Here is a 45,831-nt window from a genome sequence, read left to right on the forward strand (position 1 = left end):
GCTGCACCCACTTCTGGCCGCCGACCCCGTTGCAGTCCCACAGCTCGACCTGCGTGCCGTTCGCCGTCCCGTTGCCGTTGACGTCCAGGCACCGGCCGATGGTGCCGAGCGAGCCGTCGGCGTCGTGCGTCCAGTGCTGGTCCTCGGCCCAGGACTGGCAGTCCCACAGCTGGACGCCGGTGCCGTTGACGCCGGTGTCGTCGGCGCCGACGTCGACGCACTTGCCGCCCGGTCCGCCGATGGTGCCCTGCGGGCCGTTGGGCACGTTGGTCTGGCCGGTGTAGCCGACCGAGACGACGTTGGCCTGGACGGCGTTCTCGGCGGCGTCGGTCGGGTAGCCGGCGACCATCGCGCCCTCGAAGAAGGTGCCCTTGTTCCAGTTGCTGTTGTCACCGCCGGTGCCCAGGATGATGCCGCCCTCCTGGTGCATGGGCAGGTAGCCGCCGCGGGTGGGCAGCGAGCCGTTCCACCAGGTGGTCAGCGCGCCGGTCTGCCCGTTGCCGCCCTTGAGGGCGTAGGTGCGCTGGCCGTCGTTCTTGAGGACGGCGGTCACGTACGGGGTGTTGTTGCCGCGGTTCGCGGTGTCGGAGCCGTTGTCGCCCTGGAACATGCCGTTCTCGAGGTCGGCCTCGATCCACGGGCCGGAGCCGCTGCACGGCGGGAAGTAGCAGGTGGTGGCGATGGAGACGGCGTCCATGTGGCCGTTGCCGGTGTCGGCCGGGGTGGACTCGGCGTTGCCGTAGTCGAAGCAGCAGTCGGCGCCGACGTGGGTGCCGCTGGCGACCATGTAGACGCCCTCGGGCTGGCCGTCGACGGCGACGCCGGAGGCCCGGCCGGTGTAGCGGTAGCCGACGCCCGGCGAGATCCAGATGCCGTAGACCTTGTGGCCGCCGGCCGTGACCGCGATCTCGCTCGCGTCGGCGCCGCGGTCGGCGCCCATGCCGGCGGTGCCGGCCGGGCCGGGCAGGAGGTCGTTGTGACGTGCCGTCTGGTCGTAGACCTTGCTGATGCGGCAGGTGCTGCCGCCGCAGAAGGCGTCCTGCTGGGCGGCGTTGGCGTAGCCGCCGGGGCTCAGCAGTCCGATGTCGGCACGGGCGCCGTCCGAGGCGCGGGTGACCTGGTAGAGGGGGCCGTTGTAGGAACCCGTGAGGGCGCGCACGGTGCTGTGCGCGGCGACGCAGGCTGTGCCGGCGGCGGCGTAGATGTCGCAGGGCAGCGAGCCGGCGGCGTGGGACTGGCCCGGCAGGCCGAGCAGGCCGGCGAGGGCGAGTCCGAATGCGGCCACGGCGGCCACCAGGACCCTCGCGTGGCGGAGGGTGCCGCGAGCGGCGGGGACGGCCCGTGGGGCGGCCGGCCTCAAGTCGCGTATGAGGTGCTCCTGACACTGTGGTGGGGGTGGATCTGCGAGCGGTACGGCTCGGCCGGGAGGGGCCCTCCTCTCCGCACGGGGGCGGCGAGCCTGCCCAGACGGTAGGAGAAGCGAGCCGCCCGGGGAAGGTCTCCAACGATGGAAATTGTGATGGACCATCAAATCCGCTGGTCACATCAGAAGAACTCGAAACTTTCGCCGAGTCATCCGGCGGGGGCGGCTCGATCCGCTCCGAGAAAGGGAGTTGACATGGCGCCACGTCGGCGCGATGCTGCGACCGGCGATATTCCATCGATGGAAATAACCGCCCCGCGTGCACGGCCGGCGGCCTCCGCCCGTCACGCACCCCCGCCCGCCGCCGCGCGGTCCGTCCGACCGCTCCAACGGCCCGCGTCACGTTCCGCCCGCCTGCGTCGTCCGCCTACCGGCACGCAACCGAGCGACCCGCCGCGAGGCGGACGAGGGGACGGACACCATGGACGGACGGACGGCGTCGGAGCGGCGCGGCACCGGGTTCCTGCAGCTGGCGATCGGCCTGCAGACCGCGGCGATCTTCTTCCAGGCGGTCACCGCCGGGCTGCTGCTGTCCTCGCCGGGGAGCGAGGCGGTGCACGGTGTCGGGGCGCGCGTGATGTACGGCGCGTCGATGCTGTACGTGCTCGCCGCCGTCCTGGCGTGGCGGCCCGGCGGTGGCCCGCCCCGCCGCATCCTGCACGCCTCGGTCTTCCTGGTGCTCGCCTCCGTCCAGGTGGTGCTGGGCATCGCACACGTACCGGCGGTCCACGTCCCGCTGGGCATCCTGATGTTCGGCCTGAGCCTGCTGGACCTGGGCCAGGTGCTCTCCACCCGGCTGCCCGGCCGCGCCGGGGCCCGCGCGTAGCGCACTCCCCCGGGCGGGCCCGCCGGTCAGCGGGCCCGCAGCCGCAGGCCGGGGAAGGCCAGGTCGAAGTCCGGGTGCCGCTCGCCCTCGACGCCGAGGACCATGTTCAGGGCGGTGCCCACGCCCGCGGCCCGGGCCGTGCCGACGAGCAGGTCGGCGACCTGTGCGGCCCGCACCTTGCCCGGGCCCCCGGCGTCGATCCGCCACGGCGCCGGGGGCACCTCCGCCCGGCCCCGGCCGTACGCGGCGAGGTCGGTCCGCCAGGGCAGCCGCCGGCCGCGCACGGCGGGCGGGGCGCCGGCCGGCAGCAGGTCGGCCGGGGTCCAGCCGAGTGCGGCCGCCGCAGCGCCGCGGGCCTGCGCGGCGGCGGCCGGTTCGTGGTAGCCGACGAAGAGCCCGCTGCCGTCGCAGACCAGGTCGAAGAGGAGCGGGGCCGTCCGCTGCGGGCCTTCGAGGAAGCCGTAGAGCGGCAGGGCGAACGAGGTGCCGAGCGCGTGCAGTTCGGCCGGCAGCACGGCGAGGAACTCCGCCAGGGCGCTGCGCAGGTCGTCCCAGTCGCCGGCCTCGTCGATGTACGGCCGGGTGCCGGTGCCGTACTCGTCGGCGTCCTCCTCGTCCTCCTCGCTCGTCCCGGTGAAGCCGGTCAGGAGGTGTCCGTCGTAGCGCCAGTGACGGGTCATCGAGGACAGCCGGGACGCGGAGCGGAGCAGGAGTTCCGGTCCGTCCGTTCCGGCGGTCAGCTCCAGCACCGTGCCGTCGCTGGCCGTGCACTCCCACCGCAGGTACGGCGCACCCCAGTCGCACCGCCGGGCGCCCGGCCGCCAGTACGGGTCCGCCGTGCCGTAGGAGCCCGCTCCTACGGGCTCTCCGAGGACGCCCTCGACCGCATCGGCGGCACGCCGGAACGCCCCGGCGTGGCCGGGGGCGGTGCCGTCCGCACGGAGGACGGGGAGTGCGAGGTCGGCGAAGTCCGCGCCGCGGTCCCAGGGTGCGTCGGCGATCCGGTCGATCCGTGCGCCGCCAGCCGCGAGCGGGCCGTCCGGGGTCTCCGTCCGGCCGCACCCGATCCCCTCGACGACGGCCCGCATCGCCACGGCGTCGGCCGTGTCGTCCCACGCGGTGCCCGCCAGCCGCTCGGTCAGCGCCGCGATGTCCGTCCTGCCGGTCATGGCTCCCCCTCCGACGATCACGAGGACGGTACCAGCGGCCGCCGACGGGCTGTCAGAGCCGTCCGCCAGGCTGTCGGGTGTGGACGAAGACACCTTCTGGCAGCTCCTCGACGTGTGCAGGCCGGGCGGGCCCGATCCCGATGCGCACGGGCTCGCCGCCCTGCGGGCCCGGCTGGCGCACCGCTCCCTCACCGAGGTCGTCGGCTTCGCCGAGCGGCTCTCCGAGGTGCTGTACCGGCTCGACCGCCGCGAGTACGGCCTCCGGCTCCCGGGGGACGCCTTCCTGTACACCCGCGCGGCCGTCGTCGCCGCCGGCCGGGCCGAGTACGAGGCGGTGCTGCGCGATCCGCGCCGGTTCGCCCCCTACTCCGACGGCCACCTCTGGGCCGAACCGCTGCTGTACGTTCCGGACCGCGTGTACCGGGCCCTGACCGGCCGCGAGTGGGACCGGTCGACCCGCTACAGCTACGAGTCGTCCTCCCACCGCGCGGGGTGGGAGGACCGGCCGCCGGCGGCCCCGGGGCGGTGACCACCCGTCCGTGATCCACCGCTGCACGAGTGGCTTCCGGGTGTCCGCGGGCCCGCTCCGGCGCGGCCGAGCCCGGACGGCGGGGAATCCGCGGCAGGATTTTCCGGCGCCCTGTCGATTGCGCCGCGGCCCGTTCGTCATACCTGCACGACCGTCCGATGCACGAGGAGCTGCACCGTGAAGTACCTGTTGCTGATCAACACCCCCGCGCCCGACTCCACCGACGAGCGGCCGGCCGGGGGGCCGACCGTGGAGGAGTTCATGGCGTTCGAGAAGGCCGTGACCGAGGCCGGGGTCAGGCTCGACGGCAATGCCCTGGAACTCTCCGACGCGACCACCGTACGGGTCCGCCCGAACGGCGAGCGGGTGGTGACGGACGGGCCGTTCGCCGAGACCCGGGAGATCGTCGGCGGGTACTACCTGCTCGACGTGCCGGACCTGGACGCCGCGCTCGACTGGGCCGCCCGCTGTCCCGGGGCGAAGTACGGCACGGTCGAGGTCCGCACCGTCTGGGAGCCGGACCGGTCGTGAACGAGCTGCGGGCGGCCCGCTCCGTCGAGGCGGTGTTCCGCGAGGACCGGAGCCGGCTGCTCGCCCTGCTCGCCGCCCGGTTCGGTGACCTGGACCTGGCCGAGGAGACCGCCTCCGAGGCGGTCGCGGCCGCGCTGGAGCGCTGGCCGGTCGACGGCGTGCCGGACAAGCCACTGGCGTGGCTGCTGACCGCGGCACGGCACAAGGCCGTCGACCGGATCCGGCGGGACCGCGCGTTCGCGGAGCGGCTGGCCCTGCTCCAGTTGGAGAGCGACCGGGCGGCCGCCGTCGTCCTGCCCGAACCCGGCTTCGGCGACGTCCCCGACGAGCGGCTGCAGCTGTTCTTCACCTGCTGCCACCCGGCGCTGTCGCCGGAGGCGCAGACCGCGCTGGTGCTCCGCTTCCTCGCGGGCCTGACCACGCCGGAGGTCGCCCGGGCCTTCCTGGTCCCGACCGCGACGATGGCGCAGCGGATCGTGCGGGCGAAGCGGAAGATCCGCAGTGCGCGGATCCCGTTCCGCGTGCCGGGGCCGGAGGAGCTGCCCGGGCGGCTGCCGACGGTGCTCCGGGCGGTGTACCTGGTCTTCACCGAGGGGTACGCGGCCAGCTCCGGCGAGGACCTGCTGAGGCCCGACCTGGCGGACGAGGCTGTCCGGCTCGCCCGGATCCTGCACCGGCTGCTGCCGGCGGAACGCGAGGTGGCGGGGCTGCTGGCGCTGCTGCTGCTCACCGATGCGCGGCGCGCGGCGCGGACGGACGCCGCGGGGCGGCAGGTCCTGCTGGAGGACCAGGACCGCTCGCTGTGGGACGCCGACCTGGTGGCCGAGGGACAGCGGCTCCTCGTCCCGGCGCTGACCGGCCCGGGCGTGGGGCCGTACGCGGTGCAGGCGGCGATCGCGGCGCTGCACGACGAGGCGGCCGACGTCGCGGGCACCGACTGGCCGCAGATCGTCGCGCTCTACGACGTGCTGCTGGGGATCGAGCGCTCCCCGCTGGTGGCGCTGAACCGGGCCATGGCCGTCGCGATGCGGGACGGTCCGGCTGCGGGTCTCGCGCTGCTGGACGGACTCGCCGGGGCGGAGGAGCTGCGCGGCTACCACCTGCTGCCCGCGTCCCGGGCCGACCTGCTGCGCCGGCTCGGCCGCGCGGCGGAGGCGGCCGCGGCCTACCGGGCCGCGCTCGACCTCGTCGGCAACGAGCCCGAGAGCGCCACGCTGGCCCGCCGGCTCGCGGAGCTCGCGGGCCCCTGACCGGCCGGCCCGGCGGTCAGGCCCGCGGCTCGGGCTGCTGGTGCGGCCTCGGGTCTGGCTGCGGGGCCGTCGCCAGGTCGAACGGGTCGTGGGCGCAGACGGGTCGGACTTCGTCGGCGTGGCTGCGGCGCAGCTCGCGGAGGCGTTCCAGGGTGTCGCGGCGGGCACGGTCGTCGAAGGCCACCAGGCGCTGGAAGGCGGTCAGGCCGGGCGGGCGGCGCACGGGCCCGGGGGCGACGTCGGTGTGCGAGAAGTAGGCGTCGCCGCAGTGCAGCAGCCAGCGGTCGGCGGTGCGGACGGCGACGCCGCTGTGGCCGCGGGAGTGGCCGGGCAGCGGCACCAGCAGCAGGTCGGGGGTCTCGTCCGGCATGATCGGCAGGGCCCGCAGGCCGTACCAGTCCTCGGTGGCGGCGCTGCGCGGGTGTTCCACCCACTTCGGCCGGTGGGACCACTGGGCGGGGCGGTAGCGGTCGCGTTCGCCGCGGGTGGCGCGGGCGCGGGCGGCGCGGAGTTCCTCGTCGAGGACGTGGATCCGCGCGTTCGGGAAGTCACTGATCCCGCCGGCGTGGTCGAGGTCGAGGTGGGTCAGCACGATGTCGCGGACGTCGGCGGGTTCGTGGCCGAGGGCGCGGACCTGGTGCAGTGCGGTGCGTACGGGGTCGAGGCGCGGCCGGACCATCGTGAGGAACTGCCGTCCGAGCCTGCGCGGGTCGGCGACGTCGGCGGTGCCGAAGCCGGTGTCGACGAGGATCAGCCCGGTCGGGCCCTCGATCAGCAGGCAGTGCGCGGAGAGCCTGCCGACCAGGGGGCCGCCGCTGCCGAGCAGCAGCCGGCCGCCGAAGGGGCACATGGTGGCGCAGTCCAGGTGGTGCACGCGCATCGGGCCTCCAGGCCGCTCGGACGCAGGCGGGCGTCGTGACCGGACCTCCGCCGCCGTCGTGTCCGGTCCCGTGGTGCACGGACGGTGCGGGCGTCGGTTCCGCGCGGCAGCGTACCAGCGGGTAGCAAGTGGGCGGCAGCCCTGCGGTGCCTGCCGTGCAGCACCGGCGCCGGGCCCGTGCGAAGTGGCCGAGCGCGTGCGCCGCCGCAATGATGGGCAGATCCGGTCGATGGCCCCGAGCCGGTCGTGGCGGACGTCCGTCCGGCATCGGGCCCCCGGACGGGCGGTGCGGTCGACGCGCGCGCCTTCCGGTGGCGCGGTGCCGACCCGGGACGGTTGCGGCGCGGTTCGGGGCCGCCACCGGCTCCGGCCGACGCGGAGGGCCGAGGAGGCGTTGTGAACGACTACCCCCCGATTGCGGACCACGGCATCGTCGGCGATCTGCAGACGGCGGCGCTGATCGCCGCCGACGGCACCGTCGACTGGTGGTGCACCCCCCGGTTCGACTCCCCCAGCGTGTTCGCCTCGCTGCTCGACAGTGACCGCGGCGGCTTCTGCCGGCTGGCCGCCGACGTCGGCGACGAGGCGACCGTCCGGCAGCTGTACCTGCCGGACACGGCCGTCCTGATCACCCGGTTCATGGCGCCCGGCGGGGTCGGCGAGGTCGTCGACTTCATGCCGCCCGATCCCTCGTCGACGCCGTCGTCCCGGCACCGGCTGATCCGGGCGGCGCGGGTGGTGCGCGGCACGCTGCCCTTCGAGCTGCTGTGCCGGCCGCGTTTCGACTACGGCCGGGCGCCGCACGGACTGACCCGGCTCGACGACGGGTCGGTGCTGTTCAGCGGCCCCGGCACGGACCTGCACCTGCAGGCGACCGCGCCGATCGCGCTGCACCCCGACGGCACCGACGTGTCCGCCCGGTTCACGCTGCGCGCCGGGGAGCGCGCCGCCGTGGTGCTCACCAGCGAGTCGGGCGAGCCGGGCACGCTCAGCGGCCGGCCGGGCGGTCCGGCTCCCACCGGCGAGAGGATCACCGCCGAGTTCGAGGCGTGCACCAAGTTCTGGCTGCACTGGCTGCGGTCCTGCCGCTACCGCGGCCGCTGGCACGAGATGGTGACCCGTTCGGCGATCACCCTCAAGCTCCTGACGTACGCCCCCACCGGCGCGCCGATCGCCGCCGCCACCATGGGCCTGCCCGAGCAGATCGGCGGGGAGCGGAACTGGGACTACCGCTACACCTGGGTGCGCGACGCCTCGCTGTCCGTCCGGGCGCTGATCGACCTCGGCTTCGTCACGGAGGCGAACGCCTTCCGCCGCTGGCTGCGGGACCGGCTGGACGCCGGCGGGACGGCCTCGGGCGAGCCGTTGCAGATCATGTACCGGGTGGACGGCGAGCCGCACCTCACCGAGGAGGTGCTGGAGCACCTGGAGGGCTACCGGCAGTCCGCGCCGGTGCGGGCCGGCAATGCCGCGGCCGACCAGATCCAGCTCGACATCTACGGCGAGGCCGCGTACGCCCTCGCCCAGGCCGTGGACACCGGCGCGATCCGCGGCTGGCGCGCGTTCGCCGGCGTCGTGGACTGGCTCGCCGAGAACTGGGACCGGCCCGACGAGGGCATCTGGGAGACCCGCGGTGGCCGCCAGAACTTCACCTACAGCCGTCTGATGACGTGGGTCGCCTTCGACCGGGCGATCCGGCTGGCCACCGCGCACTCCCGCCCCGGCGACATCCCCCGCTGGCGGGCCGAACGCGACGCGGTGTTCCGGCAGATCGTGGACCGCGGGTGGAGCGAGAAGCGCAGCGCCTTCGTCCAGCACTTCGACACCGATGTCCTCGACGCGTCCCTGCTCCTCATGCCGAAGGTCGGGTTCCTCTCCCCGAAGGACCCGGAGTGGCTCACCACCCTGGACGCCATGGACAGCGAACTCGTCAGTGACAGCCTGGTCTACCGGTACGACCCCGCCGCCTCGCCGGACGGCCTGCGCGGCTCCGAGGGCACCTTCAACCTGTGCACCTTCCTGTACGTGGAGGCACTCGCCCGGGCCGGGCGGCTCGACCAGGCCCGGTACGCCTTCGACAAGATGCTCACCTACGCCAACCACGTCGGCCTGTTCGCCGAGGAGATCGGCCCCTCCGGCGAGCAGCTGGGCAACTTCCCGCAGGCGTTCACCCACCTGGCCCTGATCGACGCGGCCCTCGCTCTGGACGAGGAGCTCGACCGCGCCGAGCGCCGGACCGGCTGACACACCGCCGGCCGCTCCGGGCTCTCCCGGGGCGGCCGGCGGTGTGTCGTGCGGGGCGGCTCACCGCTGCTGGGGGGCGCCCGGGGGTGCTCCCGTCCCGGCGCGGTCGGCCGCGGGCCGCTGGACGCGCGGGAGCAGTGCGGCGGCCGCCAGCCCGCCGAGGCCGACGACACCGAGCGCGGCCATCGCGGCCGCGTACGCGCCCTTGCTGAGCCCCGACACCAGGATCGTGCCGGCGACGGCCGTGCCGAGCGAGGAGCCGAGGTTGGAGATGCTCCGCGACAGGCCGGAGATCTCGCCCTGCTGCGACTCCGGGAAGCAGGACTGGACGACGTTGACGGAGGGGGTGAGCATCACGCCCAGGCCGAGGCCGATCAGCAGCAGGCCGGGGGCGAACGCCCACGGGCTCGGCGATCCGGCGACCAGGGCGAGGAGCACGGCGATGCCGGCGATCGTGACGACGAACCCGGCCATGATCAGGGTGCGCTGCGGGCGGCGCCGGGCCAGCTTCTCGGCGGCCAGCGAGGAGGCGAGGATGCCGAGGGTCGCGGCGGTGAAGATGACGCCGGTCTGGATCGCGTCGTAGCCGCGGACGACCTGCAGGTAGGCGGCGACGGTGAAGGAGACGCCCATCAGCATCAGCCACTGGGTGTTCTGGGTGACCAGGCCCAGGTTCGAGGTGCGGTTGCGGAACAGCTCCGTCGACAGCAGCGCCTCGCGGCCGGCGCGTTCCCGGCCGCGCACCCAGGCGAAGAAGCCGGCCAGTACCAGCGCGCCGGCGAGCAGCAGGCCCAGCGCGAGCCAGCCGTTGTTGTCCACGGCCAGGATGCCGGTCACCAGCAGCACCAGGCCGCCGGCCGACAGCACGGCGCCGACCGTGTCGAATGGCCGGGTGGGGTCGGGTGGCAGCGGGTCGTCGAGCCCGCGGCTGAGCACCACGATCACCACGATCACCAGGGCCTGGAAGACGAACGCGGCCCGCCAGCTGATCGCGCTGGTGATCAGCCCGCCGATCAGCGGACCGGCGGCCGCCCCGATCCCGCCCATCGCCATGATCGCGCCGAAGGCGCGCGCCCGGGACGCCGTGTCGGTGAACAGCAGCGTCGTCAGGATGTAGACCGGCGGGATCAGCAGCGCCGTGCCGACGCCCTCCAGGATCGAGTTCCCGAGGATCAGCACGCCCAGCCCCGGCGCGGCCGCGCTGAGCACCGCCCCGATGCCGTAGACCACGAGCCCCGCGATCAGGCAGCGCTTGCGGCCCCACTTGTCGGTCAGCTTGCCGCCCGGGATCATCAGCGCGGCCATCACCAGCAGGAAGATCGTGATCGCCACCTGGACGCCCTGCACGGTGGTGTCCAGGTCCTCGCTGATGTCGTTGATCATCACGTTCATGTTGGAGCCGGCGAAGCTGCAGATGAACTGCGCCAACGCCAGCGGGGCCAGGACGCGGCGCGCCCCCGCCGCACTTCCCGCGGCCCCCGCTGCTGCCGTTCCCGCCATGCCGTCACCCGCCTGTCCGCGTCCGACACCCAGAGCCGCAGCCACGCCGACCCGCCCTCCGGAGGCGGCACGGCGCAGCGGCCACCACGACCGTCGCACGAACACCCACCCGGCACGACCTCGGACACGCGGCAGGACGCGTACGAGCCCGGCGGCCGGCGGCGTGGCGGACCCTCGCCCGGGACCGTCGAGGAGGCGTGCGGCCCGTGCGCCGCACCGGCTCCGGGGTGGTGGCCCGCGCTGCCGTACGCTGCCGGGCGGGACGGACCACCGGCCCGGGCGTTACGTGCCCGGGCCGCGCGAGAGGCGGGGGCGGGCGGCGATGGCGGACACCGGGCAGGACGAGTACTGCGCCCTCTACCTGAGCGGCGTCGACCGCCCCGGTGCGGCCGGGCTCGTCGCCGCCGCCCTCGGGGCGGTGCCGGACGGGCACCTCGTCCGCAGTGGTGGCGTGGAGTTCGAGGTCCTGCGCAACCCCGGTGCCGGGCGCGCCGCGGACTTCCTCGGCTGGCCGCTCAAGATCGAGGCCGAGGGGCCCCGCGCGGCCGCCGTGGACGCCGTCTCGCGCGTCCTCGCGGCCGCGTGGGCGCGGGGGTGCCGGGCCGTTGCCGCCTGCGACTTCGAGGACGAGCTGCCCCGGCTCGGCGGCATCGGCCGGAGCGGTGCCTGATCCGCGGCGGTGACGCACGCGGCGCCGGGTGCGGTGCGCCGGCCGCGGCAGTGCGCTGCGGACGTCCACCGGCACCCTCGCCCGCCGGGGGTGCACCGTGTGCGGCACCCCCGGCGGGCGGTTCGGTCAGGTGTGCGGGTTCAGGTCGATGCCGAGGGCGTTGATGATGTCCGGGGCTTCGGTCCAGTAGATGTCGGTGTTCCCGCCGCCGGCGGAGACGATGCCGCGGGCGCGGCGGTCCGTCCGGTTGGTGATGCTGAAGACCAGGGCGCCGGAGTCGCCCTGCATGCCGGCCCAGCTGGTGTGGTGGCCCTTGACGCCGCGGACGTTGTGCCAGGAGCCGTCCGACCACTGGAAGCGGTAGCGGTAGTCCGAGTCCTGGACCTTGATGCCGCAGGGGACGCCGTGGCCCTTGTAGTAGGAGCGCGCGCCGTCCTGGCAGACCGACTGGCCGTTGTAGGAGTAGGAGGCGCCCTTGACGCGGTACCACTTGCCCTTGGGCTTGTCGGCCTCGTCGGAGTTGGTGCCGGCGCCGTTGCGGCCGCTGGTCAGGATCGCCTGGGCGTCCCAGTAGGGGTTGGTGTTGACGACCCGTCCGACCTTGTGGCCGAGGGCGAAGCCGAAGTCGCCCTCGGAGTCGCCCTCACCGTAGACGTCGGTGGCGTTGCGGAAGCAGTGGGCGGCGGTGATCAGGTAGTCCTCGCCCACGCCGTTCTCCAGGGCCATGCCGGCGGTGCACTGGGTACGCGCGCCGCTCGTGTGGCTGGAGCCGATCAGCACGTCGCCGCCGATGAACGGGGCGCTGTCGTTCCACCGCCAGGACGTGGCCTCGACCGGGTCGCCCTCGACGACGGTGACGGGCGCGCCCGCGGTGCCGGTGATGCCGGCGGCGACCTTCGTCCGGACGGCGTCGAGCTTGCCCTTCCTGCTGGACACGGTGAGGCCCGAGTTGTCCGGGTTGACCGAGACGGAGAGCACCTCGGGCTCGGCGGTCAGGCCGGTGGTGGCGTCGTCGGCTCCGAGGAGCCGGTCGGCCTGGGCGTCCAGGTCCTTCATCGTGTACTTGGCCGACGCGACCTTGATCAGCCCGGTGTCGATGGCCGGGTGGGCGGCCTTGGCCGCGGCGATCAGCTGCTGTCCCTGCTGGGGGTCGGTCACGTACAGGGTGACCTTTCCGCCGTCCTCGTCCACAAACAGGTTGCCGTAGCTGTCGGCGTAGGCCTTGCGACCCTGCTCGCCGAGGGCGTCCGCGACCGCGCTCAGCGGTTCGGCCTTCGCGGCGAGCGAAAGGATCGCGGAGTCCGTGTCCGGCGCGTCCCCGTCGCCGTCCTTGGCCTGCGCGGCATTGATCCCCGTCACGAGGATCGAACCGGCCACCAGCGCGGTGGCCATGACCGCGGCCAGGGTGTTCTTGTGCAGAACCGTCAAAACATCCCCCTTGCACGACAGTTCGTTTTTCGAACTGTTGACGTGGGTTATTCAAACCAGGCCGGCGCCGCCGACGCAAATCGCACAACCGGCCGGGTCCTGCACCGCCGACCGGAATATCGGGCTCCCTTTTCTCCGGCGGATCGCCGGGCGGGCACCCCCGCCGCGGACCTGCCGGGCGGGCCACCCGCCCGCCCTCCACCGCCGCGGGAAAAGGTCCTGGAAATCGCCGCCGGGAGCCGGGACCGGAGGAATTCCACGGACGGATGAACTCGGATCACCGACGCTCTCGGCGACCGGCCGGCCGCAATGTCCCGACGGCCGGAATCGCTGGCCGCAGGCCTATCTGCACGGAGGATGATTTCTCGTGACCGACGTGACCGACGTGATCGTGGCGGGCAGCGGTACGACCCGGATTGATGCCGACCCGTGAATGGCGGCACAGCGTACGCAGTGCCGAGGCCCCGGCCGGCGCGGCCTGCTGGAGGCTTCGCCGCGGTGGGCGCACGGTCCGGGTCGGCGGGCTCGTCGGCGGCATCGTCACGCCCGAGCCCGGCACGCCGCTGTGCCGGTTCGGGGCCGACGGGCCGCCGAGGCGCAGGGCGCTGGCGCTCAGACGGTCGCCCGTGCCGCGATCCGGTCGGCGCACAGGTGGTCGGCGACCAGGTGCAGGGTGTCGGTGAGGACCATCAGCCGGTCGAGGTCCGGGGTGGACGCGGCCAGGCCCACCGCATGCCCGGCCCTCCGGGCGTACTCGCCGGCCCGGGCGAGGGCGGCCACGCCGGCCTCGTCGCAGACCACGACGGCCCGCAGGTCGAGCGCCAGGCCGCCCGGGCAGGCGCGTGCGGCGGAGTACAGGGCCTCCGGCAGCTCCGGGGCGCAGCGGTCGTCGAGGGTGCCGGCGACCAGCATCAGGGTGCAGGCACCGCCCGCCGCCAGTTGCAGTGACAGGACGCCGTCGGCCAGGGTGCGGACGCCGAGCGGGCGCGGGCCGGGCCGACCGGCGGGTCCGCGGTCGGTGCGTCTGCCGCGGTCGCGTCTTCGGCCGCCGTGCCCGCGTTCGTCGCCGTTGCGTTCGCAGGTTCTGCGTTCGTCGCCCCTGCGGCCGTCGCGCTGGAGCATTGCGTCACCTCCTGCTCTCGGGTACTCCCTGCCCGGACCGGTCTGTTCGAACCCGGTCGACCTGGCCCGACGCCTGCGCCCGCGGGATTCTCATCTGCGGCGCCGGTACGGCGGGTTGGACGATCGCACCAGCGGTGCGGCACGCGCCGCGTGCACCTGTCGTTGCCGCCGGTCACGGAGCGCTTCGGCGGGAGGTTCGCCGCGGGGCTCTGGACCCGCGGTCAGCGGTCGCCACCGCGGTCGTGCAGCCACTGTTCGAAGTCGACCGCGACGATGCGTTCGTCGTGGACGCCGGCGGCCGCCTCGGAGGCGAGCCAGACGATGGGCGGGCCCATCACGGCCGGGTCCAGGAAGGTCCGGTTCCCCGGGGCGGTGTCCGGGGGGAGCATTCCGGTGGCGATCGGGCCGCCGGGCAGCAGCAGGTTGACGGTGACACCGGAGCCGAGCAGGTCGGCGGCCATGATCCGGGAGAGCGACTCGCTGCCGGCCCGCGACGGGCCGTAGGGCACGAAGCCGGCCCGGTGCATGGTGGAGGCGCTCACCGCGATGTTGACGATGCGTCCGCCGCCGGCCGCCAGCATCCGCGGGACGGTCTCCCGCGCCATCAGGAAGTAGCCGGTCAGATTGGTGTCGACGACCGCGCGGAAGCCGTCCGGGGACACCTCCCAGAAGGCCTGCGGTTCCGTCATGAAGCGCGGGTTGACGGTGCGCATGCCGATCCCGGCGTTGTTCACCAGCATGTCGATGCCGTCGAGCCGGGACCACGCCTCGCCGACGGCCCGGGCCACCGACCTTTCGTCCCGGACGTCGAGTCCGATGCCGATCGCACCGGGCAGCGCAGCGGCCGCTTCTGCCGCCTGTTCGGCGGACCTGCCGGTCAGCACGACCCGGGCACCCGCCGCGGCCAGGGCGGAGGCCATCGCGTGTCCCAGTCCGCTCGTGCCGCCGGTCACCAGCACCTTCACCGGTCCACCCCGTTCGTCGAAGCTCCCATGCCGCGACGGTAGGCGTTGGAGCGCGCTCCAGGTCAACCGACCGGCCGTCGACCGTCAGGCGACTCGGCGAAGTTGAGTACGCGTGCTCAGTCGCCGGGCCGGCGCGCGCGGGAGGCTCGGGCCATGCGCCGAACACTGCGGGGACACGCTCCCCTCCTGCTCCTGGTCCTGCTCCCCATGGCGGCCTGGGCCGCGTGGCTGGGCTGGGACCAGCACCGCGACGTGCACCCGGACGGCTCGGTCTCCGGCCCGTACGAGGCCTGGCAGGTGATCGGGCTGGTGCTGACGCTGCTGGCGCCGGTGTGCTGGGCCGCGACCCGGCGCCATGTGGCGGCTGCGGTGAACGGCACCACGGCCGGGCTGACCGTCGCCGCCTACCTGGACTGGTCGGACGATGCCAGCGGTCTCTACCTGGTCGGCGTGGGAATGGTGATGGTGGGGAGCCTCGTGGCGACCTCCGTGGTGGCCAACGCGGTCGCCGCCCTGACCGGGCGGGGCGGGGCGCGGCCGACCGCGGCCTGAGACCCCCGGGACTTGCGGCCCGCCGTCCCGGAACCCGGCCGCCTCGCTGCGGAACCGCGCCGCCGGCCGCGGCTCCGGCCCGGCCCGCGGTACCGCCCCTCGGAGCGGGGTCAGCGCGGCCGGGCGTGCCGGGCGACGCCGCCCTGCCGGGGTCGCCCGGTCGGCCGCTCGCCCCGGTGGCGGGCCTGCCGTCCCGGGGCGGTCGCCGTGAGCACGGCGGCCAGCACGAGCGGGGCCAGCAGCAGGACCATCACGGTGTTCACGGCCACCTCCGGAGTCGATCGCGTCCTCGGACGGCGGACCGCCTGCCCCCGGACCGCTGTCCCATGCCCGCATCGCACCGAACGGGTACCGGCCCGTCGCCGACCGGACCCCCGCCCGCCGGGCCGGCATGGGTGGCGACGCCGACCGGTAGGGTCGTCGCGCTGCGGCTCCGAGGGATCGGGCCGCGACCGGCCAGCGAGCGGTCCGGGGCCGGGTCCGGGCCGGACGGCCGAGGAGGGTGACGGATGGCGGCGGACGGACGGCGGGCGGCCGAGGACCCGGGGCGGCCCGTCTGGGTCCTGCCCCCGCTGGAAGGGGTCGGGCCGCTGCGGTTCGGCATGCGGGCCGAGGAGGTTGCCGCGGCCGTGCCGGACGCCCACTGGCTGGGCCGCTTCGAGGCGGAGCCGTACTGGCCCGAGATCCTGGGCCTCCGGTTCGGCTTCCGGCCGGCGGTGCCGGCGGTGTACGCGTACTTCGACGGGCCCGGCCGGCTGTTCTGCGTGGCGGCCGATGCGGCCGCCGGACCGCAGGTGACGCTGGACGGCTGCGAGCTGACCGGCCGTCCGCCCGCTCGGCTGCAGGACGCGCTGCACGAGCGTCCGTGGCCGGAGGGCTCCGGTGTGAGCTACGGACCGCGCGGGAACCCGGCGGTGAACGCGATCGGCCTCGTCCTGCGGGTGCAGGAGACCCCGGGCGGCGTACTGACCCGGCCGGTGCTGGTGGGCCGGGAGTGGGCGGACCGCTGTGCCGACGATGCGGAGGGCCCGGTGCCGGAGTGCGAGTGGCTCGGCCGCCAGTGGCCCTGCCCCGGGTACCCGGACGTCCTGCCGCCCGCCGGAGAGTCACCCGGCTGGCCACGCGGCTGGCGCCCGCCGTTCTGAAGGCCTCGCAGCTCCGCGGCGGTGGCGTCCCGGTCACACCGGAGCGGCCCCACCGCCCGGCCACGCGCAGGCGGCCCGTCGCGAGGTGGTCCCGGAGTTCGGTGCGGCAGGCCCGCCCGCCCGATCGCCCACCGCAGCGACCGGCAGGGCGGGGCGGTCAGCCGAGCCGTGGTGGCTGCCAGTCGTGGTGACGGAGGATCATCCGCACGGCCGCGGCGGAGGGGGTCAACCGCATCGCGGTGTTGCGCAGCGCGACGGCGAGCGGCCGGGAGAGCTGGTGGCCCATCCGGCCGGCCTGCCGGGCGGCCCGTGCGACGGCCTGGCTGCGGGGCCTGCGTTCGGCGTCGTAGCGGGCGAGCGCGGTCTCGACGTCGGGCGCGGCGGCGAGCGCCGCGGCCAGCGTGACGGCGTCTTCCAGCGCCTGGCAGGCGCCCTGTCCGAGGTTGGGCGTCATCGCGTGCGCCGCGTCGCCGAGCAGGGCGGTCCGGCCGACCGCGTACCCGGGGAGCGGGGTGCGCAGCTCGTGGACGTCGTGGTGCAGGACGGCCTCGGGCCGGGTCGCGTCGAGCAGGTCGGGGATCGGCCGGTGCCAGTCGTGGAACCGTCGGCGCAGTTCGGCGAGCGGGTCGGTGAAGCGCGTCCCGGCGGGCAGGGGGAGGACGGCGTGCCATTCGGCCCTGCCGTCCCGCAGGGCGATGTGGCCGAACTCGGCGCCCCGGCCCCAGGTCAGTTCGAAGTCGGTGCGCAGGTCGACCGGCCGCTCGGTGATCGCGCGCAGCACAGCGGAGCCGCTGTGCACCGGGCCGGGGTGGTCCGGGAAGAGCCCGCTGCGGACGGTGCTCCGGATGCCGTCGGCCGCCACCACCAGGTCGGCGTCCAGGGCGGTGCCGTCGAGGTCGACCCGGACCGTCCCGGGATCCACCTGCCGCACCGGACCGGCCTCGGCTCCGATCAGCTGGGCCTCGGCGGGCAGTGCCTCCCGGAGCAGTCGGTGCAGGACGGCGCGCGGGATGCCGGTGATCGGCGCGCCCACCGCCCGTTCCAGCGCGCGGCCGTCCATCCGGGCCAGCCAGCGGCCCTCCGGTGTGCGGGTGCCGCCGAGGTACTGGCCGCGCGCGGCCTGCCGGACCGCTCCGCCCACGCCGAGTTCGTCCAGGGCGCGCAGGCCGTTCGCGGCCAGTGAGACGGCGGCCCCCGCATCGTCGAGCACGGGTGCGCGCTCGACGACCCTCACCGCCCACCCGGTGCGGTGCAGGCCGATCGCGGCGGCCAGCCCGCCGATGCCTCCGCCGACGACGACCGCTGTGCCGCCCACCATGTCCAGCCCCCGTTCTTCTACATCTGTAGAAGGGTGACCCTACCCGAACCGCTACAGGTGTAGAAAGGACCCCATGGCAACGGACCGGCGCACCCTCCTCGCGGACGCGGCTCTCGACGTACTCGCCGACGAGGGGATGCGCGGCCTGACCCACCGCGCGGTCGACCGCCGGGCCGGTCTGCCGACCGGCACCACCTCGGCCTACTTCCGCACCCGGGCGGCGCTGCTCACCGGCCTGGTCACCCGTCTCGTCCACCTCGACCAGGCGGAACTGCAGGCGGCGGCCGAGCAGGTGCCGCCGATCCGCTCCGCGGAGGAGCTGGTGGACGGCATGCTGCTGCTCGCCCGCCAGCGGCTCACCGGCGAGGGCCGTCGCCGCTCGCTCGCCCGCCACGCCTGTGCCGTCGAGAGCGTGCGCGACCCGGAGTTGCGCGAGATCCTCGTGCCCCGCGAGAACGCCGGCCGCGAGGCCGTCCGGCGGTTCCTCGCCGACCACGGCGTGGTGGACGTCGAGAGCCGCACCCACACCCTGCTGACCTGCCTCGACGGACTCGTCTTCGACGGCCTGGTGAGTGGCGGCGAGGTGCACCGGGAGGCCTTGGAGGGCCTGGTCGCGGCAGCCCTGCGCCCGCCCCGACAAGGCTGAGGCCGCAACCGCCGGATCGGCCAGGGCGGCCGGCGAAGGTGGCGCACGGTCGGACGACACAGGAGCGGGTGGCGGGATGACGGACAGTGGGACGACGGACAGTGGGACGGCCGACGGCGGGACGGCCGACGCGGACGCGTCCTTGCTCGCGGCTGCCCGGCAGAGGCTGCGGGCGGGGGCCGCGCCGACCGCGGTCTGCGGCGAGCTCGCCGCACGGACGCACTGCTGGTGGGAGGCCGCGTCGGCCGTCGGCCGGGCGGCGGGGATCCCGGAGCCCGAACTGCGGCGGCGCCTGCACGGCGAGCCGGCACAGGTGCAGCGCGCGCTCGGCCCTGGCGAGGAGGAGGCGTACGGCGAACTCCTTTCGATGCTCGGCGTGTTCGACGTCCACGAGCAGCTGGACGGGCGGGCGGCGGCGATCGCGGAACACCTGCGGACCGCGGTCGCCGCCATGGGCGGCGTGGCGAGCGGTCATGCGCTCGGCCTCTCGCGCCGGATGGCCGAGGGCGAGCTGACAGACGCCTTCCGGTCGCTCGCCCGCCTCGGTCCGCGGGCCCGGGGCGGTCGACCCACGGCGTTCTGGGCGGCCCTCGTCACGGCCGGCGAACTCCTCGACCCGGCGGACCGCGAGGAGAGCGCGGCGGTGACGGAGGCGCTCGCCAAGTGCCGTGTGAGTCTTGAGCGTTGCACCGGCGAGGCCCGGACGAAGCCCGCTCCCCCGGTCCTGCCTCACGGCCGGACGGCGACGACCGCCAACCGCACCGACGCCCTCCCGCCCCTCGACCCCGACAACCGCCGGACGGAGTGACGGACTCGGCGCCGCCGACCCGACGGCGTCGGCCCCGGCCCCTATCCTGGGGACATGACCATTCAGCGCATGGACAACGTCGGCATCGTCGTCGACGACCTCGATGCCGCCGTCGCCTTCTTCACCGAACTCGGCATGGAGTTGGAAGGCCGGATGCCGATCGACGGCCGCTGGGCGGGGAACGTCGTCGGGCTCGACGACATGCGCAGCGAGATCGCGATGATGCGGATCCCTGGCGCGCCGGGCCGGCTCGAACTGGCGACGTACCACGCCCCGAAGGCGATCACCCCCGAGCCGGCGATCGCCCCGGCGAACACCCTGGGCCTGCACCGCGTCATGTTCGCCGTCGACGACCTGGAGGACACCCTTGCCCGCCTCCGCCCGCACGGCGCCGAACTCGTCGGCGAGGTGACGCGCTTCGAGGACAGCTACCTGCTCTGCTACCTCCGCGGGCCGAGCGGAATCATCCTCGCGCTCGCCGAGCAGCTGAACTGAGGGCGAGGGCGGCCCGCTCCCGGAGGCACCGGCCCGAGCGCCGACGGTAGCGTTCTGGTGAGCGCGACAGAACGCTCCCGAGGCGGGCTGAGCACTCCAGTCGAGCCGACCCTCGGCGTCGGTCACAGCCCGGACAGCCCGCAGTTCACGGGGGCGCCGACCAGGCATCAAGGGCGGCTGACCCCGGCCTTCGACAACCGGACTCAGCCGGGGTCTGGGGCCGGACCGTGCAAGCGACTGCTGAGACGCCGAAATCCGCCTGATCCACTGGCTTATGGTTCCCGCATGAAGACCATGCTCCACCTGGAGAACATCACCGCCGACAACTTCGACGCCGCGATCGGCCTGAAGGTGCGTCCAGACCAGGAGCACCTGGTCGCTCCGGTCGTGAAGTCGCTTGCAGAAGCGTATGTGCACCCCGATACAGCCTGGCCTCGACTCATCCTTGACGGCGACCGGCCCGTTGGTTTCCTCATGGCATTCTTCGGCATCGACTTCGCCGGTGACGGTCGGGGCGCCGACTATCGCTCCGGCCTCTGGCGCCTCAACATCGCAGCCGGAGAACAAGGGCGTGGATACGGCCGCTTTGCGGTGCAGTCCGTGGCCGCTGAGATCCGGCGCCGCGGCGGTACTCGCCTGACGACCACCTGGCACCCGGGCGGAAACGGCCCGGAAGGCTTCTACCTGGGGCTTGGGTTCCGGCCGACTGGGGAGACCAGCGGTGATCAGCGAGTCGGTGAACTTGACCTGACCTGAGTTCTGCTCCGTCGGACGGAACGACGACTCGCTCAACGTGAGGCCGGTGCCGGGCCGAAGTAGGACCTGGTCTTCACCGACCGGGTGCTCGTCACCCTGGTCCACCTGCGCACCGGGCTCCCGCACGCCGCGCTCGCCGCGCTGTACGGCACCGCCCGCTCCACGATCTCCTGCGCGATCGGCGAGATCCGCCCACTGCCGGCGGCGCGCGGCTTCGCCGTCCCCGACCACCCCCGGTATCCGACTGCGCATCCTGGCGGACGTGTTCGCCTACGCCGAGGCCGAGGGGATCCGGCGCCGGATCGACGGTGCCGAGACCCAGGTCCGCCGCCCCAAGGCCAACCGGCCCGGACGGCGAGCCTTCGTCTCCGGCAAGAGGAAACGGAACACCATCAAGACCACCACCATCAGCGACGGCCGGGGCCGCCTGCTGTGGTCGGGCGCGGACCGGCCCGGCCGAATGCACGACCAGACCGCCATGCGCACCGAGGGCATCGCCGAGCACGCCTAGCGGGAGATGCGCCGCCGGCAGTCCTCAGATCGGATCTGCATCGAGCACACCAACGCCGAACTGCGGCAGTGGCGGCCGCTCCAGCGCTACACCGGCCGACGCGAGGACTACGCCGATACCTACCGCGCGATCGCCTCACTGGTCTCGGACCGCTCTGCGCGCAGAGCAACCCGCCGCAAGCCGAGCACCGACCTGGTGCTCGCCCGGCAGACCGCCTGCTGATCACCCACAGCTAACCCGCCGGGCCAGCACGCCCAGACCTCAATCGCGGACCCAGTCGTTACGGACACCGGCCCGCGGACACCGACCCGCGGACACCGGCCCGCGGACACCGGCCCGCGGACACCGGCCCGCGGACACCGGCTCGTGGGCTCAGGCGAGGGCGGCGACCAGCAGGGTGAGGGCGCCGACGAGGACGGCGACGCGCAGGTAGTGCCAGCGGTCCCAGCGGTTCGACTGCTCCCTCCAGTCCGCCGGACGGTTCTCGACGGTCCACGTCTTGCTCCGGTTGTTGATCGGGACGAGCACCAGCAGCGACATGACCACGCTGACGACCAGCAGCGCGGCGCCGCCGACGACCAGGCCGGTGCCCTCGTGCGACCGGCCGGCGACGGCCCAGGCCGCGCAGAGGACGACCGAGCCGATGTACCAGAACGGCATGACCGCGCCGAGCATCCGGCCGCCGTGGCTGCGGCCGAGCTGACCTGCGTCGTCGGGGAGGGCGCCGAGGATCCGGTTGATGACGAAGGCGACGGAGAACTCCACCCCCACCATCACTCCGACGACCACGGTGGTGAAGACCTCGAGTGCATCGAGCATGACGACCCTCCTGGGATCTAGCGCTGCTAGCCGATGAGGCAACGCTAGTACTTCTGCCGCTCGCTTGTCTAGCAGTGCTAGGATCGAAGCATGTCGGTACAGCAACGCAAGGAACGCGAACGGGCGGACCGCGAGCGCCTCATCGTGACCACGGCCCGTGAACTCGCCGAGCAGCAGGGCTGGGACGCGGTCACCACCCGCCGGCTCGCCGAGCGCATCGAGTACAGCCAGCCCGTCCTCTACAGCCACTTCCGCGGCAAGCGCGAGATCATCGGCGCCGTCGCCCTCCAGGGTGCCGCCGAGATGGCCGTCGCGGTGCGGGACGCGGCGGCGGCCGCGAACGGCCCGCACGAGCGGGTCGCCGCGATGGCCCGCGCCTACCTCGACTTCGCCGAGCGCAACCCGGCGGTCTACGACGCCCTGTTCCAGCTCGACGGCGGCCTGGCGTACGCGCAGGAGGACACCCCGGAGCCGCTGAAGGACGCCTTCGCCGCGCTGATGGAGAGCCTGGCCGGGGTCGCCGGGGACGGCGTCGACCCGGGGCTGTTCACCGAGACGTTCTGGGCGTCCCTGCACGGCCTCGCGACCCTGACCCGGGCGCGACGGCTGCTGCCGGAGGACACCGAGCGGAGGGTCGGGCTGCTGGTCGACCGGCTCGCCGTGGTCTGACGCACCGTCCCGACGGTCACGCCGGGCCGCGCCCCGCGGACGCACAGCACCCCCACGGGCCGACGACCCGTGGGGGTGCTGCGTGTGGGGGTGCTGCGTGTGGGGTGCTGCGCGTGGTGGTGCCAGGCGTCGCGGGTCAGTCGTTGGGGTGGCGGCCGGGGCGCCGGTCGGGCGGGCAGTCGTAGGAGGTCAGGTACTCGGCGGTCGGGGTGCCGACGCCGGTGACGGCGTCGTAGCCGCGGTCGGCGACCAGCGAGGTGTCGTGGCCCATGGTGCGCAGCGAGGTGGTGGTGCCCTCGCTCGCGTCGACGGTGTTGTTGAAGTCCACGCGGACCTGGGCGAGTTCGGTGCCCGGGCCGAAGGGGTGGTCGACCACGTCGTGGTAGGCGGCGCTGCCGTAGCGGGCGTAGATCGAGGGGTTGGCGAAGCCGATCGGGGAGCCCTGGGCCTGCTGGGCGAGGGCCTGGAGGGCGGCGACGACCGGGCAGGCGAGGCTGGTGCCGCCGATGCGGTACTCGCTGTAGCGGACGCTGCCGTCGGGGAAGCTCTGGGTCTGGCCGACGAGGAAGCCGGTGTTGGGGTCGGCGACGGCGGCGATGTCGGGGACGACCCGGTTGCGGCCGCCGTTCGCGCCGGATAGCGACGGCGGGACGACGCCGCGCTGGTAGCGGGGCTGCGGGAAGCGGGCGCTGGTGCCGCCGCCCGCGCCGCCGTTGAAGGTGCCGGGGAGGTCGGTCCAGGTGGTGCCGTCGGCGGAGAGGACGGACTTCAGGGTGCCCCAGCCCGTTTCGAAGCGGTACCGGTCGGAGGCCTCCAGGGCGAGCGAGGTGCCGCCGACGGCGGTGGCCCAGGGCAGCGAGGCCGGCATGTCGGTCTGCTTGGTGCCGGTGTTCTCGACCTCGTCGCCGTCGTCGCCGCTGGAGAAGTAGAAGCCGATCCCGGTGGCGGCGCCGCGCTTGAACAGGTGCTGGTAGACCCGGTCGAAGGCGGGGTCGCTGGCGTTCTCGGGCTCGCCCCAGGAGTTGGAGACGATGTCGCCGAGGTGCTGGTCGACGACGCGGTCCAGGGCGTCGATCAGGTCCTGGTCGTAGCAGGAGGCGGCGCCGACGTAGGAGATGTCCGCGTCGGGGGCGACGGCGTGCACGGCCTCGATGTCGAGGGTCTGCTCGCCGTACCACCCGGCCGCGTCGCAGCCCTCCGGGTCAACGTCCGGCGGGGCGGTGTGCGTCCACACCGCCGGGTCGTAGCGGAGCAGTTGGTCCTTGGTGTAGAGGGCGTCGCCGTGCAGGGCGGCGTAGCGGGTGACGTCGTCGCCGATGGTCGGCGAGTCGTAGGCGTCGACGACGGCGACCGTGGCGCCGCGGCCGGTGAGGCCGGTGGCGGCGGCGCCGTACGCGGTGCGCAGCTGGGTGCCGTTGAGGCCCTGGATCACGTACGGCCGGACGGCGCCGTACGCGGCGGGGGTGCCGGTGGCCGGATTCGCGCCGAAGTAGGCGGAGTACGGGCCGGAGTTGACGAAGGCGCCGCCGGGACCGGGCAGGGTGTCCTGCGGCTTGGGGCGGCCGGGGCGGACCTTGCTGGGGGCGGTGTTGAGTCCGGTGACGCTGAGGACGTCGTCGGTGAGGTCGGTGGGCACGGTGACGTCGCCGGCCGGCGCCCGGTAGCTGCGGGTGCCCTTGCGGTAGGTGTGCAGTTCGGTGCCGAAGGCCCGTTCGGCGTCGGCGGCGTCGCCCTCGGCGGTGAGGTAGTGGCGGTTGGTGGAGGTGACGCGCAGGCCGGAGGAGTGCAGCCAGCGGCCGACCTTCTCGTTCTGGGCGTCGCTGCTGCCGAAGCGTTCGGCCAGCTGCTGGGGCGTCAGGAAGTGGCCGTACTCGTCGGAGGCGGGGTCGGAGACCCGGCGGGCGAACTCGTCCAGGCCCTTCTGGTCGCGGCCGGCGAGGTAGACCCGCACGGTGACGGGCGCGTCGGCGCGCTCCCGGCCCTGGTCGGCGGAGGAGCGGGTCCATTCGGGTGCCGTGCCGGGGACGGCCGAGCGTCCGTGCGGTGCGGGGGTGTCGGCCCGCGCGGGCGTGCCCGCCGCGGTGGCGGCCAGCAGCGGCAGCGCGGCCATGACGACCAGTCCGGTTCTGGAGCACGTCGGGCGGATGCGCATGCAGGGACAGCCTTCCGGTCGGGGGTGGCGGGGGCGCGTGTCCGGGCGGTCCGTCCTCCCGGCCACGCCGAACGAGCCCGACGCTAAGGCCGGTGCCGGCCCGGACCTGCGCAGCCCGGATGCGACGCACCGTCGGCTTCACCCGCCCGGTGGCCGGGAGGCTGCCGGCCCGGTACGACCGGACGGCGCGACGGAGAGCCGCGGCCCGAAACTCGCTTGCCCTGTGCTCCGCGCGCGATGAGGATCGGCGCATGAGCCACGTGATACGAGCCGTCACCGCCGAGGACTGGCAGCGCGTCAGGGAACTCCGTCTGGCGGCGCTGCGGGATCCGGTCGCGGGGATCGCCTTCCTGGAGACGTACGAGAACGCCGTCTCCAGGACGGACGAGTTCTGGCGGGAGCGCGCGGCCGGCTCCCGCGGCGACATGGTCGTCCAGCAGTTCGTCGCCGAGCGGACGGACGGCGGCTGGGACGGGTCGGTGACGGTCCTGATCGAACGGGCGGGCAGGGAGGACGTCTTCGGTGCGCCGGTCGACGTCGACCAGGCCCATCTGGTGGGTGTGTTCGTGCGCCCGGAGCAGCGTGGCACGGGTCTCGCCCGGGCCCTGTTCGATGCGGCGATCGACTTCGCCCACGGGCTCGACGGGCTCAAGGTCTCTCGCGTGCGTCTCTACGTGCACCAGGACAACGAGCGGGCCGAGGCGTTCTACCGGAAGATCGGTTTCGCGCGGAGCGGCCACTCGGTCCCCGTCCCGGGCGACGCGTCGTCCCGGGAGCACGAACTCGTCCTCGGCCGGGCCCTGTCCGACGCATCCTGACGAACTCCCCGACGGAGGGCCGCCGGGTGCGGCGGCACCGTCCCTGCGGTGGTCCGGCAGCCGGCTACGCGGCGGGGCTCCCGGGGAGGTAGCGCCGTACTCGGGCGCTCGGGTCGCGGGCCAGTTGATCGGCCCTGCGTTCCACCTCCCCGGGAGCCAGGATGCTGAGTGTGCGCCATGCCTCGGCCCGGACGCGTGTCCTGGGGTGGGTGGTGAAGTCCAGCACGCGGGGCACGTCGCCGGCGGTCCCGAGATCGGCCAGCCCTCCGAGGGCTCCGACGGCCGTGGCGTCCGGCACGTCACCGGGCGCGAGGGCGTCGCGGTACACCTGTGGTGCCAGGTCGGTGTACCCGCGTGCGTACAGGGTGGCACGCGCGTGGTAGCGGACCCGGGCGTCCGGATCGATCATCGCCTCGCGCAGGTGTCCCTCGCCGTGCGGCTGGCGGGCCCGGGCCTGGAGGGCGCGCAGCCGTATACGCGGACTCGCGCAGGTGTCGAGGAGCGGGAGTACGGCGTCCTGGTCGGCCGGTGACAGCTTCGACGAGGTGACGAGGCGGGCGGCCCACTGCCAGAGGCCGGGGTCCCTGGTGGCGAAGGCGGCCTCGACGGCCTCCGTCGGATCGATCAGCGCGAGCCAGCGCAGGCAGCAGGCCCGCGCCGCGGGATCGGTCGAGCGCGCGCCACGCCGGAGCTCCTCCGCGCCCGAGCGACGGAGCAGGTCCTCCACTCCGGCCAGCATCGAGCCTGCCCTGCTGCGCTTGCCGAGGCCGTCCAGGAGGGGCAGCAGCCGGACGAGGGTCGCCACGTTCCCCGGGTCGGCGAGCCGTGCGGTGACCGCCCGCTGCGCGAGGTCCCTGACCTGTGCCACGGGATCGTTGAGCCGCAGCAGGAGGAAGGGCAGGGCGAAGGGCTCGGGGGACGCTTCGAGCAGGGTGACGCCGGTCTCCCTGAGGTAGCCGGAGCGGTCGAACGACATCAGGGCCGCCACGGCGAGGGCATGGGGTGCGGCCGGTGCATCGCCGGGCGCCCCGGGGGAAGCGGAGCCGCCCATCAGGATGCCGGTGGAACCGATGCTCCCCCGCCGGCGGCGGTAGTCCGCTTCGAGGCGCATCAGCTCGACGGGCGTTGCCGTTCGGAGCATCGCGTCCAGGCGGCTCGCTGCCAGCGTCGGGTCGTCGTCCCATGAAACCGTCACGGGTGGGACAGTATCCAACGCCGTGATGCGACATCAGGTCCCACCCGTGCTCCTCCCCCGTTCCCCGGCGTCACGGGCCCGGCCGTCCGCTCTCCGCGGCCGGCCACAGGGGGTGGCGGCCCCGGTCTACCGGCTTTCCATCGCGGCCACCAGCTGCGGCAGGTGGCCGCCGGCCGCGACGAGGGCGAGGTGGTCGTGGAAGTCCCGGCTGTGGACGATCCGCCCGTCGCGGACCCGCAGGACCTGGATGTTGGCGACCTCGAAGCGCTTGCCGGTGACCCGGTGGTGCGCCCGGTAGTCGAATTCGGCGACGACCACCTCCGGGTCGTCGGTCTCGCGGACGACCACGTTGGCGGCCGCCAGCTCCAGCGGTGAGGCCGCGCCGACCTCGGCGAACCGGGCGGCGAGGACGGCCCGCCCCTCGAAGCGGCGCGGCCCGACCGGCTCGAAGACCGTCTCCACCACGGCGTCCTCGGCGTAGAGCTCGGCGAGTTCGGAGAACCGCCCGGCTGTGATGCCGTCGAGCAGTGCGTGGAAAACCTCGCGCGGCGACCTGGTTTCGGACATGATCAGCCTCCGTCGGACGTGTCGGTAGAATCGGACTGGCGACTCCGCTTCCAACGATACGGACTGGGCAGTCCGGTTGTCCAGCGGTCGGTGCGGTGCGCACGGAAGGAGACGGACGGGATGAGTGGCAGTCAGGAACGGCCGCTGCGGGCGGATGCGGCCCGCAATCGGGCGAGGCTGCTGGACGTGGCAACCGAGGTGTTCACCACCCGGGGCGTCGAGGTGCCGACCGAGGAGATCGCCCGGTCCGCGGGCGTCGGGGTCGGAACCCTCTTCCGGCACTTCCCGACCAAGGAGGCGCTGCTCGCCGCGGTGATGGTGCGCCGGCTGGAGGCCATCGCGGCCGACACCGCCGACCTGGCCGACCGGGCCGAGCCGGCCGAGGCCTTCTTCGACTGCTTCAGGCTGGTGGTCGACCGGTCCGCGGGCAAGAACGAGTTCACGCAGGCGCTCGCCGCGGCCGGCGTGGACGTGCACGCCTCGCTGCAGGAGTCGACCGTGGCGATCCGGACCCGGCTGGCCGACCTGCTGGCCGGGGCGCAGCGCGCCGGGGCCGTCCGGGCCGATCTGGGACTGCCGGAGCTGCTCGCCCTGCTGGTCGGCACCGGCGCGACGATGGAGCAGCTGCGGGACGACCCGGCGGCCCGGGAGCGGATCTACGAGGTGGTCTTCGACGGGTTGCGGCCGCACTGAGCGCAGGCCCGGACGAGCGCGCGGCGCGGGCTCGTCCGGCCACGGGCCGGCTCCGCCGCGCGTCAAGCGGAAGACCGGGGCGGGGGAATGCTTCCGGCTGCGTTTACAACGTTATACAGCGCGCGGGATGTACCGGGCAAGGGCATTCCCGCGCCGCATTCCGAGGAGGCCCGCCCGGAACCCCGCACCACCTGCACCGGCGCGGCAGCCGTCGCGCACGGCGCGCCCGCCCGGTGGTCGCGGGAGGCCGCGGGCGCCCGCGGAGCCTGACGTTCCCGCACCTCGACGCAGCGTCAGCTCGGCCCGGGCCGGGTCGACATCGGATGAAGTGAGCACGCGGAGGAATTTCCGCAACGCATCCCGCCGAAGGGGTGGACACGACCCCGGGGCCGTGCTGTCATTCTGGCTGCCCCGATTTTCCAACGTTGGAACGAAACTCCGCCCACCCCCTCCCCACCGTTCCGCCGCGGCGGCGCCGGGTGCTGCAGGCTGCACCCGCAGCACGACCCGGCGCAGGGCCGCACCGCCCGGCCGCCCACCGGCCGCCGCCGCATCCCCTTCCCTCCCGAGCTCCCTCCCGAGTTTCCTCCCGATCCGGTCCCGGCTCCGGTCCCCGTCCCGGTCCCTGCACGGGGTCCCGCCCGTCCCGGACCGCCCCCGGCCCGATCCCGTCCGTTCTCCGCCGGGCCGAAGCGACCGTCCGGGTCGACCGGTGCCGGCCGTCCGACACCTCTCCCACCCACCCCCGCCGGAACGGCAGTCCGGTCGGGCGGCGGCCCACCCCTGTGAGGAGCATCCGCATGAGACGACGACAGCCAGCCCGCCGACCGTGGCGCGGGATGTGGTCGCTGCTGCTGGCAGCGACCCTCTCGCTGCCGGTCGCCGGCCTCGTCCCCGCCGCCTCCGCGGCCGAACCGGCCGACCGGGCGACCGCCTTCGCCGCCGCCGACCCCGACGCCCAGGTGCACGGGCTGAAGGGCGAGTACTACCGGATGTCGGCCCCGGGTGCCCGCGACTTCGCGGAGCTCGGCGGCGTCTCGCTCGACCCGAGCATCGACCTCCCCGGGCTGGCCGGCGCCTTCCAGGAGATGACGGGACGCCAGGAGAACACCACGGCCCGGTGGACCGGCCGGATCGAGGCCCCGACGACCGGCGACTACACCTTCTACGCGATCGGCGACAACGGCTTCCGGCTGTTCGTCGACGGTGCGCCGGTCATCGACCACTGGGTGCCGGACTGGGACCGCGAGCAGACCAGCGCCGTCCTGCACCTCAACGCCGGTGAGCGGCACGACTTCCGGCTGGAGATGTTCCAGGACGTCGGCGGCGCCAACATGTTCCTGCGCTGGTCGGGCCCGGGCCTGCCGAAGCAGCTGGTGCCGGAGTCGGCCTTCACCCCGCCGGACGGCTTCAGTGTCTACCCGGTCGCGCTGAACGTCGCCGGGGACGGCCTGCGCCTGCAGGCCACCTTCAAGGGCAAGGTCGGCGGCACGGCGGGCCTCGCCGAGCACCTGCGGATCGAGGCCGACACCACGCCGATGCCGGTGAAGTCCGTCGCGGTCGCCGCCGACGACAGGCGCTCGCTGATCGTCAGGCTCGCCGAGCCGGTGCAGAAGGGCCAGCAGGTCCGCTTCCGCTACGACGGCGCGGGCACGCTCACCTCCGGCGGCGAGGCCGTGCCGCAGATCGCCCGGACCTCGGGCAACGCCTCCACCCACCGCCTCACCACCCCGTTCGGCGACAAGGTCGACCCGAACCACCCGCTGCCCGAGTACCCGCGTCCGCAGCTGGTCCGCGACGACTGGCTGAACCTCAACGGCCCCTGGCAGTTCGCCGCCGCGGGCGCCGACGAGCAGCCGGTCTTCGGCAAGGACCTCGGCGAGAAGATCGTCGTGCCCTACCCGGTCGAGTCGCTGCTGTCCGGTGTGGAGCGGCACGAGGACCACATGTTCTACCGGCGCACCGTCACCGTGCCCAAGGGCTGGAAGATCGGGAAGGACAACCGGCTGAAGCTGAACTTCGGCGCGGTCGACCACCGGGCGACGGTCTGGGTCAACGGCACGAAGGTGGCCGAGCACACCGGCGGGTACACCGGGTTCGGCGCCGACATCACCGACGCGGTCAGGGGCACCGGCCCACAGGAGATCGTCGTCGCCGTCACCGACACGGCCGGGGCGAACCAGCCGATCGGCAAGCAGTCCAACACCCCCGGCGGCATCGTCTACACCCAGTCCTCGGGCATCTGGCAGACCGTCTGGATGGAGCCGGTCGCCGCCGCCTCGGTGGAGAGCCTGACCGCCACCCCCGACATCGACTCCGGCACCCTCGCCCTGACCGTCGACTCCCCCGGCGCGCCCGCCGGAACGCTGGTCAAGGCGGTCGCCAAGGACGCCAAGGGCAACACCGTCGGCTCGATCAGCGGCCCCGCCAACACCCTGCTGCACCTGCCGGTGAGCAACCAGCACCTGTGGACGCCCGACGACCCGTACCTCTACGACCTGAAGGTCACCCTGACCGGCGGCGGTTCGACCGACACCGTCAAGAGCTACTTCGGCATGCGGAAGATCGCGCTGGCCGACGTCGGCGGCTACCAGAAGATCGTCCTCAACGGGAAGCCGATCTTCTCGCTCGCCCAGCTCGACCAGGGCTTCTGGCCGGACGGCCTGTACACGGCGCCGAGCGACGCCGCGATCGCCTTCGACCTGAAGACGCAGAAGGACCTCGGCTTCAACGCCGTCCGCAAGCACATCAAGGTCGAGTCGCCGCGCTGGTACTACCAGGCGGACAAGCTGGGCCTGCTGGTCTGGCAGGACTTCGTCTCCGGCGACTACAGCACCGCCGCCGGCCGGCAGGAGTTCAAGGACGAGGGCGCGGCGGAGATGAAGCTGCTGCACAACTCCCCCTCGGTGATCGGCTGGATAGTCTTCAACGAGGGCTGGGGCGAGTGGGACCGGACGGAGACCGGCAAGCTCACCGAGGCCGTCAAGGCGGCCGACCCGTCCCGCCTGGTCAACGCCCACAGCGGGGTCAACTGCTGCGCCTCCAAGGGTGATTCCGGCAAGGGCGACATCATCGACCACCACGACTACGGCAACACCGACCCGGCCTTCCCGGACGCCACCCGGGCCGCGATGGACGGCGAGCACGGCGGCTTCACCCTCCGCTCCCCCGGCCACATGTGGCCCGGCGCCCCGACCGTGATCTACAGCGGCGTGGCGGACAAGGCGGCGCTCACCCAGAAGTACGTCCAGAACACCGAGACCTTCTACCTGGCGGCGGCCGGCGCCGAGCTCTCCGGCTCGGTCTACACCCAGGTCACCGACGTCGAGAACGAGCTCAACGGCCTCTGGACGTACGACCGTCGGCAGATCAAGGTCGACGCCGCGCAGGTCCGCGCCGTCAACCTCAGGGTCATCGCGGCCGGCGCCGCCGCCGGCGCCCGCTCCGAGCTGCACGGCGGCGGTTCCTGGTCACTCGACGAGGGCACCGGCACCACCGCCGCCGACCGGGCCCCAACCACGCCGACCTCACGCTGAACGGCGCCTCCTGGGCGCCGGGCGTCAGCGGCAGCGCCCTCAAGATCGACGGCCAGGGCCAGTACGCGCAGACCGCCGGCCCGGTGCTCGACACCACCAGGAGCTACTCGGTGTCGGCCTGGGTCACCCTGGACGCCCTGCCCGGCAACTACGCCTCCGCCCTCAGCCAGGACGGCCGGCGCGTCGAGAACCCCTTCTACCTGCAGTACGGCCAGGGGGCGTTCGCCTTCAGCCTGCCGGGCGGCAACCGCGCCCGGCTGCCGATCACCCCGCAGCTCGGCCGCTGGTACCACCTGGTCGGCGTGCACGACGGGGCGGGCAACACCATCCAGCTGTACGTCGACGGCGTGCTCGCCGCGTCCGTGCCCTCCGGCCCGGCCGACGTCAGCACCGGCCCGCTCGCGATCGGCCGCGCCAGGTACAACGGCCAGAACACCGACTTCTGGAACGGTTCGGTCGACCAGGTGCACGCCTACGACCGGGCCCTGACGGCGGCGGAGGTGAGCGCCCTGCACACCGCCGAGACCCCCGCGTAGCGAGGGCCGACGCCCGGCCCCGGCAGCGGAACCCCGCCGCCGGGGCCGGGTGCTGCCCGCTCCCCCGCGGCCGTCAGGGCGCGTCGGGTCCGAGGGCGGCGCGGGCGGCGGCGAAGAGGCGTGCGCAGCGCTGCGCCATCGCGTCCGCGGACTCCTCGGGATGCTTGATCCACCAGCGGACCAGGGCGGTGGCCAGGCCGCGCCAGGCGTGCGCGAGGGCGTCCGCGTCGAGCGGGTCCGGTTCGGGCCGGTCGGCGCCGGTCGCCCCGGCGGGGCCCGTCCGGTGGAGGAGGTCGAGGGTGCCGGCCGCGGCGAGGTCGTCGACGGCGGCCCGGTAGCGGGCGGCGAGCCGGGCGGGTTCGCTGTCGGGCGGCAGCGTGCCGTCGTAGAGGACGAACCAGGCCTCGCGCTGTCCCTCCAGCGCGGTGAAGAGGTGGTGCAGCACGCGCAGGGGTGTCGGCGGCCGGTCGTCGCCGTTCGCGTCCATCGCGGTGCGGATGGCCGCCAGCAGCCGGTCCCCGACGGGGGCGAGGCAGGCGAGGTAGAGGTCCTGCTTGGGGCCGAAGTACTGGTGCAGCAGGGTCTTGGTGACGCCGACGCGGGCGGCGACGGCCGCGAGCGACGTGGCCTCGTAGCCGCGGCGGCCGAACTCCTCGGTGGCGGCCGCGAGGATCTGCCGTTCGCGGTCGGCCCGAGGGACGCCCTTGGTGCCGGCCCGGGAAGGGGGGATTGCCATGCCCTGGATCTTACCCTACGGTAATTTACCGCTTGGTAAGTTCCTGCCACCGCTGCCCGAGGGAGCCCCATGTCCGAGGCCGCCGCACCCCGTTCGCACCGCACCCGCTCCTGGTGGGGCTGGGGATGGGCCGACGCCCACCCGGACGACGCCGAGTGCATCGCGATGGGCGCCCTGGTGCCCGGCACCCTCGCCCGGCCGCTCCCGCTGCCGCGGATCGCCGACCTGCGGATCGGCGCGCCCGCCGTCACCCCGCCGGCCGCCCTGGCGCACCTGGTCACCGCGGACCCGGCCGTGCGCGCCTCGCACGCCATGGGCAAGGCCTTCCGGGACGTGGCACGCGCCCTGCGCGGCCGCCCCGGCCGGATCCCCGACCTGGTCGCCCACCCGCGCTCGGACCGGCACGTCGCCGACCTGCTGGAGTGGGCCGGCGACCGGGCCGTGGCGGTCGTCCCGTACGGCGGCGGCTCCTCCGTCGTCGGCGGCGTGGAGTACCGCGGCGCGGCCCACCGGGCGGTGCTCTCCCTCGACCTCACCGCCATGGACGCCGTGCTGGAGCTCGACCCGGCCGGCCGCTCCGCCCTCGTCCAGGCCGGGATCCTCGGCCCGGCCCTGGAGGACCGGCTGCGGCCGCACGGGCTGACGCTCCGCCACTTCCCGCAGAGCTTCGAGTTCTCCACCCTCGGCGGCTGGCTCGCCACCCGGGCCGGCGGCCACTACGCCACCGGCCGCACCCGGATCGACGACTTCGCGCAGTCCCTGCGGGTGGTCACGCCCGCCGCCACCGGCACCTCCTGGCGGCTGCCCTCCTCGGGGGCGGGCCCCTCCCCCGACCGGCTCTTCCTCGGCTCCGAGGGCGCCCTCGGCATCATCACGCAGGCCTGGATGCGGCTGCAGGAGCGCCCGCACCACAAGGCCTCGGCGGCCGTCGCCTTCGCCCGCTTCGAGGACGCCCTGGAGGCGGTGCGCGCCGTCGCGCAGTCCGACCTGTCACCCGCCAACTGCCGCCTGCTGGACGCCGGCGAGGCCGCGCTCTCCGGCGCCTCGCGCGACGGCTCGGCCGTGCTGGTGCTCGGCTTCGAGTCGGCCACCGCCCCGGTCGGGGACCGGCTCGCCCACGCCGTCGACCTGGCCCGTGCCCACGGCGGCACCGCGGACGGCGGCGCCGGGTCCGGCGGGTCCGGCGGGTCCGGCGGCCCCTCGGACGCCGCGGTCGGCGCCTGGCGCAGCGCCTTCCTGCGGATGCCGTACCTGCGGGACGGCCTCGCCCGGATGGGGGCGGTCGTCGAGACCTTCGAGACGGCCGCCACCTGGGACCGGATCCCGGCCCTGATCGACGAGATCCGCAGCGAGGTCGGCGCGGCGGCGCGGAAGGCCACCGGCCACCCCGCGCTCGTCAACTGCCGGCTCACCCACGTCTACCCGGACGGCGCCGCCCCCTACTTCACCGTGATCGCGGGTGGCCGGGACGGGGACGAGGACGCCGTCTGGGACGAGCTCAAGGCCGTGGCGGAGGACGTGCTGCACCGCCACCGCGCCACGATCACCCACCACCACGCCGTCGGCCGCGACCACCGCCGGTCGTACGACCGCCAGCGGCCGGAGCCCTTCGCCCTCGCGCTGCGCGCCGCCAAGAGCGCCCTCGACCCGCACGGCGTCCTCAACCCCGGGGTGCTGCTGGACGCCTGAGGGCCCGGCGTCAGAGCGGGTCGCCGAGCGGGCCGTACTGCTCCTCCAGGCTCTCGGCCCAGTGGGCGGCGAAGTCCGGCTGCGTGCCGTCGGCGTCGGTGAACCCGTACTCCCGGTACAGGCCCCAGGTGGCCAGCGCGCGGCCGCTCTTGGCCATGACGGCGGGGTCGGCGGCGAGGGCGGCGACCGCCCGGCCGAGGTAGGCGGGGGTCTCGGAGTGGGCGAAGTCCGGGTCCTTCGCCACGCCGTCGCGCCAGTTCGCCTCGGTGACGCCGAAGTGGTCGAGCATGGCCTCCGAGCGCAGGAAGCCGGGTGTGAGCGCGACCGCCGCGACGCCGTGCGGCTTCAGCTCGGCCGCCTGCGCGACGGCGAGCCGGATCACCGTCGACTTGGCGAGGTCGTAGAAGAGGCTGCCGCGGTAGCGGGCGGTGTTGCCGTCGGTCACCTCGACGACCAGGCCGCTCCTGCGGGCGACCATCAGCGGCAGCGCGTACCGGCTGGTGATCACGTGGGTCTCCACCGCCCGGCGCAGCAGGCGGAGTCCGGTGTCGAGGTCCTGCTCCCAGAGCGGGTGCCCCCAGTCGGTCAGGGCGTCGCCGCCCCAGACGGAGTTGACCAGGACGTCGAGCCGGCCGTCCTGCTCGGCCGCGATCCGGTCGACGAGGGCGCGGACCTCCTGCGGGCTGCTGTGGTCGGTGCGCACGGGGATGCCGAGGCCGCCGGCGGCGGTGACCCGCGCGGCCGTCTCCTCGATGGTCTCCGGGCGGTCCAGGTCGGAGCGGCCGGCCGCGCTGCTGCGGCCGGTGACGTACACCGTGGCGCCGGCGGCGCCGAGTTCGACGGCGATGCCGCGGCCTCCGCCGCGGGTGCCGCCGGCGACCAGGGCCACCGCGCCGGCCAGCGGCCGGGTGTCGATCGTCATGCTTCCTCCGGGGTGCGGGAGCGGGCGGGGTGCCGGGAAGCGGTGTGCGGCGTGAGCAGCGTCCGCAGTTCACGGGCCACCCGGTCGGCGAGGGTGCCGTGGCGTTCCAGGGCCCAGGTGAGGCCGGCGCCGGCGGTGGCCGCCTGGACGGAGCCGGCGAGGGCGGCGGTGTCCGTGCCGGCCCTCAGCTCGCCGTCGGCCGCGGCGTCCGCGAGGAGCCGCTCGATCGCCCGGCGCTGGGCGAGGTGGGCGGCCAGGGCGTGCCGGTGCAGTTGCGGGTCGGTGAGGTCGAGGCAGAGGAAGGCGAGGTGGTTGGCGAAGCGCTCGGGGGTGCCCATGGGGGCCAGCCAGTCCACGACCAGGGCGGAGAGGGCGTCGAGGGCCGTCGGGTGCTCCTCGCGTGCCGCGCCGGCCGTCGCGTCGGCGTCCTTCACGGACTGCTCGGCGAGCGCGACCAGCAGGCCGTGCTTGGAGCCGAACCGCTGGACGAGGGTGCCGGGCACCAGGCCGACCTCGCGCGCCACCGCAGCCAGGGTCAGCCCGGCGGGTCCGAGCCGCCCGATCACCTCGGCCGCCGCGCGCAGGATCACCACGTCCTCGACCCCGCGGGGGCGTCCGGCCATGTCCCCTCCCCCATTAATAAATGCCTGTTCATTCATTAAAGCCGGCCGCCGGCCGGGAGGCAAACCGCGACACCCGTGTCCGGTGAGCGGGACCCCGCGTGTCGTGTCCACCACCGCGCGAACTATGATCGCCCGAGTACAGCGTCCCTCCGGAGGTTGCCCCGGCATGCCCGGGCGGCCTCGGCGGCCGGAGGCGACTCATCTCACCGGAGCGGGGCCAGTGAGAGCCCACGGACTGCCTTGTGTCGTCGTGTCCCGAACGTGCCGCGCTCTGCAACGACTTGGGAAAACGATGACTTCTCTGCCCGGGCGCGGCCGCACCGCCGTCACCGCCGTCCTCTCCTCCGCCCTGCTGCTGAGCGCCTGCAGCGCGGCCGGCACCGGCAAGGCCGAGGCCGACCTGCACGACCAGCTCCCCGAGGCCGTCAAGAAGGCCGGGGTGATCCGGGTCGGCGCCTCGCTGACCGCCGCTCCGGTGATCTTCCGCAGCCCCGAGGGGCAGCCGGACGGCCTCGACCCCGACCTCGGCGCCGCCATGGCGAAGGTCCTCGGCGTCAGGTTCGAGTTCCAGGACGCGGGCCCGTTCAGCAACGTGCTGCCCGGACTGCTGGACAAGAAGTACGACGTGGCGATGTCCGGCATCACCGACAACCTCAACCGCCGCCAGGGCCTCGACAAGAACGGCAAGCAGGTCAACGACGGCGTCGACTTCGTCGACTACTACATGGCCGGCATCGGCATCATGGTCGGCAAGGGCAACCCGGCGAAGATCGTCAAGATCGACGACCTGTGCGGCCACGCCGTCGCCGTGAAGAAGGGCACCACCCACAACGACCTCGCGCTCCGCCAGAAGGCCGTCTGCGACGGCCAGAGCAAGCCGCTCAAGGTCGAGGAGACCACGGACGACGCCGGGGCCATGGAGGAGCTGCGCAGCGGCCGGGCCGACGCCTACGTCACCGACTACCCGAAGGCCCTCTACAACTCGCAGGTGGCGGCCGGCGGCAAGTCCTTCGACATCGCCGGACCGCAGCTGCAGCCCAAGCCCTACGGCATCGCCCTGCGCAAGGGCGACGAGCAGCTGCGCGACGTGCTCGCCAAGGCGATGCGGCGGCTCGTCGCCGACGGCACCTACGACCAGATCCTCAACAGCCGCAAGCTCACCGTCGGCGCCATCCAGAGCCCGGTCGTCAACGGCGGCACCAGCTGACGGCGCCCTGACCCCCGAACCGGCCCCCGGCCCGGGCGGCACCGGGAGGTACCGCCGAAGGTGCACGGGCGGGCGGTTCGGGGGCGCCGGGGGGCCGGTTCGGGGGCGCGGGCGGCCGGCTCGGGGGCGCGGGGGGCCGGCCGCGCAGCCGCCCTGTCGTGCGCGTTTAGTCGCCGTGCATTCGGAGCCGTGACCCTGGGTGTCTGACGGACCGTCACCCCTGAGTCCGACAGTGCGGCACGCGGCGAAAGAGGAACACATGACGACTGCTGTCCCGTCCACCCCGGTCAACGCCCCCAACACCGGCCGGAAGGTGCCCGGCAAGGCCGACTGGGCGGTCACCCCGATCACCAAGGGCAAGGCCGTGTACGCGTTCCCCGCCGAGTGGCAGGGAGGAGCGCTGCACCACAAGATCTCCAAGGAGAAGCTCAGCTCGATCGCCGAGCAGATCGCGGGCCTCTACAACGCCGGCGACCAGGGGCTGAAGACCGCCGTCCGGAACTTCTGGGCGCTGTGCTGGCAGCTGGCCGGCCAGCCGGTCGTCGAGGCCGTGATGCAGGCGGAGCCGAAGACCAGCCCGCACCGGCTGCTCTGGAACCTGCCGATCATGGTGTCGCTGGGCCCGAAGAGCCCGGCGACCGACCCCGGGCAGGCCTTCGACGCCGACACCGAACCGGCCCCGGGCGGGAACGGACTGCGGCGGATGGACGCCGTCTCCACCAGCCTGAAGGCCCTGGAGGACGCCTGGGACACCGCGAGCGGAGCCCGCAACGGGCAGGGCGACTTCGACACCGCCCTGTGGAAGCGGCTGACGGCCCTCCTCACCGAGGCCCACGCGGCCGCCGAGGACGCCCACGGCACGGCCCGCGGGGGCAAGCTGCTCTACCCACCGCTGCCGGAGCAGTGGCTCCACGACACCGTCACCGGCCAGCGGCTGCGCAAGGGCCTGACCGACTACTGCGGTACTCAGACCGGCCGGCAGCTGTTCACCGCCGCCCGGGCCAACGTGCCGGCCATCGTCCAGTACAAGGGCTCCACCACCCGGGTCGGCACCGGCCAGCACCGACTCACCTTCAACGGCACCACGATCGACCTGGTCGTGTCGGTCACCGAGGATGCCGTCCACCACGTCTGCACCCGGCACACCCTGACCTTCTTCGACTTCCGCGCCACCGCCCGGCCGATCAACACGGTCTGGCAGCAGGCCAGGACCTTCGCCGACGTGTCCCAGCTGGCCCGCGCCGTCCTGCCCGGGATCGCGCGGAGCTGCCTCACCGAACTGGCCCGCGAGGAGAACGCGAACCCCGCCGTCGACTGGCTCGGCCGGGACATCGAGCTGGACATCCAGCCGGCCGGCCCGCACACCGTCTACTTCCGGGCCGGCGTCGAGAACGTCCAGCCGCAGGGCAACGGCCACCTGATCGAGGTCGAGCTGAAGACCTTCGCACCCTCCGGCGCCAGCGGCCCCGGCTTCCTGCGGCAGGAGCTCAACGCCATCGGCCTCGCCATCGGCGCGCTCCCGTAGGGCCGTCCCCGACGGCGGGCCGGGACCCCGCGAGGGGCGGGGCGGCCGGGCCCGGTGGAACGCGGTGCGGGCAGCACTCCGCGTCCACCGGGCCTGCGCCCTACCGGACGTCGGCCTCCACCTGCGCCGCGCTGCCGGAACCCCCGGCTGCGGCCGCGTCCACCACGGCCCCGCCGTCCGGGTCGAGGGCCGGGGCGGCGTCCGGACCGGCGTCCGGGGCGGCCGAGGCGGGCAGGGTGCGGCCGAACAGGGCGGCGGCGCCGAGCAGCAGGGTCAGTGCGGCCACCGCGAGCAGGGTCGGGGTCAGCCGCCAGGGCCCGAGCAGCGCGCCGACGGCCAGGGCGGCAGCCCCGGAGCCGAGGTTGTACGCCGAGCCGATGCCCGCGTTGACCGTGGTGTGCCGGTCCTTCGGGAATCCGGTGCCGACCAGGAGGTAGGCGATGACGTACATCGGCGTGAGCGAGGCTCCGACGAGCAGGCTGCCCAGCACCACCGGGGCCGGGCCGGTGCTGACGGCGACAATGGCGAGGCCGGCTACCAGGACGAGCACGGCGCCGAAGTAGCGCCGCCACGGCCGGGCGTCGCGGGTGGGCAGACGGCCGTACGCCAGACCGGCCACGATTCCGCCGACCGAGTCGAGCGCCATCAGCACACCCGCGAGCTGGACGTGGCCGTGGGCGAGCGCCCAGGCCGGATAGCCGACGCTGAGCGCGCCCATGGCGACGCCGAGCGCGGCCATCGGGGCGAGCAGTGCGGCGCCGTTGCGCGAGAGCAGCACCCCGCGGCGTTCTCCGCTGCCGCCGCTGCCGCCGCTGCCTCCGCCGGGAGCGGACGGCTTCGGAGTGCCCCGGAGCACCCGGTCGGCGCCCAGCGCGTGGACCGTCCGCCAGAACCAGAGCGTGCCCAGCAGGGCGCTCAGTCCGCCGGTGATCACCGCCCACTGCGCTCCGACGACCAGCCAGATGCCGGAGGTGAGCAGCGGCGCGACGACGAAGGTGGCCTCCTCCACCACGGAGTCGAGCGAGTGCAGCCGGGTGTTCTCCGCGTCGCTGCGCGCGATCTCCGTCCAGACCGTCCGGAGCACGGCGCTGTTGGGCGGGGCGAGCGCGGCGGACGCGGCGGTCAGCGCCAGCGCGGCCGGCCGGAGGACGGACGAGTCGGAGAGGGCCAGCACGGCCGCGCCGGCGGTCGTCGCGGCGAAGGCGAGCGCCATGGGCACCAGCAGGCGGTGTGCACCGTGCCGGTCGATCAGGGCGCCCTTGGCGGGGCCGCTGAGCGCGGCGCCGATCAGGAAGGCGGCGAACGCGGCTCCGGCCCAGCCGAGTTGGTGGCGGCCGGTGAAGACGGCGATCATGCCGAACGGGACCATGCCGGCGGCCAGCCGCCCCAGCGTGACGGCGGTGATGACGGAGGCGACGCGGCGGTCGCCGAGCAGGGACCGGTAGGTGGGCGGTGCGGGGTGCTCAGTCACGCGGGTCCCTTTCGTGGCTGACCGTGTCGCTGCCGGTCCACGCGGCGGCGAGGGTGACGGCGCGTTCCAGGACGGCGGGCGGAGTGCCCTCGTCCAGCTCGGCGTTCTCGACGACGAGGGCCGGCGGGCGACGGCGCAGGGCGAGCCGGCCGACGAGGTCGGCGCCGTGCAGGACGGGCAGCGCGAAGTAGCCGAACTCCCTTTTGGCGGCCGGCTTGTAGGCCTCCAGCCGGTAGTCCTTGCCGAACAGCCGGAGTTGGCGGTCGCGGGTCCAGACGAGCGAGTCGAAGGGCGACAGCGGGGTCACGGCGTCCTCGTCGACCTTCTGCCCGGGGTCGGCGCCGGGGGCCAGCCAGGCCGGCTCGCGCCAGCCGCGGACGGTGCACCGCTCCGCCCCGAGCACGGCGAGGGCGCCCTCGGCCTGGGCCGGACGGAGCCGGAAGTAGTCCGCCACGTCCTTGGTGGTGGCGACGCCGAGCGCCTCCAGGGCGTGCGCGCACAGCAGCCGCAGGCACGCCTCCTCCGGCAGGTCGGTGTTCAGCAGGTGCTCGGGGACGGCGAGTTCGGGCAGGCAGTAGACCCGCTCCCAGCGGTCGCGCTCGGCGCAGACGGCGCCGCCGGTGGCGGCCAGCCACTCCAGGGCCCAGCGGAACACCGAGTCCCGCTCCCAGCCGGTGCCGGCCGTCCGCCCGAAGTCCCTGAGCCGGACCCGGCCGCGGGCGTGCAGGCGCTCCCGCGCGTGGGCCACGGCGGCCGGGTCCACGGCGGGCCCGCGCCAGCCGTCCGCGAGGATGCGGCGGCGCCGGAAGCCGAACGCCGGCCAGAGGTGGAGCGGGACGAGGGAGAGCGCGTGGGCCATTCCCTCGAAGGAGGTACCGGTCTGCGCCGCCGCGCCGAGCGCCGACACCTGATCGGGTGTCACTCCACGGGCGAGCAGGACGAGTTCGTGCGAGCGCCGGACGGCGGACATCGAGTCGATCTGGAGGCAGCCGAGGCGGGCGAGCACCTCGGCGGCTGTCGGTGCGGCGGGCTCCGCTGGGTGCAGGCCCTGGGCGGCGACCGCGGTGCGGCGCGCCTCGTCGGTGGTCAGTTCGGCAGTCACGAGTCCCGCAGGGATTCAGGGCCGACGAGGACGATCCGGGCGATCTCCTGTCCTCGGCGGACGTGGACGGTGGTCCGCGGGCTGACGGCGACGCTGAAGCCGCTCGGCTCCATCCGGCCCAGGGACGCCGCGGTGAGCACTCCGACCTGGACCCCGAGGTCCGGCAGGTCCTCGGACGGGAAGGTCAGGACGGACAGGGGTGCCACGTCCTCCGGCATCCAGCCCAGACGCCATTCCACCGTGCCCCGCCCGTTGGGGACGAACATACTCCCCCAGCCGTCGCGTTCGCGGAACTGGTAGAGGTGCAGCCACGGCGGCTTGTCCATGGCCAGCGCCGTACCGCTGCGCAGCCAGACCTCCTGCTTGCCGACGGCGGCGGCCGCGGCCTCGGCCTCCCCGGCGGAGACCTCCACCTGGGGCAGCGGGGAGAGCGTCACGTCGACGGGGCTGGGGATGCGCCATCCGATGCGCTGGCCGAGCACCCAGGGCGCGCAGAACTCGGGCTGCCGTGCGGCCCGCAGGAAGCGGAAGCTGTCGCTGTAGAGGCGTTCGCGCTCCTTGGCGGCCTCGATGTCGACCGTGCGCCGTTCGGGCAGCAGGGCCCAGGGGTGGAGGGCGTGGAACTTCATGCGGGGTGTCGGTGTCCTTCCATGCGTGCGCCGCCGTCGGGTCCCGACGGCGACGCAGGCGGTGTGCGGTGGACGGGCGTCAGCCGGCGGAGCCGACCGAACTGTGCGACATGTGGGCCGCGTCGAGGTCGACGTCGTCGAGGCTCACCCGGTCGGTGTCGAACAGCGAGACGCTGCAGGGGCCGTAGCCGACCGGGATGTCCGCGAAGACGGGCTCGCGGTCCGGGGAGTCCTGCTCGGCTCCGAGGTCGACGTCCTCCAGCCGGACGACGGTGATGGCGTGCGGCATGCTGCCGGGCTGGTCGGCGTGCAGGACGGTGCCGCGGGCGAAGGCCGAGGCGTAGACCGTGAAGTCCCGTTCGTCGACCGCGATGCCGCGGGGAGAGGGGCCGGTGGGCAGGTAGCGGGTGGTCTCGAAGGTCTCCATGTCGATGACGGCGATCACCGACTCCCGCTCCAGGGTGACCAGCGCGTACCGGTTGTCCGGGGAGAAGGCGACGGCGCGGCCGCCCTGGCTGGTGACCGGGACCCGCTTCACCACCTGGTCGGTGGCGAGGTCGATGACGGGCACGTAGTCGACGGAGTTGCAGGCGACGAGCGCGAAGCGGCCGGTGCGGTCGACGTTCAGGCTGTAGGGGTGGGAGTTCTCCTGGATGCGGATGCGCGCGATCTCGCGGACGTCGGAGGCGTCGCCCTTCCGCAGCCCGGAGATGTCGATCTTGGAGATGTAGCCGGATCCCCAGACGGAGACGTAGGCGTGGTCGCCGACGATCGCCATGTGCCGCGGGTCGCGCCCGACGGCGATCCGGGTGATCTCCTCGCGCGACTCCAGGTCGACCACGGAGACGGTGTTGGAGCCGGAGTTGGAGACCAGCATGTAGCGGTCGCCCGGCAGGATGCCGAGCCCGCGCGGCCCGGAGCCGACGGTGATCCGGGCGACCTCGCGGTGCGTCAGGGCGTCGATCTCGGAGACCGAGTCGGTGGAGGTGTTGGAGACGAAGCCGCGTCCGTCGCGGGTGAACTTCACGCTGCCGCGCGGCGCGTTGCCGACGGGGATCGAGGTGACGTGCGTGTAGCCGTCCCCCTCCTTGCGGACGACGCTGATCTGACCGGAATCGGTGTCGGTCGAGTAGATTTCGATGGCCACAGATTACTCCTCGGAATTGATCGGACGTGCATCTGTGTGCGGTGATCGCGGATCTCCGGCGCAGTGCGGTGCCGGTCGGGTTCGGGATCTCCTTTTCAGTCGCCGGCCGGCTGCAGGGCGACGTTCGCGCTGAAGGAGTAGGCGAGATTCCAAGCGATCGAGATTCTGACGTCGGCGCCCTCGTACGGCGGCACCGAATGCTTCATCCAGCCCGGCATGAGCAGCAGCGTTCCGGGGCTCGAACCGATCCGCACGGTCCGGCCCTCGTTGGCGAAGCTGATGCCCGGGTCGAAGAACTCCACGTTCGCGCGGGGGTCGGCCAGCTCCAGGTCGCAGGGGCCTGCGGAGGCGACGTAGTAGACCGCGGCGATCGCCGTGTTGGGGTGGAAGTGCGCCGCGTGGTGGTCGCCGCCGCGGTAGATGCTCGCCCAACTGCGGTTCGCCGCGAGGCGGACGTCCGACGCGGCGGGCGCGCCGACGGCCCGGTGGAGCGGTTCGCCCCGCAGGTTCTCCACGAACGTGCGGGCCGTCCTCAGCACCCACGACGTCAGCCGGTCCACCTCCGGATCGCCCCAGTCCGTCAGGTTCCCCACCGTCTCGGACTTGAAGGAGAGGTCCTTGATGTCCGCCGCCGACCGGCTCAGCACCGCGGCCGCCAGGTCACCGTTGATTTCCGTGCCGAAAGGGCACGGGATCTTCGCAACCGGAGTGGCGAAAAGGCTGAGCAGCTTCGCCGGTGAACCTCCCGTCGCCACCGTCTCGTTCTCACGCGTCACATTGATCAACTATCTGCCCCCAGGCGCGCGAACTCGGCGCAATTGATCTTTGATCGTGTGCGGTTCAGCTTATCAACCAGTGTCGAGGACCTGTCAATGCCGATCGGCGAGACCTCACGGGAACTGCCGATGCGTGTGAATTCTGCGGAGTGTGCGCGGAGTCCGGGACGCCGGACGCCGGGTGGCTCTCCGCGCGGGTCCCCGTGGTGCTCTCCGTGGTGCTCTCCGTGGTCCGTTCCGTGGTGCGTTCCGTGGTCGCCACGGAGGCGGCGGACACCCCGGCCGGGGGAGGCTGTGACCACGGCGATCGAGCCGACAGGGACCGGCCCGGCCACGGGTCACGACCAGAGGAGCGAGCATGAGCGGAACCCGCGGTCCAGGGCTGAGGTCCGACCTTCCGGACGGGCCGGCGGCGGCCGGGCCCCGCCCGCGTGACCGACGCCGGGGCGACACCGAGCACCGGCTCGCCCACGACGTCGACGTCTGGGTGGCCAGTGCTTCGGCCGACGGCGGACCGTACCTGGTGCCGCTCTCCTTCGACTGGGACGGTGCGGCGCTGCTCGTGGCCACCCCGGCGGACAGCCCCACCGGCCGGAACCTGGCCGCCACCCGGACGGCCAGGCTCGGCCTCGGCCCCACCCGCGACGTCACGATGATCGACGGCGACGTCGAGGTCCTCGGGACCGACGAACTGACGGAGGAACAGGGCGACCGGTTCGCCGAACGCACCGGCTTCGACCCGCGAACCCTCACAACTCCCTACCGCTGGTACCGCATCACGCCGCGCCGCATCCAATCCTGGCGCGAGGCCGACGAGTTGTTCGACCGCACCCTGATGCGGGACGGCCGCTGGCTGGACTGATCGACATCCGGGCGCGCGGCGGGCCACCGCAGCGCCCGGAGCCCCTCCCCCACAGTCCGGGCCCGGAGCCACCGGGCGGCGGAGTGCCACCGCGGCCGCACGAACCCCACCCGCACCCGTGCACGAGAGGAAACCGAGATGGCGAACACCGAGGAGTCCGCGCGGAGCAACAGCACCACGGCCGAGAAGTCCTTCGACGGGTTCACCCCCGAGGAGCGCGAGGCCATGAAGGACCACGCCCGTGAGAGGGCGTTGGGTGAGGCTATGTCCGTTTCGTCGTTGCACGTTCGTGTGGGGTCTTCGGGAACCGGTGGCGGTTGAGGCGTCCTCGGTGGTGCGCTGGCGCGGTGAGTGAGCGCAAGGCGTATCCGAGTGACGTGTCCGACGCGCAGTGGTCGCCGATCGAGCCGATCCTGCTGGCCTGGAAGGCCGCGCATCCGTCGAGTTCGGGGCATTCCGGCAGCTACGAGTACCGGGAGATCATGAACGCGATCTTCTACCAGAACCGGACCGGGTGTCAGTGGGCCTATCTGCCTCACGACCTGCCGCCGAGCTCTGCGACGTACTACTACTTCCAGACCTGGCGCAAGGACGGCACCGACCAGGCGATCCATGACATCCTGCGTGCCCAGGTCCGGGCCGCGGCCGGGCCGCGCCGAGGATCCGTCGTTGGTGTCGATGGACACCCAGAGCAACCACGCGGCGGTGAACGTCCCGGCCGCCACGACAGGCAAGGATGCGAATAAGAAGGTTCCAGGTCGGAAGCGTGGCCTGGCCGTGGATGTCATAGGGCTGATCATCGCGGTCGTCGTGGTGGCGGCCTGCGTCCACGACAACGCCATCGGCAAGCAGCTGCTGGACAAGGTCGCGCAGGCCGGGACCGTGCAGACCGCCCTGGTCGACCAGGGCTTCAAGTCCAGCGTGGTCGATCACGGCGCCGACCTGGGCATCAAGGTGGAGATCGTCAAACGCAGCCCCGACGACGTCGGGTTCGTCCCGCAGGCTAAACGCCGGGTATCCGAGCAGGTCAACGGCATCCTGATGTTGCACCGTCGCCTGGTCCGCGACTACGAGGCACTGCCGGCCAACGCCGAGTCCCGCGTGTACTGGGCGATAACGGCGAACATGTCCCGCAGGCTGACCAAGGAGTCGACGCCGACCTGGCGCGGAGCGTAGGAGGACCCGCCGATGTCACGCACCGCACTGGAGAGGATCGCCGACCGGGAACAGGCGATCGGCGACATCACCGAGCAGCTGTCCGCCGAGGTCAGCCAGCTCACCGCCCGCCTGGCCGAACTCGACGCGGAACGCGCCGACCTGGCAATCGCCCGCAAAGTCATCCTGTCCCTCGGCGACGACGAGCCCACCGGCGACCGGATGCCGGGCCTG

44 protein-coding genes and 3 pseudogenes are annotated in these 45,831 nt (G+C 73.8%); 26 read left to right on the forward strand and 21 right to left on the reverse strand.

Annotated features, from left to right (window positions below):
- Positions 1–1,285 (reverse strand): arabinofuranosidase catalytic domain-containing protein (locus IE98_RS0134995; protein WP_030275831.1); only part of this gene is annotated, 1,285 nt, incomplete at its 3' end.
- A 559-nt stretch (positions 1,286–1,844) separates the two neighbouring features.
- On the opposite strand from IE98_RS0134995, the gene IE98_RS0135000 reads away from it, so the two are divergent.
- A complete protein-coding gene (locus IE98_RS0135000; protein WP_030275832.1) occupies positions 1,845–2,249 on the forward strand; it encodes a hypothetical protein in 405 nt (134 codons plus the stop codon).
- A gap of 26 nt (positions 2,250–2,275) precedes the next feature.
- On the opposite strand, the gene IE98_RS0135005 is transcribed toward IE98_RS0135000, so the two are convergent.
- Positions 2,276–3,418 carry a hypothetical protein gene (locus IE98_RS0135005; protein WP_030275833.1) on the reverse strand — a complete coding sequence of 381 codons (1,143 nt, stop codon included), beginning with the start codon at positions 3,416–3,418 and terminating at the stop codon, positions 2,276–2,278.
- A gap of 79 nt (positions 3,419–3,497) precedes the next feature.
- Between IE98_RS0135005 and IE98_RS0135010 the strand changes: the two genes are divergently transcribed.
- The 3 genes from IE98_RS0135010 (at position 3,498) to IE98_RS0135020 (ending at position 5,728) form a co-directional block, all read left to right on the forward strand.
- A complete protein-coding gene (locus tag IE98_RS0135010; protein WP_030275834.1) occupies positions 3,498–3,947 on the forward strand; it encodes a DUF4240 domain-containing protein in 450 nt (149 codons plus the stop codon).
- Positions 3,948–4,124: 177 nt separating this feature from the next.
- The gene (locus IE98_RS50265; RefSeq protein ID WP_030275835.1) at positions 4,125–4,478 is read left to right on the forward strand and encodes a YciI family protein; all 354 of its coding nucleotides are present in this window, start codon (positions 4,125–4,127) and stop codon (positions 4,476–4,478) included.
- On the forward strand, positions 4,475–5,728 hold the full coding sequence (locus IE98_RS0135020) for an RNA polymerase sigma factor (RefSeq protein ID WP_030275836.1): 1,254 nt from the start codon (positions 4,475–4,477) through the stop codon (positions 5,726–5,728). The genes IE98_RS50265 and IE98_RS0135020 overlap by 4 nt, the downstream gene beginning before the upstream one ends.
- 16 nt (positions 5,729–5,744) lie before the next feature.
- On the opposite strand, the gene IE98_RS0135025 is transcribed toward IE98_RS0135020, so the two are convergent.
- Positions 5,745–6,608 (reverse strand): MBL fold metallo-hydrolase, encoded by an 864-nt coding sequence (locus tag IE98_RS0135025; RefSeq protein ID WP_052391403.1) that lies wholly within the window; start codon positions 6,606–6,608, stop codon positions 5,745–5,747.
- A 396-nt stretch (positions 6,609–7,004) separates the two neighbouring features.
- On the opposite strand from IE98_RS0135025, the gene IE98_RS0135030 reads away from it, so the two are divergent.
- Complete coding sequence (locus IE98_RS0135030; RefSeq protein WP_030275838.1) at positions 7,005–8,852, forward strand: glycoside hydrolase family 15 protein; 1,848 nt, start codon at positions 7,005–7,007, stop codon at positions 8,850–8,852.
- Between the two features lie 60 nt (positions 8,853–8,912).
- Here the strand turns inward: IE98_RS0135030 and IE98_RS0135035 are convergent, their stop codons facing one another.
- On the reverse strand, positions 8,913–10,352 hold the full coding sequence (locus tag IE98_RS0135035; protein ID WP_052391404.1) for an MFS transporter: 1,440 nt from the start codon (positions 10,350–10,352) through the stop codon (positions 8,913–8,915).
- A gap of 322 nt (positions 10,353–10,674) precedes the next feature.
- Here IE98_RS0135035 and IE98_RS0135040 point away from each other — a divergent pair, with 322 nt between their 5' ends.
- Positions 10,675–11,022, forward strand: a complete 348-nt coding sequence (locus tag IE98_RS0135040; protein ID WP_030275840.1) for a hypothetical protein — start codon at positions 10,675–10,677, stop codon at positions 11,020–11,022.
- A gap of 126 nt (positions 11,023–11,148) precedes the next feature.
- Here the strand turns inward: IE98_RS0135040 and IE98_RS0135045 are convergent, their stop codons facing one another.
- From IE98_RS0135045 to IE98_RS0135055, 3 genes are all read right to left on the reverse strand, one after another.
- The gene (locus IE98_RS0135045) at positions 11,149–12,450 is read right to left on the reverse strand and encodes a hypothetical protein (protein WP_030275841.1); all 1,302 of its coding nucleotides are present in this window, start codon (positions 12,448–12,450) and stop codon (positions 11,149–11,151) included.
- A 612-nt stretch (positions 12,451–13,062) separates the two neighbouring features.
- Positions 13,063–13,572 (reverse strand): STAS domain-containing protein, encoded by a 510-nt coding sequence (locus IE98_RS45385; RefSeq protein WP_052391405.1) that lies wholly within the window; start codon positions 13,570–13,572, stop codon positions 13,063–13,065.
- Positions 13,573–13,793: 221 nt separating this feature from the next.
- Positions 13,794–14,537: an SDR family oxidoreductase gene (locus tag IE98_RS0135055; RefSeq protein ID WP_030275843.1), complete on the reverse strand. Its 744-nt coding sequence runs from the start codon at positions 14,535–14,537 to the stop codon at positions 13,794–13,796.
- A 153-nt stretch (positions 14,538–14,690) separates the two neighbouring features.
- Between IE98_RS0135055 and IE98_RS0135060 the strand changes: the two genes are divergently transcribed.
- Positions 14,691–15,089: a hypothetical protein gene (locus IE98_RS0135060; protein ID WP_043175864.1), complete on the forward strand. Its 399-nt coding sequence runs from the start codon at positions 14,691–14,693 to the stop codon at positions 15,087–15,089.
- A 110-nt stretch (positions 15,090–15,199) separates the two neighbouring features.
- Here the strand turns inward: IE98_RS0135060 and IE98_RS49685 are convergent, their stop codons facing one another.
- Positions 15,200–15,352, reverse strand: coding sequence for a hypothetical protein (locus tag IE98_RS49685; RefSeq protein WP_159401162.1), 153 nt, complete (start codon positions 15,350–15,352; stop codon positions 15,200–15,202).
- A gap of 246 nt (positions 15,353–15,598) precedes the next feature.
- Between IE98_RS49685 and IE98_RS43575 the strand changes: the two genes are divergently transcribed.
- Positions 15,599–16,234 (forward strand): hypothetical protein, encoded by a 636-nt coding sequence (locus IE98_RS43575; protein WP_043175865.1) that lies wholly within the window; start codon positions 15,599–15,601, stop codon positions 16,232–16,234.
- A gap of 157 nt (positions 16,235–16,391) precedes the next feature.
- On the opposite strand, the gene IE98_RS0135075 is transcribed toward IE98_RS43575, so the two are convergent.
- Entirely contained in the window at positions 16,392–17,549 is a 1,158-nt protein-coding gene (locus tag IE98_RS0135075) for an FAD-dependent monooxygenase (protein ID WP_030275845.1), read from the reverse strand.
- A 76-nt stretch (positions 17,550–17,625) separates the two neighbouring features.
- Between IE98_RS0135075 and IE98_RS0135080 the strand changes: the two genes are divergently transcribed.
- The 7 genes and pseudogenes from IE98_RS0135080 (at position 17,626) to IE98_RS52380 (ending at position 20,990) form a co-directional block, all read left to right on the forward strand.
- Positions 17,626–18,198, forward strand: a complete 573-nt coding sequence (locus tag IE98_RS0135080; RefSeq protein ID WP_030275846.1) for a TetR/AcrR family transcriptional regulator — start codon at positions 17,626–17,628, stop codon at positions 18,196–18,198.
- Between the two features lie 76 nt (positions 18,199–18,274).
- Entirely contained in the window at positions 18,275–19,006 is a 732-nt protein-coding gene (locus IE98_RS0135085) for a hypothetical protein (RefSeq protein WP_030275847.1), read from the forward strand.
- Between the two features lie 54 nt (positions 19,007–19,060).
- Complete coding sequence (locus IE98_RS0135090) at positions 19,061–19,501, forward strand: VOC family protein (protein WP_030275848.1); 441 nt, start codon at positions 19,061–19,063, stop codon at positions 19,499–19,501.
- Between the two features lie 285 nt (positions 19,502–19,786).
- Entirely contained in the window at positions 19,787–20,257 is a 471-nt protein-coding gene (locus IE98_RS0135095; protein WP_030275849.1) for a GNAT family N-acetyltransferase, read from the forward strand.
- 84 nt (positions 20,258–20,341) lie between these two features.
- Positions 20,342–20,410, forward strand: a pseudogene (locus IE98_RS52370) (hypothetical protein); the annotation flags it as partial.
- A gap of 109 nt (positions 20,411–20,519) precedes the next feature.
- Positions 20,520–20,768 (forward strand): transposase family protein, encoded by a 249-nt coding sequence (locus IE98_RS52375; RefSeq protein WP_324605830.1) that lies wholly within the window; start codon positions 20,520–20,522, stop codon positions 20,766–20,768.
- Positions 20,769–20,774: 6 nt separating this feature from the next.
- On the forward strand, positions 20,775–20,990 hold the full coding sequence (locus tag IE98_RS52380) for a hypothetical protein (protein WP_324605831.1): 216 nt from the start codon (positions 20,775–20,777) through the stop codon (positions 20,988–20,990).
- Between the two features lie 150 nt (positions 20,991–21,140).
- Here IE98_RS52380 and IE98_RS0135105 read toward each other — a convergent pair whose 3' ends face one another.
- Positions 21,141–21,587 (reverse strand): DUF1772 domain-containing protein, encoded by a 447-nt coding sequence (locus IE98_RS0135105; protein ID WP_030275850.1) that lies wholly within the window; start codon positions 21,585–21,587, stop codon positions 21,141–21,143.
- A 90-nt stretch (positions 21,588–21,677) separates the two neighbouring features.
- Here IE98_RS0135105 and IE98_RS0135110 point away from each other — a divergent pair, with 90 nt between their 5' ends.
- Positions 21,678–22,256, forward strand: a complete 579-nt coding sequence (locus tag IE98_RS0135110) for a TetR/AcrR family transcriptional regulator (protein WP_030275851.1) — start codon at positions 21,678–21,680, stop codon at positions 22,254–22,256.
- Between the two features lie 136 nt (positions 22,257–22,392).
- Here IE98_RS0135110 and IE98_RS0135115 read toward each other — a convergent pair whose 3' ends face one another.
- Complete coding sequence (locus IE98_RS0135115; RefSeq protein ID WP_052391406.1) at positions 22,393–24,408, reverse strand: S53 family peptidase; 2,016 nt, start codon at positions 24,406–24,408, stop codon at positions 22,393–22,395.
- A gap of 251 nt (positions 24,409–24,659) precedes the next feature.
- Here IE98_RS0135115 and IE98_RS0135120 point away from each other — a divergent pair, with 251 nt between their 5' ends.
- A complete protein-coding gene (locus IE98_RS0135120; protein WP_030275853.1) occupies positions 24,660–25,226 on the forward strand; it encodes a GNAT family N-acetyltransferase in 567 nt (188 codons plus the stop codon).
- 64 nt (positions 25,227–25,290) lie between these two features.
- On the opposite strand, the gene IE98_RS0135125 is transcribed toward IE98_RS0135120, so the two are convergent.
- Both IE98_RS0135125 and IE98_RS0135130 read right to left on the reverse strand, forming a co-directional pair.
- Positions 25,291–26,421, reverse strand: a complete 1,131-nt coding sequence (locus IE98_RS0135125) for a hypothetical protein (RefSeq protein WP_159401163.1) — start codon at positions 26,419–26,421, stop codon at positions 25,291–25,293.
- 126 nt (positions 26,422–26,547) lie between these two features.
- Positions 26,548–26,988 carry a nuclear transport factor 2 family protein gene (locus IE98_RS0135130; protein WP_030275855.1) on the reverse strand — a complete coding sequence of 147 codons (441 nt, stop codon included), beginning with the start codon at positions 26,986–26,988 and terminating at the stop codon, positions 26,548–26,550.
- Positions 26,989–27,108: 120 nt separating this feature from the next.
- Between IE98_RS0135130 and IE98_RS52100 the strand changes: the two genes are divergently transcribed.
- Both IE98_RS52100 and IE98_RS43585 read left to right on the forward strand, forming a co-directional pair.
- A complete protein-coding gene (locus tag IE98_RS52100) occupies positions 27,109–27,681 on the forward strand; it encodes a TetR/AcrR family transcriptional regulator (protein WP_030275856.1) in 573 nt (190 codons plus the stop codon).
- Between the two features lie 800 nt (positions 27,682–28,481).
- A pseudogene (locus IE98_RS43585) lies at positions 28,482–31,753 on the forward strand (LamG-like jellyroll fold domain-containing protein).
- Positions 31,754–31,826: 73 nt separating this feature from the next.
- Here the strand turns inward: IE98_RS43585 and IE98_RS0135145 are convergent.
- Complete coding sequence (locus IE98_RS0135145; protein ID WP_030275857.1) at positions 31,827–32,489, reverse strand: TetR/AcrR family transcriptional regulator; 663 nt, start codon at positions 32,487–32,489, stop codon at positions 31,827–31,829.
- A gap of 69 nt (positions 32,490–32,558) precedes the next feature.
- Here IE98_RS0135145 and IE98_RS0135150 point away from each other — a divergent pair, with 69 nt between their 5' ends.
- The gene (locus tag IE98_RS0135150; RefSeq protein ID WP_030275858.1) at positions 32,559–34,178 is read left to right on the forward strand and encodes an FAD-binding oxidoreductase; all 1,620 of its coding nucleotides are present in this window, start codon (positions 32,559–32,561) and stop codon (positions 34,176–34,178) included.
- Between the two features lie 10 nt (positions 34,179–34,188).
- Here IE98_RS0135150 and IE98_RS0135155 read toward each other — a convergent pair whose 3' ends face one another.
- Positions 34,189–35,100, reverse strand: a complete 912-nt coding sequence (locus IE98_RS0135155; RefSeq protein ID WP_030275859.1) for an SDR family oxidoreductase — start codon at positions 35,098–35,100, stop codon at positions 34,189–34,191.
- Complete coding sequence (locus IE98_RS0135160; protein WP_234443799.1) at positions 35,097–35,759, reverse strand: TetR/AcrR family transcriptional regulator; 663 nt, start codon at positions 35,757–35,759, stop codon at positions 35,097–35,099. The genes IE98_RS0135155 and IE98_RS0135160 overlap by 4 nt, the downstream gene beginning before the upstream one ends.
- A gap of 256 nt (positions 35,760–36,015) precedes the next feature.
- On the opposite strand from IE98_RS0135160, the gene IE98_RS0135165 reads away from it, so the two are divergent.
- Both IE98_RS0135165 and IE98_RS0135170 read left to right on the forward strand, forming a co-directional pair.
- The gene (locus IE98_RS0135165; RefSeq protein WP_052391407.1) at positions 36,016–36,930 is read left to right on the forward strand and encodes an ABC transporter substrate-binding protein; all 915 of its coding nucleotides are present in this window, start codon (positions 36,016–36,018) and stop codon (positions 36,928–36,930) included.
- A 259-nt stretch (positions 36,931–37,189) separates the two neighbouring features.
- Positions 37,190–38,455, forward strand: coding sequence for a hypothetical protein (locus tag IE98_RS0135170; RefSeq protein ID WP_030275862.1), 1,266 nt, complete (start codon positions 37,190–37,192; stop codon positions 38,453–38,455).
- Positions 38,456–38,555: 100 nt separating this feature from the next.
- Here the strand turns inward: IE98_RS0135170 and IE98_RS0135175 are convergent, their stop codons facing one another.
- The 5 genes from IE98_RS0135175 to IE98_RS0135195 form a co-directional block, all read right to left on the reverse strand.
- Positions 38,556–39,926 carry an MFS transporter gene (locus IE98_RS0135175; RefSeq protein WP_030275863.1) on the reverse strand — a complete coding sequence of 457 codons (1,371 nt, stop codon included), beginning with the start codon at positions 39,924–39,926 and terminating at the stop codon, positions 38,556–38,558.
- A complete protein-coding gene (locus IE98_RS0135180; RefSeq protein WP_078661551.1) occupies positions 39,919–41,028 on the reverse strand; it encodes a DNA glycosylase AlkZ-like family protein in 1,110 nt (369 codons plus the stop codon). The genes IE98_RS0135175 and IE98_RS0135180 overlap by 8 nt, the downstream gene beginning before the upstream one ends.
- Positions 41,025–41,657, reverse strand: a complete 633-nt coding sequence (locus tag IE98_RS0135185; protein WP_030275865.1) for a hypothetical protein — start codon at positions 41,655–41,657, stop codon at positions 41,025–41,027. Before IE98_RS0135185 ends, IE98_RS0135180 begins: the two co-directional genes overlap by 4 nt.
- 79 nt (positions 41,658–41,736) lie before the next feature.
- The gene (locus tag IE98_RS0135190) at positions 41,737–42,804 is read right to left on the reverse strand and encodes a YncE family protein (protein ID WP_030275866.1); all 1,068 of its coding nucleotides are present in this window, start codon (positions 42,802–42,804) and stop codon (positions 41,737–41,739) included.
- Between the two features lie 95 nt (positions 42,805–42,899).
- Entirely contained in the window at positions 42,900–43,580 is a 681-nt protein-coding gene (locus IE98_RS0135195; RefSeq protein ID WP_234443800.1) for a putative 2OG-Fe(II) oxygenase, read from the reverse strand.
- Between the two features lie 358 nt (positions 43,581–43,938).
- On the opposite strand from IE98_RS0135195, the gene IE98_RS0135200 reads away from it, so the two are divergent.
- From IE98_RS0135200 to IE98_RS0135220, 4 genes and pseudogenes are all read left to right on the forward strand, one after another.
- The gene (locus IE98_RS0135200; RefSeq protein ID WP_078661552.1) at positions 43,939–44,442 is read left to right on the forward strand and encodes a pyridoxamine 5'-phosphate oxidase family protein; all 504 of its coding nucleotides are present in this window, start codon (positions 43,939–43,941) and stop codon (positions 44,440–44,442) included.
- Between the two features lie 138 nt (positions 44,443–44,580).
- The gene (locus IE98_RS0135205; RefSeq protein ID WP_030275869.1) at positions 44,581–44,763 is read left to right on the forward strand and encodes a hypothetical protein; all 183 of its coding nucleotides are present in this window, start codon (positions 44,581–44,583) and stop codon (positions 44,761–44,763) included.
- A 26-nt stretch (positions 44,764–44,789) separates the two neighbouring features.
- Positions 44,790–45,618 (forward strand): annotated as a pseudogene (locus IE98_RS47190) (IS5 family transposase).
- 12 nt (positions 45,619–45,630) lie between these two features.
- On the forward strand, positions 45,631–45,831 hold a 201-nt coding region (locus tag IE98_RS0135220; RefSeq protein WP_030275870.1), incomplete at its 3' end, for a hypothetical protein.

Origin of the sequence: Streptomyces sp. NRRL B-24484 (assembly GCF_000717715.1) — a bacterium.
In the GTDB taxonomy this organism is placed as follows: Bacteria; Actinomycetota; Actinomycetes; order Streptomycetales; family Streptomycetaceae; genus Kitasatospora.

Bases quoted from the DNA above. Each gene is read 5' to 3' on its own strand.
- IE98_RS0135000 (WP_030275832.1), top strand. From the start codon at position 1,845: ATGGACGGACGGACGGCGTCGGAGCGGCGCGGCACCGGGTTCCTGCAG.
- IE98_RS0135005 (WP_030275833.1), bottom strand. From the start codon at position 3,418: ATGACCGGCAGGACGGACATCGCGGCGCTGACCGAGCGGCTGGCGGGC.
- IE98_RS0135025 (WP_052391403.1), bottom strand. From the start codon at position 6,608: ATGCGCGTGCACCACCTGGACTGCGCCACCATGTGCCCCTTCGGCGGC.
- IE98_RS0135035 (WP_052391404.1), bottom strand. From the start codon at position 10,352: ATGGCGGGAACGGCAGCAGCGGGGGCCGCGGGAAGTGCGGCGGGGGCG.
- IE98_RS0135040 (WP_030275840.1), top strand. From the start codon at position 10,675: ATGGCGGACACCGGGCAGGACGAGTACTGCGCCCTCTACCTGAGCGGC.
- IE98_RS45385 (WP_052391405.1), bottom strand. From the start codon at position 13,572: ATGCTCCAGCGCGACGGCCGCAGGGGCGACGAACGCAGAACCTGCGAA.
- IE98_RS0135060 (WP_043175864.1), top strand. From the start codon at position 14,691: ATGCGCCGAACACTGCGGGGACACGCTCCCCTCCTGCTCCTGGTCCTG.
- IE98_RS43575 (WP_043175865.1), top strand. From the start codon at position 15,599: ATGGCGGCGGACGGACGGCGGGCGGCCGAGGACCCGGGGCGGCCCGTC.
- IE98_RS0135080 (WP_030275846.1), top strand. From the start codon at position 17,626: ATGGCAACGGACCGGCGCACCCTCCTCGCGGACGCGGCTCTCGACGTA.
- IE98_RS0135085 (WP_030275847.1), top strand. From the start codon at position 18,275: ATGACGGACAGTGGGACGACGGACAGTGGGACGGCCGACGGCGGGACG.
- IE98_RS0135090 (WP_030275848.1), top strand. From the start codon at position 19,061: ATGACCATTCAGCGCATGGACAACGTCGGCATCGTCGTCGACGACCTC.
- IE98_RS0135095 (WP_030275849.1), top strand. From the start codon at position 19,787: ATGAAGACCATGCTCCACCTGGAGAACATCACCGCCGACAACTTCGAC.
- IE98_RS52380 (WP_324605831.1), top strand. From the start codon at position 20,775: ATGCGCCGCCGGCAGTCCTCAGATCGGATCTGCATCGAGCACACCAAC.
- IE98_RS0135105 (WP_030275850.1), bottom strand. From the start codon at position 21,587: ATGCTCGATGCACTCGAGGTCTTCACCACCGTGGTCGTCGGAGTGATG.
- IE98_RS0135110 (WP_030275851.1), top strand. From the start codon at position 21,678: ATGTCGGTACAGCAACGCAAGGAACGCGAACGGGCGGACCGCGAGCGC.
- IE98_RS0135115 (WP_052391406.1), bottom strand. From the start codon at position 24,408: ATGCGCATCCGCCCGACGTGCTCCAGAACCGGACTGGTCGTCATGGCC.
- IE98_RS0135120 (WP_030275853.1), top strand. From the start codon at position 24,660: ATGAGCCACGTGATACGAGCCGTCACCGCCGAGGACTGGCAGCGCGTC.
- IE98_RS0135130 (WP_030275855.1), bottom strand. From the start codon at position 26,988: ATGTCCGAAACCAGGTCGCCGCGCGAGGTTTTCCACGCACTGCTCGAC.
- IE98_RS52100 (WP_030275856.1), top strand. From the start codon at position 27,109: ATGAGTGGCAGTCAGGAACGGCCGCTGCGGGCGGATGCGGCCCGCAAT.
- IE98_RS0135145 (WP_030275857.1), bottom strand. From the start codon at position 32,489: ATGGCAATCCCCCCTTCCCGGGCCGGCACCAAGGGCGTCCCTCGGGCC.
- IE98_RS0135150 (WP_030275858.1), top strand. From the start codon at position 32,559: ATGTCCGAGGCCGCCGCACCCCGTTCGCACCGCACCCGCTCCTGGTGG.
- IE98_RS0135155 (WP_030275859.1), bottom strand. From the start codon at position 35,100: ATGACGATCGACACCCGGCCGCTGGCCGGCGCGGTGGCCCTGGTCGCC.
- IE98_RS0135160 (WP_234443799.1), bottom strand. From the start codon at position 35,759: ATGAATGAACAGGCATTTATTAATGGGGGAGGGGACATGGCCGGACGC.
- IE98_RS0135165 (WP_052391407.1), top strand. From the start codon at position 36,016: ATGACTTCTCTGCCCGGGCGCGGCCGCACCGCCGTCACCGCCGTCCTC.
- IE98_RS0135170 (WP_030275862.1), top strand. From the start codon at position 37,190: ATGACGACTGCTGTCCCGTCCACCCCGGTCAACGCCCCCAACACCGGC.
- IE98_RS0135185 (WP_030275865.1), bottom strand. From the start codon at position 41,657: ATGAAGTTCCACGCCCTCCACCCCTGGGCCCTGCTGCCCGAACGGCGC.
- IE98_RS0135200 (WP_078661552.1), top strand. From the start codon at position 43,939: ATGAGCGGAACCCGCGGTCCAGGGCTGAGGTCCGACCTTCCGGACGGG.
- IE98_RS0135205 (WP_030275869.1), top strand. From the start codon at position 44,581: ATGGCGAACACCGAGGAGTCCGCGCGGAGCAACAGCACCACGGCCGAG.